General features: G+C 54.5%; 46 protein-coding genes (1 of these 46 running past the window's edge). 23 read left to right on the forward strand and 23 right to left on the reverse strand.

Going from position 1 to position 57,671, the window contains the following annotated elements:
- Window positions 1-221, reverse strand: partial view of a hypothetical protein gene (locus tag AYI87_RS11075; protein ID WP_144202086.1) — the 5' portion only. It extends 4 nt beyond the left edge of the window; 221 of the gene's 225 nt are visible here — the first part of the coding sequence; its start codon is at window positions 219-221; its stop codon lies off the left edge, out of view.
- 565 nt (window positions 222-786) lie between these two features.
- On the opposite strand from AYI87_RS11075, the gene AYI87_RS11080 reads away from it, so the two are divergent.
- The 5 genes from AYI87_RS11080 to AYI87_RS11100 all read left to right on the forward strand — a co-directional run bounded on the left by AYI87_RS11080 (window position 787) and on the right by AYI87_RS11100 (window position 7,137).
- Entirely contained in the window at window positions 787-2,430 is a 1,644-nt protein-coding gene (locus AYI87_RS11080) for an L-lactate permease (protein ID WP_144202088.1), read from the forward strand.
- Between the two features lie 67 nt (window positions 2,431-2,497).
- The gene (locus AYI87_RS11085; protein WP_144202090.1) at window positions 2,498-5,302 is read left to right on the forward strand and encodes an FAD-binding and (Fe-S)-binding domain-containing protein; all 2,805 of its coding nucleotides are present in this window, start codon (window positions 2,498-2,500) and stop codon (window positions 5,300-5,302) included.
- A gap of 396 nt (window positions 5,303-5,698) precedes the next feature.
- A complete protein-coding gene (locus AYI87_RS11090; protein ID WP_144202092.1) occupies window positions 5,699-6,259 on the forward strand; it encodes a DUF4124 domain-containing protein in 561 nt (186 codons plus the stop codon).
- Window positions 6,260-6,409: 150 nt separating this feature from the next.
- Window positions 6,410-6,826: a hypothetical protein gene (locus tag AYI87_RS11095; protein WP_144202094.1), complete on the forward strand. Its 417-nt coding sequence runs from the start codon at window positions 6,410-6,412 to the stop codon at window positions 6,824-6,826.
- Window positions 6,823-7,137, forward strand: coding sequence for a DUF4144 family protein (locus AYI87_RS11100; protein WP_144202096.1), 315 nt, complete (start codon window positions 6,823-6,825; stop codon window positions 7,135-7,137). Before AYI87_RS11095 ends, AYI87_RS11100 begins: the two co-directional genes overlap by 4 nt.
- A gap of 89 nt (window positions 7,138-7,226) precedes the next feature.
- Here the strand turns inward: AYI87_RS11100 and AYI87_RS11105 are convergent, their stop codons facing one another.
- The 10 genes from AYI87_RS11105 to AYI87_RS11150 form a co-directional block, all read right to left on the reverse strand.
- The gene (locus AYI87_RS11105) at window positions 7,227-7,997 is read right to left on the reverse strand and encodes an ABC transporter permease (protein WP_086023637.1); all 771 of its coding nucleotides are present in this window, start codon (window positions 7,995-7,997) and stop codon (window positions 7,227-7,229) included.
- Between the two features lie 8 nt (window positions 7,998-8,005).
- Window positions 8,006-8,947, reverse strand: a complete 942-nt coding sequence (locus AYI87_RS11110) for an ABC transporter ATP-binding protein (protein ID WP_144202098.1) — start codon at window positions 8,945-8,947, stop codon at window positions 8,006-8,008.
- Window positions 8,948-9,051: 104 nt separating this feature from the next.
- The gene (gene hpt / locus AYI87_RS11115; protein WP_011866938.1) at window positions 9,052-9,582 is read right to left on the reverse strand and encodes a hypoxanthine phosphoribosyltransferase; all 531 of its coding nucleotides are present in this window, start codon (window positions 9,580-9,582) and stop codon (window positions 9,052-9,054) included.
- Between the two features lie 18 nt (window positions 9,583-9,600).
- Window positions 9,601-10,260 (reverse strand): flavin prenyltransferase UbiX, encoded by a 660-nt coding sequence (locus AYI87_RS11120; protein ID WP_144202100.1) that lies wholly within the window; start codon window positions 10,258-10,260, stop codon window positions 9,601-9,603.
- 47 nt (window positions 10,261-10,307) lie between these two features.
- The gene (gene mpl, locus AYI87_RS11125; RefSeq protein ID WP_144202102.1) at window positions 10,308-11,690 is read right to left on the reverse strand and encodes a UDP-N-acetylmuramate:L-alanyl-gamma-D-glutamyl-meso-diaminopimelate ligase; all 1,383 of its coding nucleotides are present in this window, start codon (window positions 11,688-11,690) and stop codon (window positions 10,308-10,310) included.
- 526 nt (window positions 11,691-12,216) lie between these two features.
- A complete protein-coding gene (locus tag AYI87_RS11130; protein ID WP_144202104.1) occupies window positions 12,217-12,765 on the reverse strand; it encodes a superinfection exclusion B family protein in 549 nt (182 codons plus the stop codon).
- Between the two features lie 86 nt (window positions 12,766-12,851).
- Complete coding sequence (locus AYI87_RS11135; protein WP_260865131.1) at window positions 12,852-13,430, reverse strand: DUF6037 family protein; 579 nt, start codon at window positions 13,428-13,430, stop codon at window positions 12,852-12,854.
- 102 nt (window positions 13,431-13,532) lie between these two features.
- Window positions 13,533-14,012: an SMI1/KNR4 family protein gene (locus AYI87_RS11140; RefSeq protein WP_144202108.1), complete on the reverse strand. Its 480-nt coding sequence runs from the start codon at window positions 14,010-14,012 to the stop codon at window positions 13,533-13,535.
- A gap of 76 nt (window positions 14,013-14,088) precedes the next feature.
- Window positions 14,089-15,117: a hypothetical protein gene (locus AYI87_RS11145; protein ID WP_260865125.1), complete on the reverse strand. Its 1,029-nt coding sequence runs from the start codon at window positions 15,115-15,117 to the stop codon at window positions 14,089-14,091.
- Window positions 15,118-15,853: 736 nt separating this feature from the next.
- Window positions 15,854-16,303 (reverse strand): hypothetical protein, encoded by a 450-nt coding sequence (locus AYI87_RS11150; protein ID WP_144202110.1) that lies wholly within the window; start codon window positions 16,301-16,303, stop codon window positions 15,854-15,856.
- 655 nt (window positions 16,304-16,958) lie between these two features.
- Here AYI87_RS11150 and AYI87_RS11155 point away from each other — a divergent pair.
- On the forward strand, window positions 16,959-20,156 hold the full coding sequence (locus AYI87_RS11155; RefSeq protein WP_144202112.1) for a DUF2339 domain-containing protein: 3,198 nt from the start codon (window positions 16,959-16,961) through the stop codon (window positions 20,154-20,156).
- Window positions 20,157-20,348: 192 nt separating this feature from the next.
- Here the strand turns inward: AYI87_RS11155 and AYI87_RS11160 are convergent, their stop codons facing one another.
- Window positions 20,349-25,286 (reverse strand): S8 family serine peptidase, encoded by a 4,938-nt coding sequence (locus AYI87_RS11160; RefSeq protein WP_144202114.1) that lies wholly within the window; start codon window positions 25,284-25,286, stop codon window positions 20,349-20,351.
- 560 nt (window positions 25,287-25,846) lie between these two features.
- On the opposite strand from AYI87_RS11160, the gene AYI87_RS11165 reads away from it, so the two are divergent.
- Window positions 25,847-26,869: a LysR family transcriptional regulator gene (locus AYI87_RS11165; protein WP_144202116.1), complete on the forward strand. Its 1,023-nt coding sequence runs from the start codon at window positions 25,847-25,849 to the stop codon at window positions 26,867-26,869.
- A gap of 148 nt (window positions 26,870-27,017) precedes the next feature.
- On the opposite strand, the gene AYI87_RS11170 is transcribed toward AYI87_RS11165, so the two are convergent.
- Window positions 27,018-27,992 (reverse strand): LysR family transcriptional regulator, encoded by a 975-nt coding sequence (locus AYI87_RS11170; RefSeq protein ID WP_144202118.1) that lies wholly within the window; start codon window positions 27,990-27,992, stop codon window positions 27,018-27,020.
- A 561-nt stretch (window positions 27,993-28,553) separates the two neighbouring features.
- Here AYI87_RS11170 and AYI87_RS11175 point away from each other — a divergent pair.
- From AYI87_RS11175 to nrfD, 4 genes are all read left to right on the forward strand, one after another.
- A complete protein-coding gene (locus tag AYI87_RS11175; RefSeq protein WP_398350090.1) occupies window positions 28,554-28,883 on the forward strand; it encodes a hypothetical protein in 330 nt (109 codons plus the stop codon).
- A gap of 98 nt (window positions 28,884-28,981) precedes the next feature.
- Window positions 28,982-29,446 (forward strand): cytochrome c3 family protein, encoded by a 465-nt coding sequence (locus AYI87_RS11180; RefSeq protein ID WP_144202120.1) that lies wholly within the window; start codon window positions 28,982-28,984, stop codon window positions 29,444-29,446.
- A gap of 10 nt (window positions 29,447-29,456) precedes the next feature.
- Complete coding sequence (locus tag AYI87_RS11185; protein WP_144202122.1) at window positions 29,457-30,149, forward strand: 4Fe-4S dicluster domain-containing protein; 693 nt, start codon at window positions 29,457-29,459, stop codon at window positions 30,147-30,149.
- Window positions 30,146-31,087 carry a cytochrome c nitrite reductase subunit NrfD gene (nrfD, locus tag AYI87_RS11190; RefSeq protein ID WP_144202124.1) on the forward strand — a complete coding sequence of 314 codons (942 nt, stop codon included), beginning with the start codon at window positions 30,146-30,148 and terminating at the stop codon, window positions 31,085-31,087. Before AYI87_RS11185 ends, nrfD begins: the two co-directional genes overlap by 4 nt.
- Before the next feature lie 14 nt (window positions 31,088-31,101).
- On the opposite strand, the gene AYI87_RS11195 is transcribed toward nrfD, so the two are convergent.
- Entirely contained in the window at window positions 31,102-32,205 is a 1,104-nt protein-coding gene (locus AYI87_RS11195; RefSeq protein WP_144202126.1) for a glucosaminidase domain-containing protein, read from the reverse strand.
- 608 nt (window positions 32,206-32,813) lie between these two features.
- Here AYI87_RS11195 and AYI87_RS11200 point away from each other — a divergent pair.
- The 4 genes from AYI87_RS11200 (at window position 32,814) to AYI87_RS11215 (ending at window position 39,226) form a co-directional block, all read left to right on the forward strand.
- On the forward strand, window positions 32,814-33,248 hold the full coding sequence (locus AYI87_RS11200; RefSeq protein WP_144202128.1) for a hypothetical protein: 435 nt from the start codon (window positions 32,814-32,816) through the stop codon (window positions 33,246-33,248).
- A gap of 249 nt (window positions 33,249-33,497) precedes the next feature.
- Window positions 33,498-34,331: a hypothetical protein gene (locus AYI87_RS11205; protein WP_144202129.1), complete on the forward strand. Its 834-nt coding sequence runs from the start codon at window positions 33,498-33,500 to the stop codon at window positions 34,329-34,331.
- Between the two features lie 37 nt (window positions 34,332-34,368).
- The gene (locus tag AYI87_RS11210; RefSeq protein ID WP_144202131.1) at window positions 34,369-37,935 is read left to right on the forward strand and encodes a zinc-dependent metalloprotease; all 3,567 of its coding nucleotides are present in this window, start codon (window positions 34,369-34,371) and stop codon (window positions 37,933-37,935) included.
- Window positions 37,936-38,194: 259 nt separating this feature from the next.
- Window positions 38,195-39,226 (forward strand): diguanylate cyclase domain-containing protein, encoded by a 1,032-nt coding sequence (locus AYI87_RS11215; protein ID WP_260865126.1) that lies wholly within the window; start codon window positions 38,195-38,197, stop codon window positions 39,224-39,226.
- Window positions 39,227-39,252: 26 nt separating this feature from the next.
- Here AYI87_RS11215 and AYI87_RS11220 read toward each other — a convergent pair whose 3' ends face one another.
- Genes AYI87_RS11220 through AYI87_RS11230 form a run of 3 tightly spaced genes read right to left on the reverse strand, consistent with a single transcriptional unit; the run spans window position 39,253 to window position 41,386 of the window.
- Window positions 39,253-39,978, reverse strand: a complete 726-nt coding sequence (locus AYI87_RS11220; protein WP_144202133.1) for an amino acid ABC transporter ATP-binding protein — start codon at window positions 39,976-39,978, stop codon at window positions 39,253-39,255.
- The gene (locus tag AYI87_RS11225) at window positions 39,971-40,651 is read right to left on the reverse strand and encodes an amino acid ABC transporter permease (protein ID WP_011866961.1); all 681 of its coding nucleotides are present in this window, start codon (window positions 40,649-40,651) and stop codon (window positions 39,971-39,973) included. Before AYI87_RS11225 ends, AYI87_RS11220 begins: the two co-directional genes overlap by 8 nt.
- A 6-nt stretch (window positions 40,652-40,657) precedes the next feature.
- Window positions 40,658-41,386, reverse strand: a complete 729-nt coding sequence (locus AYI87_RS11230; RefSeq protein WP_144202135.1) for a basic amino acid ABC transporter substrate-binding protein — start codon at window positions 41,384-41,386, stop codon at window positions 40,658-40,660.
- Window positions 41,387-41,914: 528 nt separating this feature from the next.
- Here AYI87_RS11230 and AYI87_RS11235 point away from each other — a divergent pair.
- From AYI87_RS11235 to AYI87_RS11245, 3 genes are all read left to right on the forward strand, one after another.
- Window positions 41,915-42,160: a hypothetical protein gene (locus tag AYI87_RS11235; protein ID WP_011866963.1), complete on the forward strand. Its 246-nt coding sequence runs from the start codon at window positions 41,915-41,917 to the stop codon at window positions 42,158-42,160.
- 430 nt (window positions 42,161-42,590) lie between these two features.
- Window positions 42,591-43,307: an oxidative stress defense protein gene (locus AYI87_RS11240; RefSeq protein WP_144202137.1), complete on the forward strand. Its 717-nt coding sequence runs from the start codon at window positions 42,591-42,593 to the stop codon at window positions 43,305-43,307.
- Between the two features lie 140 nt (window positions 43,308-43,447).
- The gene (locus tag AYI87_RS11245; protein ID WP_144202139.1) at window positions 43,448-44,446 is read left to right on the forward strand and encodes a WD40 repeat domain-containing protein; all 999 of its coding nucleotides are present in this window, start codon (window positions 43,448-43,450) and stop codon (window positions 44,444-44,446) included.
- Window positions 44,447-44,475: 29 nt separating this feature from the next.
- On the opposite strand, the gene AYI87_RS11250 is transcribed toward AYI87_RS11245, so the two are convergent.
- The 4 genes from AYI87_RS11250 to AYI87_RS11265 all read right to left on the reverse strand — a co-directional run bounded on the left by AYI87_RS11250 (window position 44,476) and on the right by AYI87_RS11265 (window position 49,594).
- Window positions 44,476-45,666, reverse strand: coding sequence for a potassium/proton antiporter (locus tag AYI87_RS11250; protein ID WP_144202141.1), 1,191 nt, complete (start codon window positions 45,664-45,666; stop codon window positions 44,476-44,478).
- Window positions 45,667-45,814: 148 nt separating this feature from the next.
- Window positions 45,815-46,579: a prolipoprotein diacylglyceryl transferase gene (gene lgt, locus AYI87_RS11255; RefSeq protein WP_409928971.1), complete on the reverse strand. Its 765-nt coding sequence runs from the start codon at window positions 46,577-46,579 to the stop codon at window positions 45,815-45,817.
- A gap of 227 nt (window positions 46,580-46,806) precedes the next feature.
- Window positions 46,807-48,087 (reverse strand): 4-aminobutyrate--2-oxoglutarate transaminase, encoded by a 1,281-nt coding sequence (gene gabT, locus AYI87_RS11260; RefSeq protein ID WP_144202145.1) that lies wholly within the window; start codon window positions 48,085-48,087, stop codon window positions 46,807-46,809.
- 49 nt (window positions 48,088-48,136) lie between these two features.
- Window positions 48,137-49,594, reverse strand: coding sequence for an NAD-dependent succinate-semialdehyde dehydrogenase (locus tag AYI87_RS11265; RefSeq protein WP_144202147.1), 1,458 nt, complete (start codon window positions 49,592-49,594; stop codon window positions 48,137-48,139).
- A gap of 147 nt (window positions 49,595-49,741) precedes the next feature.
- Here AYI87_RS11265 and AYI87_RS11270 point away from each other — a divergent pair, with 147 nt between their 5' ends.
- Window positions 49,742-50,704 carry a LysR family transcriptional regulator gene (locus tag AYI87_RS11270; RefSeq protein ID WP_144202149.1) on the forward strand — a complete coding sequence of 321 codons (963 nt, stop codon included), beginning with the start codon at window positions 49,742-49,744 and terminating at the stop codon, window positions 50,702-50,704.
- Window positions 50,705-50,912: 208 nt separating this feature from the next.
- Here AYI87_RS11270 and AYI87_RS11275 read toward each other — a convergent pair whose 3' ends face one another.
- Entirely contained in the window at window positions 50,913-52,142 is a 1,230-nt protein-coding gene (locus AYI87_RS11275) for an OprD family outer membrane porin (protein ID WP_144202151.1), read from the reverse strand.
- 408 nt (window positions 52,143-52,550) lie between these two features.
- On the opposite strand from AYI87_RS11275, the gene AYI87_RS11280 reads away from it, so the two are divergent.
- Window positions 52,551-53,267, forward strand: coding sequence for a FadR/GntR family transcriptional regulator (locus tag AYI87_RS11280; protein WP_260865127.1), 717 nt, complete (start codon window positions 52,551-52,553; stop codon window positions 53,265-53,267).
- A 50-nt stretch (window positions 53,268-53,317) separates the two neighbouring features.
- Here the strand turns inward: AYI87_RS11280 and AYI87_RS11285 are convergent, their stop codons facing one another.
- On the reverse strand, window positions 53,318-53,842 hold the full coding sequence (locus tag AYI87_RS11285) for a DUF3087 family protein (protein WP_144202155.1): 525 nt from the start codon (window positions 53,840-53,842) through the stop codon (window positions 53,318-53,320).
- A 355-nt stretch (window positions 53,843-54,197) separates the two neighbouring features.
- Here AYI87_RS11285 and AYI87_RS11290 point away from each other — a divergent pair, with 355 nt between their 5' ends.
- The 3 genes from AYI87_RS11290 (at window position 54,198) to AYI87_RS11300 (ending at window position 57,186) form a co-directional block, all read left to right on the forward strand.
- Window positions 54,198-55,529 (forward strand): Na+/H+ antiporter NhaC family protein, encoded by a 1,332-nt coding sequence (locus AYI87_RS11290; protein ID WP_144202157.1) that lies wholly within the window; start codon window positions 54,198-54,200, stop codon window positions 55,527-55,529.
- Between the two features lie 230 nt (window positions 55,530-55,759).
- Window positions 55,760-56,461, forward strand: coding sequence for a DUF998 domain-containing protein (locus tag AYI87_RS11295; RefSeq protein ID WP_041406726.1), 702 nt, complete (start codon window positions 55,760-55,762; stop codon window positions 56,459-56,461).
- An 8-nt stretch (window positions 56,462-56,469) separates the two neighbouring features.
- Window positions 56,470-57,186, forward strand: a complete 717-nt coding sequence (locus tag AYI87_RS11300) for a 23S rRNA pseudouridine(2604) synthase RluF (protein WP_144202159.1) — start codon at window positions 56,470-56,472, stop codon at window positions 57,184-57,186.
- Window positions 57,187-57,671 lie beyond the last annotated feature (485 nt).

Genomic DNA, 57,671 nt, shown 5'->3' on the forward strand with positions numbered 1-57,671 from the left:
TTTCGCTTCTCAGGCCCAATGCCTGGGAAGCGATTTTTCATTTTAGGCTCATTTTTTACTCTGTTTTTTCCCCAAAGCAGCCCCCAAACTGCCCCAAAACAACTCAAAATGAGGTCAGTTTCATCATCTAAGTTATTGGTCATGCACCAAATCTGATCGGCCAAAAGGTCGAAAATGCCGCGAGTTTCAGAAATAAAATTACTTATTTGAGCGAAAGCCAATAAAGTGACCTAGATCCAGATCTCCTGCATTTCATTTACATGCATTTCAAATGAATTGGCATGCATCCAGGCTAACTTACTGAAATTAATTGGTAATACCTATTTACCAAAAATAGCTAGCTCCTACAGGCGCTCAACAAGGTGATCTGGATCACCAAGGGCATTTTTCCATCGCTAACTGATTAGATTCTAAACTGAAATTATCCGATCAGATATTTCCACTTTTGAGACCAAATTAGAGTAATTACTCTTAGCAAAATCCCATTTCTAGCTAAAAATCGTCATATTTCTTTCAAATAGTTATAACGGCCCGCCCCGACCAGTGATGGAGATCACACTTTAGGTTTAAGTGGTCAGACAAAGTTCACACCCATCTAACCCCATCTCACATAATCAGCACATAATGATCTAGATCATATTTGCATTTGGTGAATTAGCGTTTATTACGCATCAAGGATGAAACGATTCCATTTGGGAATAGCTTCCGACAACACAGGATGCTGCATCGGACGAGTCAGCATCGACAACAACTAAAATAACCAAGTAACGACAGTAAGAGGCAATCATGACCCTACTTCAACTACTCGCCAGTTTGACGCCTGTAATCAGCGTTATGCTATTTTTGGTGCTACTCAAGATGCCAGCATCTCGCGCCATGCCCATCTCTATGGTAATGACAGGTCTTGCCGCCGTCTTTATCTGGCAGATGGATACCACCATCTTAGGTGCCTCTGTGGTCGAAGGCCTACTCTCGGCCCTGACCCCATTGAGCATCATCTTCGGCGCCGTGTTCCTGTTGAACACCCTGAAGTACTCGGGTGCCATGGACACCATCCGCGCCGGCTTTACCAACATCAGTAGTGATGCCCGCGTGCAGGTGATCATCATCTGTTGGTTATTTGGTTCATTTATCGAAGGCTCTGCTGGTTTCGGTACCCCAGCCGCCATCGGTGCGCCGCTACTGGTACTGCTAGGTGTGCCGCCTGTAGCCGCCGCCGTGGTTGCCCTGATCGCCGACTCTACCAGCGTCTCCTTCGGCGCCATCGGTCTGCCGGTCCTCTTCGGTATGGAGCAGGGTCTGATGCAAGGCGGTGTGAGCATGGCTGCCGACCAGATCGCCCAGCACGGTACCAGCTTCGCCGACTATGCCCAGTTTATCGCTCTGCACATGATCACTATCGATCTGGTGACAGGCACCCTGATCCCGCTGGTACTCGTCTCTGTACTCACCGGCTTCTTCGGCCGTAACAAGTCCTTCAAAGAGGGTCTGGCGATCTGGAAATTTGCCCTGTTCGCCGGCTTAGCCTTTACCGTACCTGCCTGGCTTATCAACTACTTCGCCGGCCCAGAGTTCCCATCGGTTATCGGTTCTCTGGTTGGTATGGCGCTGGTGATTCCTGTGGCGCGCAAAGGCTTGTTACTACCTAAGACCCCTTGGAACGATTTCGCCGAAAACGACAACCAGACTCAAGCCAAGATTGAGACCAAGGCACAGTTCTCTCAGGTTGCCGCCTGGACGCCTTACATCATCATGGCAGGCCTGCTGGTGCTGTCTCGCACCGTGGCGCCGCTCAAGGCCTGGCTCACCAGCTTCAACATCAGCTGGACCAACCTACTTGGCACTGAGTTGAAAGCCGGTTTCGCGACCCTGTATGCGCCTGGCGCCTTCTTCGTGCTGGTATGTATCCTGGGCTTCGTACTGTTTAAGATGAAATCGCCAGCGATCAAGGAGTCGATCACCGTCTCTTGCAAGTCTATGCTGCCGACCATCATCTCCCTGGGCGCCTCTGTGCCTATGGTGAAGATCTTCCTTAACTCTGGCACTAACGAGGCAGGCCTTCAGTCTATGCCGGTTGCCCTGGCTGACATGCTCGCCGGCTCTATGGGTGCCATCTGGGCCTGGATGTCACCGATTGTGGGTATCTTCGGTGCCTTCCTATCGGGCTCAGCCACCTTCTCTAACATGATGTTCTCTGGCCTACAATACAGCGTGGCCGACAACATCGGCATGAACCACGCGTTAGTCCTGGCCCTACAAGGTATTGGTGCCAACGCAGGTAACATGATGTGTGTCATGAACGTGGTCGCCGCCGCTACCGTGGTGGGTATGGCTGGCCGTGAATCAGAAATTATCCGTAAAACTATGCCCGTCGCTCTGGGTTATGCCTTGATTGCAGGTACTATCGCTACCCTTTGGGGCGGTCTATAACAGATAACTCGAGAAAGGCGGACGTGATGAACCCGCCTTTCTGTGGGTCAACGAAAAGAGTAATGTTATGTCGATTAATTATTCAGCAGTAGTCGCAGATTTACGCGCAAAACTCGGTGAGGAAGCCGTCTCAGACGATGCAGTGCGTCGTTTCGCCTGGTCCACCGACGCCAGTTATTTCCGTATCGTGCCAGAGGTGGTGGTACACGCCGAGACTTTAGAAGATGCCCGTGACACACTCGAAGTCGCGCGCCAGCATAATGCCCCAGTGACCTTTCGCGCCGCCGGCACCAGCCTCTCAGGCCAGGCCATCGGCGAAGGCATCTTGTTGATCCTAGGTCACGACGGCTTCAGAAAGATCGCCGTCAGCGAGGATCACAACCAGATCTCACTCGGCGCGGCCGTTATCGGTGGCGACGCCAACCTGGCGCTTAAGCCATTCAACAAGAAGATAGGCCCGGATCCGGCCACCCTGGCCTCGGCCATGGTCGGCGGTATCGTCTCCAACAACGCCTCGGGCATGTGCTGTGGCACGGCCCAGAACAGCTACCAGACTATAGCCTCGGCCAAGCTACTCTTCGCCGACGGTACCCGCTTGGACACTGGCTGTGAGCGCTCAAAAGAAGCGTTTCGCGAGTCTCACCAGCAACTGCTTAGCGAGCTGACCGATCTGGCAAAGCTCACCAGCAGCAACCCGGTACTGGCCGATCGCATTCGCAAGAAGTACTCCATCAAGAACACCACGGGCTACAGCATTAACGCCCTGGTGGACTTCGAGGATCCTTTCGAGCTGATCAACCACCTGATCGTCGGCGCCGAGGGCACCCTGGCCTTCGTCGAAGAGGTGACCTATAACACGGTCGATGAGGCCAAGTTCAAGGCCTCGGCCATGGCGGTATTCTTCAACATGGAAGATGCGGCCCGCGCCATTCCGCCAATCAAATGCGACAGCGTCGCGGCCGCCGAGCTGCTGGACTGGGCGTCGATTAAGGCGGTCACTGGCAAGAAGGGGATGCCAGACTGGCTGAGTGAGCTGCCGGAAGGCGCCGCCATCCTGCTTATCGAATCCCGTGCCAACGACGAGGCGACCCTGGATGCCTACACCCAGGATGTGATCGCCAAGCTGGCCCATATCGAAACCGAGCGTCCTATCAGCTTCAGCCGTGACCCCGAGGTCTACAGCAAGTACTGGGCGATGCGCTCTGGCCTCTTCCCAATCATTGGCGGCGAGCGTCCAAAGGGCACCTCGGTGATCATCGAAGACGTGGCCTTCGAGCTGGAACACCTGGCCAATGCAGCCACAGATCTGACCGCCCTGTTCCACAAGCATGGCTACCCTGAAGGGGTGATCTACGGCCATGCGCTGGCGGGTAACTTCCACTTCATCATCACGCCGACCTTCGCCTCACAGGAAGATATCGACCGCTTCCACGGCTTCATGCAAGACGTGGCCGAGATGGTGATCAACAAGTATGACGGCTCCATGAAGGCCGAGCACGGCACAGGCCGCGCGGTAGCACCATTCGTCGAGATGGAATGGGGCGCCGATGCCTACACCCTGATGAAGCGCATCAAGCAGATCTTCGATCCCCAAGGCCTGCTAAACCCTGGGGTGATCCTCAACGACGACGCCAACGTGCACGTCAAGAACATCAAGCCATGCCCTGTGGTCGACGACTTTGTGGACAGATGTATCGAGTGTGGCTTCTGTGAGAAGACCTGCCCGACCTCGGCGCTTAACTTCACTCCGCGTCAGCGTATCGCCACTCTGCGTGAAATCGCCCGCCTGGAGGCCTCTGGCGACAAACAGGCCGCCGAAGAGATGCGCGCCGCCGCCAAGTATGACGTGGTCGACACCTGCGCCGCCTGTCAGCTGTGTACTATCGCCTGTCCGGTGGACAACAGCATGGGTCAGCTGGTGCGTAAGCTGAGAACCCCATACATCACCACGACCGAACAGAAGGTACTGGACTTCCAGGCCAAACACTTCGGCGCCGTCAACCAGGTGATCAGCACAGGCTTCGACGTGCTCAACATCATCCACAAGGTCACAGGCGACAGCGTCACCAACGGCCTGATGAAGGTGGGCCGCATGGTGTCCAAAGAGGTGCCTTACTGGAACCCAGACTTCGCCAAGGGCGGCAAGCTGCCTAAGCCAAGCCCAGCCTCGCCAGACAAGGAGACTGTGGTCTACTTCCCGGCCTGTGGTGGTCGCACCTTCGGCCCGACGCCGAAAGATCCCGACAACCGCACCCTGCCTGAAGTGGTAGTCACCCTGCTGGAGCGCGCCGGTTACAACGTGGTCACTCCCGACAACACCCGTCACCTGTGCTGCGGCCAGATGTGGGAATCTAAGGGTGACTTCAAGAACGCCGACGCCAAGCGCGACGAGCTGATCGATGCCCTGAGCGCCCTGAGTGACAACGGCAAGGTGCCAGTGGTGGTGGATGCCCTCTCCTGTACCTACCGTACCCTGACAGGCAACCCTAAGGTGGAAATTACCGATCTGGTCGAGTTCATGCACGACAAGATCTTGCCTAAGCTGACCTTTACCAAGAAGGTCAACGTGGCACTACACCTTGGCTGTAGCGCCCGCAAGATGAAGCTTGAGCCTAAGATGCAGGCGCTGGCCGATGCTTGTAGTAACGGCGTTAAGCTGCCAGAGGGGATCGAGTGTTGTGGTTACGCCGGCGAGAAGGGCTTGTACAAGCCAGAGATCAACGCCAGCGCCCTGCGCAACATCAAGAAGCTGATCCCGGTCGATATCAAGGAGGGCTACTACGCCAACCGCATGTGTGAAGTGGGTCTGACCCAGCATAGCGGCATCTCCTATCGCCACCTGGCCTATCTGCTGGAAGAATGTAGCCGCTAGGCAACCGATTTAAGGTTTAGATAACCCCACCCAAGCAAACTCCGCGGTGTGACATCAGCTCACATCGCGGTTTTTTATCTCTGCCCTCCCCGCACTCGAGTGCAAATCATCTAAGTCGTGCAACCTAACTCATGTAAGCTAAGTCATTTAACCTAAGTCATGCAAAATACTGGTGTTATTCCAAGAGTTGCGCCATAGTAATAGCTGACCATACTGAGCTTAATCCATCAATAAGTTAGCGACCTAAACTTGCCGGTATGGACGCCAAAATGAAGTAAAACGACATAAAGTTAACTAAAGATTCGTTATACAAGAGAAAGGGACATGAGTCGTCGCGGCGACCGCTAAGCTTACCATGCCGCCTAGACTCGACGTAGATAGAGGAATTATCGCTCCATGGGAAAACTGCTCTTAGCCATCGCACTCCTGCTGCTTCCAGGCCTTAGCCACGCCAGCAGCATCTACAAGTGCATCAAGGGCGACAAGGTGGTGTTCAGCCAGACCTCCTGCCCGAAAGAGTTTAAGCAGCACCATATCCAATACCAACTCGGCATCACCACGGAAACCGACAGCGACAAGCCCAAGGAGAAGGTCGACCCTCTGCAGGCATTGCTCAACAAGCGCACCCTCTCCCAGGAGAAGCTGTTACAGCTGATCGACGCCGAAATCTACCGTCTCAAGCAGGAAAACAGCTATTATGAGATCCTGAGGGCCAGCGAAAAACAGAAGCTGGATCGCAAGCGTTACTGGCAGAAACAGGCCAAGGATGACCCTGAGTTTCTCGCCAAGCTCGACGAGATGAACCGCTACTTCGACGGCCTGATCAAGCTCAACGACGACGCCATGCTCATGCTGCAGCAACACAAGCTGCGCATCACACAGGCGCCCGAGCAGGAAGAACAGAAAGAGCAGGAAGAGCTGCCCGACAAAGGCGCCCCTCAGGTAGTACAACACTAACTAGTAGTGCAAAATTCGCCGTACAAGATGAGTAGCGCAGCATCAGCCCGGCAAGATTAGTCGTGCAAGATTCGCCGTGAAGCACTGGTTTTGACAGATTAGCCTTAAAACGTTAACACATTCTTAATTTGCGTAAGTCGCGAGGTCGCCATGAACAAGACCCAGTTGAGCCTGCTCGTTATCGGCCTGCTTCTGCTGGGATTCTATCTGCGCCAAACCTTCTTCACACCTGCCGACGACTCCCGCGAACTCAATGTCGACAGCTTCGTCGATCATGCCCAATACCTGACGACCCAGAGCGAGGTGATCGCCCCTCTGCTGTGTGCCAAGCTCGCTATCGATATGGGCTTTTCCGTTGACCAAGCGCAGGTCAACAGTGAGCTGCGCCAGACACTCAAGGCCTATGACGACGACAAAGATGCGGCGCTGTATCTGTTTATTTATGTCAAAGGCTACGCCTTCGGCCTGGCCCATGGCATAGAGGACAAGCCCGGCGCCTACTTTCACCTGGGCTGTGACCAAAACCATCCCGAGGTCGAGATGCCACCACAGCAGACTCAGATATGACTATCCACTGGCCGCTACTGCTCAAGGTCGCCAGCGACAAGCAGCTGATGCTGTTAGAGAGCCAGGAAGAATGGCTCGCCGAGCGCGACCATCTTGAGGGTGAGTCCCTGACCCTTATCGACAGCCAGGGCATCTGTTATCACTGCCAAGATGGCTATTTACGCCCCTCGGAGGAGCAGATAGCCCTTTCACAGATAGTGCTGTGGGTCAGCGATTATGCCTGCCAGAATGGTCACTTCTGCAGCGCCAAGATAGGCGCCGACAGCCTGGCACAGCTGTTTGAGATGGTGCGCTATTTGGAAGATAGTTAGTCGAAGCACGCCATGCATTAAAGAATACAACCATAAAAAAGCCCCGCCAATGTGGGGCTTTTTAGTTGGATTTGTCTGTCCTGAACCAACTAGGTTCTCAAGCCTATGCCACGGCTGATCAGGTAGTAGGCCACCAACCAGAGTCCGGCGCAGAAGCCAACCATGATAGCCACCGACAGGCCGATACTGATGTCGGCATAACCCAGGAAGCCATAGCGGAACACGTTGATCATATAGACCACAGGATTCAGCTGCGACACCCCCTGCCAGAAGCTTGGCAGCAGGGTAAGCGAGTAGAAGACACCGCCCAGATAGGTCAGCGGAGTCAACACGAAGGTAGGCACTATGCTGATGTCATCATAGCTCTTGGCAAACACGGCGTTGATAAGCCCCCCAAGGGCGAACAGGATAGAGGTCAGCAGCACAGTCAGGGCCACCAGCCCAGCGTGATGCAGGCTGATATCCACGAAGAACATGGCCACCAGGGTCACTATGGTGCCGACACACAGGCCTCGGGCGACGCCACCGCCCACGTAACCAGCGATCATCACATAGTGAGGCACGGGCGCAACGATCAGCTCCTCCAGATTACGCTGGAACTTGGCGCTGAAGAAGGATGACGCCACGTTGGAGTAAGAGGCGGTGATCACCGACATCATGATGAGGCCGGGGGCGATAAACTCCATATAGCTCACGCCACCCATCTCGCCGATGCGCTTACCCACCAGATTACCGAAGATCAAAAAATAGAGGGTCATGGAGATCGCTGGTGGCACCAGGGTCTGCACCCAGATACGGGTGAAGCGGGTCACCTCCTTGATCAATATGCTCTTAAAGGCGGTAAAATAGACGTGCTTCATGTTCATACTCATGCCTTTTTACCTCCCTTGCCTTGTTCCACCAGCTCCACAAACAGCTCCTCCAATCGGTTAGCCTTGTTACGCATAGACAACACCTCTATCCCCTGCTCGGTGAGCTGGGCGAACACGCTGTTGATGCTATGGGCCTTCTCCACATCCACCTCCAATGTGTGTGGGTCGGTCAGGCGGCAGCTAATTCCGTCGAGGGTCGGCGCCTCGTTGATGTCGGCCTTGAGGTCGAACACGAAGGTCTCCATGTTGAGGCGGCTGAGCAGGGACTTCATGCTGGTACACTCCACCAGCTCGCCCTTGTCTATGATGCCGATGTTGCGGCACAGCATCTCGGCCTCTTCCAGGTAGTGGGTGGTCAAGATGATGGTCACCCCCTGGCGGTTAAGATCCGTCAGGAAGGTCCACATGGAGCGTCTAAGCTCGATATCCACCCCGGCGGTGGGCTCATCCAGGATCAGCAGCTTGGGCTCGTGCATCAGGGCGCGGGCGATCATCAGGCGGCGCTTCATGCCACCCGAAAGCGCGCGAGACGGGCTGTTGCGCTTGTCCCACAGGTCCAGCTGAGTCAGGTATTTCTTGGCGCGCTCGAAGGCCACCTCGCGGGAGACACCGAAATAGCCGGCCTGATTGACCACTATCTGCTGCACAGTCTCAAACTGGTTGAAGTTAAACTCCTGGGGCACCAGGCCGATGGACATCTTGGCCAGCTCCAGCTGAGTGTCGATATCGTGTTCGAACACCTTCACCTTGCCGGAACTCTTCTGCACCAGGGAACAGATCACCCCGATCGTGGTGGACTTGCCGGCACCGTTAGGGCCCAGCAGGGCAAAGAAATCCCCCGCCTCGACCTTAAGGCTGATCCCTTTTACCGCTTCGACGCCGCCCTTGTAGGTTTTTCTGAGCGAGTCGATAACTAAAGCATATGGCTCTTTGGTCATTAGTGACTTCCGTTATCCTGATCTTGAAATTGGTATTGCTATTGATATGAAAAAACAAAAACTCCCGCACAAAGCAGGAGTTTAAAATCTTAACGACGGCGCGATTAATCTAGGGGTACGACTTTAGCTATGTAAGGCAGGTTGCGATACTGCTCGGCATAGTCGATACCATAGCCGACGATAAACTCATCGGGGATGGTGAAACCGATAAAGTCTACCGGTACATCAACCTCGCGACGCTCTGGCTTGTCCAGCAAGGTACAGAGGGCCAGGCTCTTAGGTTCACGCAGCAGTAGCATCTCGCGCACCTTGTTCAGGGTATTACCCGAATCGATCAGGTCTTCGACGATCAACACGTCACGGCCTTCGATATCCGACTGCACATCCTTTAGGATCTTCACGTCGCGCGAACTGGTCATGGCGTTGCCGTAGCTGGATACCGACATGAAATCGATCTCAACATGGCCCTTGATGCGGCGGCAGAGGTCGGCCATAAAGACCACAGACCCCTTCAGCAGGCCAACCATTAGCAGGCGTTCGCTATTGGCGTAATGGGCATTGATCTGCGCTGCCAGGATATCCAGTTGTTGTTCAATCTCATCTGCCGAGATCATCACTTCGGTAGTGTGTTTCATACTCTTCTCAAATTTGTGTTAATTGTCGCGGTTGTCGGCACTGTGCTTATCATAGCCCCAACGCTTGGTTAACCCGTGGTCGACACCCAGATGGTCTAAGATCCGAGCGACCATGAAGTCTACCAGATCTTCAACCGATTTGGGATCATGATAAAAGCCGGGAGCCGCGGGCATTATGGTGGCGCCGAGGCGCGACAGGGACAGCATATGCTCTAAGTGTATGCTGCTAAAGGGGGTTTCTCTGGGCACCAGGATCAGTTGGCCACGCTCTTTTATCACCACATCGGCGGCCCGCTCCAGCAGGCTATTGCTCATCCCCGTGGCCACCGCCGCCAGGGTGCCCGTGCTGCAGGGGCAGATCACCATCTGCTTGGGCGCCGCCGAACCAGAGGCCGGTGGCGAGAACCACTCCTCCTTACCCAGCACATGCAGCTCACCGGCCACCTCATTGCCGCGCTCGGCAAACAGCGCCAGCAGCTGGGCCTTGGCCTTGTCGCCGTTAGCGCTGAGCGGCAGCCCATGTTCGGTGGCCAGCACCACGCGCGCCGCGCTGGAGATCATCAAAAACACCTGATAATCCGCCATCAAGAGGCATTCCAGCAGCTTGAGTCCGTATGGCGCCCCGCTGGCGCCGGTCCAGGCCAGGCTGATCGCCTTGGCCCGCTTGGGATAATTCATATCTCTCTCTTTGTTGAAGACCCGAGTCTAACCCTTACTGGCTAGACTCAAGCCTTGATCTCTTCCAGCTTAGCCAGCAGCTTGCCATGTAGGCCGCCGAATCCGCCGTTGCTCATCACGATTATGGTATCGCCGGGCCTCGCGGCCGCAGCCACGCTGTCCACCAGCTCATCTATCTGGTATAGCACTGTCACAGGCAACTCTGCCTTGGCCATCGCGGCTTCCACGTCCCAGTCGATGTTGTCCGCCTGATACAGGTAGGCGGCATCGGCCAGCGCCATGGAGCCCGCCAGGGTATCCTTATGCACGCCGCGCTTCATGGTGTTAGATCGCGGCTCCAGCACCACAATAATGCGACCTTCACCCACCTTGGCGCGGCAGCCCTGTAGCGTGGTGGCAATCGCCGTCGGGTGGTGAGCAAAGTCGTCATACACGGCAATATCATTGACAGTGCCGATCAGCTCCATGCGACGCTTTGGCGGCGCGAAGCGGGTCAATGCCTCGATAGCCGCCGCGGGCTTGACGCCCACATGACGGGCCGCGGCGATCGCCATGGTGGCGTTTTCCACGTTGTGCTGACCGATGAGCGACCAGTCGAGCACGCCCTGAGACTCGCCGTCGAAGAAGAGCTCGAAGCTGTGGCCGTCCTCGCTCAGCAGCTCGCTGTACCATCCTGGGCTACCCGCCATCAGGTTATAGGTCTCCAGCTCGCTCCAGCAGCCCATGTCGATCACCTCGCGCACCGCGTCGCTGGCGGATGGCCAGATCACCTTGCCCTGACCCGGTACGGTTCTTATTACGTGATTAAACTGACGCTGGATCGCCTTTAAATCATCGAAAATATCGGCGTGGTCGAACTCAAGGTTATTGATCACCAGAGTGCGCGGCTGATAGTGGACAAACTTGGAGCGTTTATCGAAGAAGGCGCTGTCATACTCGTCCGCCTCCACCACGAAGAAGGGGGAATCCCCCAATCGCGCCGACACGCCGAAGTTTTGCGGCACGCCGCCGATCAAGAAGCCCGGCCCATAGCCGCAATCTTCTAAGATCCACGCCAGCATGCTGGAGGTCGATGTCTTGCCATGGGTGCCCGACACCGCCAGCACCCAACGATTGGTCAGAATATGCTCGGCCAGAAACTGTGGCCCAGAGGTGTATTTCAGGCCACGATTGAGCACAGCCTCGACACAGGGATTGCCACGACTCATGGCATTACCTATCACCACCAGATCCGGCGCATCGTCCTCGTTTTGCCCCAGCTGACTCGGGTCGAAACCCTGGATCAGTTCTATCCCCTGCTCCTCGAGCTGAGTGCTCATGGGCGGATAGACGTTGGCATCGCTGCCCGTGACCTTGTGACCGTTAGCGCGAGCGAGGAGTGCGAGACCACCCATAAAGGTGCCGCAGATCCCTAAGATATGTACATGCATGGGGTTGGCTCTGGATAGGAATAATCTGGGGGTTATTCTAACGATTCGTGTCACCATTGTCAGTTAACAATGGTTTAAATAACGTTTTGATGGGATGAGACAAGTTGCGGCCTTACGGCCGAGGTAAGTCGTGGGTCTTCAACCCACACCCGACCAAAAGGGGAAAATCGCTTGTTCCCCTTTTGGAAATCCCCCAGCGCCCCAGACGAAGTTGTTGCTCCTCGTGCTTATGGATAAATCGCTACCGCTTCCGAAGGATGCATCCATGCACCTGCGGAAGCTAGTCGGGCATCCATGCCCGTCTCACGCAATTTATTCCAACGCCCTTCGGCAACTTCGATGGGGACTTGTCGTAGCCTCTACCTGCAACCTCACTAACTAGAACAAACTTAACTCTGACCCAACTTTTCATTTATAAGTATCATTAGTGATCGGGCGCAACGCCCGGCTAAACGGCGCGAACGCAGTGAGCGTCCGGCGGAGTGAAACGGAGCGAATTTAAGCCGCTTGTTAGCTGCCGTTGGAATCACCAAAAGTTTTCTCTTTTATCAGTTCGGTAAGTATTTGTTGAACCTTGAAGGATAGATGGATTTAAGTGGATATAGTCCCATGCAAGATCACTAATATTGTGAGAGAAACCTTCTAGCATATTTCCAAGCTGAGCAGATCTGTAAATAACTCTACAGGCCACCAATTCTTGTACCACCCCATCATCGACTTTCAGAGTGTTGGACCTAGTGCCTTTCGAAAAGTAATACCGGAGTATCTGTTTCTCGTCTTCTGTAAGGTTATTAAGTTTATCTATTACAAAACCTTGAATGCGACGCTGGCGAATAATATTTAGAACCCAATTAATGATCCACGATGCTACGGCGACAATACAGATACCAACAGAAACGAGAAGTGCCAACCCCAACCATGCTCTGTACTGGGTTGACATTTCCTGCAAACCCAATAACTCAAGCCAGCTTTCCGGGAGAAATATTAACGCTCCAGAAATCAAGGCCACAGCCACCAAATATTTTGGAGCAAGCTTCAAAACTTCAATCAACGATTTTACGGCTTCTGTGAACATTCAATTCCCTGGGTGGTTGGACTGCTAACGCTTTACTTTGCGGTGTACCGGAGCGCAGCGTAGGTACGTCCGACAACAGCCACTGGTTATGTTTTCCGACGCTCCGTTTTCCAGGTCCGCCCTGTTTCATTAACACTCCATTTGCTTGAAGCATTCATGTCATTAGAGTATTTGAGAGCTTCGGGACCGAGAGCCTCAAGAGTCTTAAGTTTATTTTCTTCAGTCGGAGACCTTTTCTCAGGGTCGTCCCAGTAGATCCAAGCATCAAAATACGGCCGTTCAGCCTCTTCTAGATCCGACCTGAGTCGAATCACTATGTGTGGCTCTGGAACACGGCGAGCTTGTGCCTGACGAGGGATCCTGGCATCCAAGTCAGCGAGAAACTCCTTCGGTTTGAGCGGACTCCTTGAGCGACCATCAATTTTGAGAAGATCTACCAATGGCCCATACATATCGCCGAGATAGTCCTTTATCCAGTATCCTGGCAATACTTCAAACTTAAAGAAGCTAGGATTTCGCCCTCGGGATGTCATGCTAAAAGTAAAAGGGTTTGATCGCGTCGAAAACAAGCAATCAAACTCAGCGACTCCGAGCTGCAATGCGAATTGCTGCATATCGAGACCCATCGAGCGCATGCTTTGATGTAGCTCCCTAAGGGAATCCATCTTCACAGACCCACCTCCATGCTAGAACCGGAAACATAACGCCGCAAAAAGAGGCGAGCGTAGCGAGTCCAGCGGCTGAAGGCCGCATTCTTGTTTGCCTTGTTAGGCATTTTCCGCCAACGCACGACATTTTTCAGTGAGCTGAAATGGCTCACTAATACCTGAACTATTAATTTTCACGCATAGCCCAGAAGGTAGCATGAACAACCCTGCGTTCTCTGACCATCCCTGTATGGAGCCAACCATTACGGCCTCATTCGGTGCTTTGTAGTTGACTCGCCATGCTCGATTCGCTGTCGTAATCGACTGAGGCTGAAGCTGCCCTCTAGATAGTCCTTTACCTTCGAACAAACTCACGGGAATGCCAAATAGCGTAAGCTTCTTGAAGAAGCATCCGTTTGTGCTTTTCAGAAGGGAAACAAGTGCGGGGGGAAACTCCGCTTTAGCTTCGAGGCAAGCCCACTCGATCATTTCATCGGTAGCCGGAGGATAGATTGCGGCAGTGCCGTGATCTACGTGCCAGTTATTAGCGCCGAGATTGCACTCTATTCCGTTGGATTCAAACTCTTCGATGATGCTCATTTAATTTGATGCCTAACGCCGTGCTCACCGGTAAATTTGGAACGCAGCGGAAAATTTATCCGTGTGCAGCACTTTGTTAAGCGCTGACATCTGCAAGCTTGAACTGAGAATTCAGGCATAGGTCTGTATCAAGCTTTAGCCGTTTACACATATGGTTCGGTATTTCATCGCTGAATGGCTCTATATGGAAAAGTCCATCAGAGCACCAATCTTCTGATGGGAGGTTCGTTGTCATAATAGTATGAGCTATCGATAGATCCTTTCCATCTTTCTCCAAAGTAACAGTTCCATTTACGGACAGGTTGCCGAAAGACTCTTCATGCTCCACTTCATTCCCATCAGCATCTACAAACTTCACATTATGTGATATTGATTCCTTCTCCGATGACACTTTACATAGCCCCGGCTTGTACCCTTTGAAGTCAAACTCAGAATGATGAAAAAGCAGCAAAATACAAATAGTAATTTTATCTGAAAGATTTCTTATAATTGATTCATCAAATTCAAGCTGATTCTTTTTCAGAACAGAAACTAGTTCATCCATAAGCTCATCTTGACCGAAGCTAGCGTTGCCACTAATAAAGCTCATGACATGTTGAATAGCATTGAATGTAGCCTCTGACAGCTTGCCTTCCTTATATGAAGCTACCTTGTTCTTTTTGTCCTCTTTGAAAGCACCATCAATTCGACTGATAAGACGCTGCTTCGTAACATTAAATTTTTTCCGAAGATCAGTGTCATCACATTTGCCCACCTGCAACTTCATCAGTTTTTTAATCCAAATGGGAAATGGCGAAGAAAGGTCCAAGGTCTTCTTTGGAGAGTTGTACTCTAGAAAATATTTCATTCTTAAGTACATTGTTTCCAAAGATTGATTTGCTAAACCTCTGTCGCGCTTATCGTTATGGGCAACAAAGTCAGCGACCTCTCTAAATACAGGAAAACCCGCTGAGTAGGCCCTCAACTTCATGAAAAGACTATCAATGTCATTTTCATCAAAGTGTCCGACTTCTATTTTTTTAACCAACTTTTGAGTTTTATTTTTCTCGACTGGCTTCATATGCTTCCATGTTAAATTGGCGCTTAACATTTTATTAGTGCGCATGCGTGTTTACCTCGTTGGACCAGTGAAAACGCGCACAGTTAACTATCTGTATGTAATGAACTTATCAGCATTTTGCCGCTTTTCATATAAGTAATCCATCTGCAAAAACGCGCATGCGCGTTTTCCAAACCTATTATCTCAAGTCGTCAACACATAACTGATTGATAAAAATGAATTATACAGATTAGTACGTGTATAAACGCGCAAAATCATTTCACTATTTGTCCTTGATATTCGGAAATACCAAACAACACTGTATAAATAAACAGTACCTTAGGAATGAGGTAATCATGAGTCTAAAAAGCCCATTTCTAATCGGTGTTCAAGAAACAATGCGTATGCGTGGTTACAGTATTAGGAATAGTCGGGTCAGAGTAAACTTTTACTTACTTGCTGCAAATGCCGGTTGTGGCTACAACAGATCCCCATCGAAGTTGCCGAAATGCGTAGATGAAAATGCCGTATAGCCATCATGGACGATGGCTAAGACTCGGAGGGACAGGAGTCCCATCCGAGTCGTTAGGCGATTTTCATTGAAGCATGAGGCTCAACAACTTCGTCGGGGCGTCAGGGTGGATGCAAGGAGGGCGAGGACGAGCAGTCCTCCTTGCCCGGGTGTGGGATGGAATCCCACGACTTTCTCGGCCGTAAGGCCGTATCCATCCCGACGAGGAAAGCTCCCCACGACGTTAATCCAAACGAAGTTTGGAAAAAGAGCAAACAACCAGTTTTAAGGCTATTGCAGATTAAAAAGGTTATCTGAATTATTGGAAGGCGGAGGAATAATCATCTCTCCTGTGGCATAGAGTCTATCGAACTCTTTCTTTGCATCGATCTTGTGATTAACGCAACGAACCATATGCGCATCATTTTTGAAGCTTCTGCACTCATCTGGCGTCACGTAATAACTCTTCCACGCTCGGTCACGCTTCTGCCGCTCAGCCTGATTAATCGTCATTCGAGCTTTCTTTTCTTGCTCGGCGAGATAACTTGCTTTAAAAGCCTCTATTCGACGCTGTTTCTCAGCCGCCTTCTGCGCAGCAGCCTGTTCACGCAGCAACTTGGCTTGTTGTTCTAAGAAGCGATCTGCCTCATAGGCAACATAATTAACATAGGCAATATTAATAATGGCAGTGACTATTCCCGCCAGTAAGATTCCTAGAGTGATCTGGAGTACAAGTTTCATCGAATAACCTAAATTCCTTTTAAGCTGAGCAAGATGCTACCACCTCAGTACAAAATTTGGCACCTCAACCTTCACAATCTCACCAAAAGCACTAAAGCAACCCAATACAAATTGCGACTACAATGACCCCTCATCGAAGTTGCCGATTAAACAAATATCGCAAGCAAAAACAATCCGCAACCTGAACCCAAATACCGGTTGTGGCTACGACAAATCCCCATCGAAGTTGCCGACTAAATGGATACAGCAGGCAAAAACAATCCCCAGCCTGAACCCAAATGCCGGTTGTGGCTACAATAAATCCCCATCGAAGTTGCCGGAGTGGATAGCAGAAAATGACGTGAGACTCACATGGATGTGAGGCTAGCTTCCGGGGGGCTTGGACGCCCCATCGGAAGCGTCAGTCATTTTCAATAAGCCACGCAGGAATCGCAACTTCGTCGGGGGCGGCACGGGGAGATGCAAGAGGGGGATTGCTGGAGATCCCCCTCTTGCCCTGGTGTGGAACGGAGTTCCACGACTTTCATTCCCAAACGAAGTTTGAAAAACGAATGAACGTCCGCATTCATACAAATATCAACCACTTCCCTAAGTGCCTATACTGCAAGTACAATGATAACTCTTAGGAAAAGTTGGCAAGACCAAAGGAAAGGCGATGACACTGAAGGAAGATGTCAACAAGCTCACTCAGGCCCTGGAGGCGATGCAGTCACAACAGGCATCTGACCGCGCGGCGCTCACGAGTCAGTTAGCGGAATTTAGCCAGCAGCTGGCCGAGCTCAACGCGCGGGTAAATGCCCTTGAGGGCTATGAGCAGGACGAATATCCAGAGCAGACGCATTCGACGACTGCGCACACAAATTCTGTAGATTCAACCTCGGCATCGGCGCCAAGCCACTCAAGCCAATACTTGCCATGGCAGATCCAGACTGAGCAGCCACAAGCAGCGCAGACGCAGGCAGAGCCGTTACAGTCAGCGCAGCTAGAGTTAGAGCAGACGCCGTCATCCCAGCAAGGTGAACTCAGCCAGCAGGCCGATACCAACTATCGCCACGACGCCTGGCAGCGCCAGACTCTTCAAGCACAGGAACACCCTAAAACTCAGCCTTCGGCTCGCCCAACGAAAACCACAAAACAGAAGGCCGCCACTCCAGGTATTAGCCAACAGCTGGCCAACTCGGTGGCCCAGCTACAGGGCTCTTTGGGCCAGCTGGTTAATTTGCTACTCGGCCCCTTCGGCGGACTCGGCGAGCAAGCCAAGGCCTTCTACCAACACTATCAGGCCAAGGGACAGGGCGCGGTATTTCTGATGACCCTCGCGGGCATCATCACCCTGACCCTGGGCTTTGGTTACCTGCTGCAATACTCCATCAACCACTGGTTCTCTGAGCTTGGCAAGGCCATGCTAGGGCTCATCACGGCCAATGGGGTGATCGCCGGCGGCCTGTTTATCCGGCGGGCCAGGCCCGGCATGGAGGACTATGCCTCGGGCATAGTGGGCCTTGGCATCATATTGAATTACCTCTGTATCTATTTCCTCGGCCCCTATTTTGAGCTGATCCCTGAGAGCGCCGCCTTCTCACTGATGTTGGTCAACACCCTCTTGGGTTATGGCCTGGCGATGAAGCTGGAGACCAAGGTGGTGGCCATCATCGCCCTGTGCGGCGGCTCCCTGGCGCCGCTTATGCTGCTCGATGCCAGCCAGGCGCCACTGCTCTATCTGCCCTACCTGCTGATCATAGGCGCTTGCTCTCTGGTGCAGAGTCACAGGCTTAACTGGCCCGTGCTGATAGAGATCACGGCGCTGCTGCATATCGCCTGCGTGCAACTGCTGAGCTTCTTCCTGTTTCTGCCGCTGGCACCAATCGACACCATGGCCATGCTGGCGCTGGGGTGCATCAACGCCCTCTTCTATCTCTATGGCCTGGGTAGCCTCTGGTTGCAAGCCAAGCGGGAGCCCAGTGCGCGCCTGCTCATGGTGCCTGTGGCCATGCTCTGTTTTACCCTCTATACCCTGGGGGAATTTACCTCTTACGCCGGTGAGCTGTTCGCGATCAACGGCGTTACCTGCGCCCTGCTCTATTGGAAGATACGGCGCGATAGCCTGATTGCGCCGCTGATGCTGGCCGCGGCCGGGGTGTTCGCCGGGGTGGCGGCGCTCTACCTCATCAGCGCCGATCTCCTTGGCTTGGTGCTGTTGATCGAGGCACTGCTGCTACTCTGGCTCGGCGCTAAACATGATTTTATCGCCATTCGCACCGAGGCCTATATCCTGTTGGCGATGGGCCTTGGCAGCAATCTGCTGACCCTGTTCGACAGCCTGGCAGTGAGTCATCGCGAGCTGGGTGGCGTCGCGGGAATGACAGATAACCTCATCCTCATTCTCACCCTTACATTAAGCTGCGCCGCCTGTTATCAGGCGATACGCCTGATTGGCGCCCTGGGGGATAGGCTTGCCGGGATGGAGCGACTGCTGCGCCGCGCCCTGCAGGGCGTTTTGGGTCAGCTGCTGGCGATCACCGCGCTATTTATCGGCTATTGCTTGAGCCCAGACTTCTATCTCAATGGCCTGCCACTGATCGCCTTGATGCTGCTCTATCTCGGCAGACGAGACGAGCTGCGCTTTACCGAGATCATGGCCTGGTTCTGGCTCCTACCGCTAGGCGGCCTCATCATGCTGGGCATGTTAGAGGCGGGCAGCGTCAACTTTGCCCAGCAGCCCCTCAACGCCAAGCTGGCGCGTATCGAGCTGTTCAGCAGTCTGCTGCTGGCCTACAACTGGTATAGGCGATACACACCTCAGTCGCCGTTGTTGGGGCTGGCCTATTATGTTCAGCTCATCTGTTACCTGGCGCTGCCGCTCCTGCTGCTGCCTAAGGTGCTGCGCAGCTATCTGGAGCTGCTCCCCATCTACCTCTGGCTGGCCAGCGCCATGGCCCTTGGCCTCGCAAGGTTCGTGCGCCACCGGAGCCTGGTGATCGAGACGCAAGTGCTCTGTTCCACGGCCATGCTGTTCACCGCCATTAGCTGTCTGGACAATCAGTGGCAGGGATTAGTCGCCCTCGCCATTGGCGCGCTGGCACTGGGCACAGTGCACGGCCGTTATGAGCAAATGAACTGGCACTGGCGCATATTACTGCGCTTCCCCTGGCAGTTGAGCCCCTTCTATTTTGCCTTGGTCGTGGCCGTTGCCGTGCAGACCCTGTCAGGGCTTATCGCCCCGGGTTGGTCCCTGGTATTCCTGGCGTTGACCGGCTACTTTGCCCTGCTGGTCGAGCGCGACAACGCCCTGGGCAGACGTTTCGCCAAGGCGCTGAAGCCTGGTTACGATCTCGCCTACGGCCTGCTTCTCCTGCTGCCGCTGGCGCCCATCATATTGCATGGCGATCGCCCCCTGGGGCTGGATATGAGCAGCCTACTGTTTAGCCTCAGCGAGCTGGGCATTCTTGTTGTGCTCGCCTGGTATCTCAGGGGAAAGCGACTCGGCATCGAGTCCCACAAGAAGCTGCTGCCGAAACCTGCCCTGCTGTGGGGCTGGCACAGCCTGCTGGCGGTGAGCTATTTCCTCTGGAGTTATCAGCTGGGGGATCAGGTAGCCGCACCTATCAGCAGCATCTTGCTGGTGAGCCATGGCAGCGCGCTCATGTTCCTCAGCCTGCGACCACAACAGACCAGCCTGATACGCATGGCGGGGCTCCTCTTCGGCCTCGCCTGTCTCAAAATACTGTTTATCGACATGGCCGCCTTCGTGCTGGTGCAGAAGGTGGTCGCCTTCATCGTTATCGGCATTATCCTGCTGACGGTGGCCTACTTCTATCAGAAGCAGAAGAACCGGCTCTTGGCCCTAGGCTAGGAACTCTAGGCTAGGAACTTTAAGCTAAGGGCTCAGGGTTAAAGGTTAAGAACAAAAGCCCTTACCCTAGATGACAGACATAAAAAAGAGGAGCCTAGGCTCCTCTTTTTCACTTTAGCTTCAAGCATCTTGGGTCATACCCGAAATGCTTGTCTGGCCTGTCATCTTATTCAGCCATCTTATTTAGCCGTTTTAGTTCAGGCGCGCCTTAGCCTTACGGCGACGCAGCAGTGCCAGCGGCAGCAGGCCAAGCAGACCCAGCCCTAAGGCACCACCCGAGCTAGACTCAGGCTGCACAACCTCAGGCTGAGGCGGCGGTGTCGGCTCGACGCCATCGGATTCCACCGTCAGCATGAAGCTGGTGCTGGCGGCATCACCACTGTGCTCGTTATCGCGTACCGTCACAGTGACCAGGGTGTCACCGTGGAAGTTGGCCTCAGGGATCAGGGTAAAGCTGTTGCCCTGCACCTCGGCTGTGATGTGCTCACCAGTCACCTCGACCGTGTTTGGCACCTTGTTGGCATCGATATAGCTTACCGTCAGCCCTTCCAGCGGTGTGTTCTCGGCCACAAGCTGATCTGCAATCTCGGCGATCTGTATGTTGCCTTGGACGCTGATTGCATGGGTGAGCTGAATCGACGGCGCCCCTTCGAGGTCGTAATCCAGCACTATGTCTTGTACCGTACCGGTCGCCTCAGGCTTGATCACCGCCTTGAAATTGACCTCCATACGGCTCTGCTCAGGTCCCACATAGTCGAAACAGACCACGAGATCGTCGGCTAGCACCTCATCTAAGTTATCGAAGCCCAGCACCTCATAGAGGCCGCCGCCCTTGGCGCCTGCCTTGGTCGACCACTGAGTATCGAAGCCTTCGATAAACACGGCACCCTTGGCCAGATCGGCACCCAGGTTGTCGTAGGCATAGATGATCTCGAACTGACCCGGACGGTCGTCGATGCCGCTACGCAGAATCGTTTCGAAATCATACTCTTCGCCTGTGTTCTTATCGGTCACGTTATCGAACTCGAGGAAGAGTAGATCCCCAAGGTCTGGACGCTCCTCGGCATACTGAGAGGCAATGGTCAGTCCCCACGGATCTTCCCAGTGACGACGATACTTACCTTCGAAGCTACCACGCCAGAATGGCGCCAGCGCCTCGACCAGGAAGCCAGGCCCACGGTGCAGCATCATGTACCAGTAGCCGGTGTTGAGCTTCATGGCCCCTACGGTATGCATGCGCAGATAACCGGCGTTCGGCTGGTTGTACAGCTCGAACTTGGCGCCTTCCTTGTAGAACAACCAGTCGATAGGCACGTCGAAGGCGCTGCGATAGTCGCCCACAAACCAGTCGGCCATCGGCTGCATCTTGAACTCACCGAACAGGTCGATATAGCCACCGGTCGAGTACTCGTCGATCATCGGCGTGCGACACATCTTATCGGTCAGGTTGGTGGTCATCTTGTACTCGCGCTGTACGTCGCGGGTCGACGCCTGCATGCCCGTCAGGGTAAAGCCACGCTCATCGGCGGTCACCGCCTGAGTCACCTGATCATTGTTGGTGGTCAAGGTCGCCGGTGCCAGACGCATTCCCTCAGGTAGTTGCAGGGCAAACTGGTACTGACGGTCCTGAGTCTCCATGTTAGCGGCGATCTTCAGGCTGATATCCACCACATCCATGCTACGTGCCTTGTCCTGGCTCACTTCCCAGGTCACCGCATCGTCGGCGCGGCGGATATCCAGGGCGGTGAAGCCCAAGGTGCCCTCGGCGCCCGGCATGTTGCCGAGGTCGAAACCACCATAGTAGATATCACCGGCCTGGGTCTGTGGCAGGTTCCAGTTGATGCCGATCTCATAGTTACCGTTGCCATCGTGCGAGGCTGGGCCCGTGATGCTCAGGTTACCGCGATCGTCATCTTCCATGATGATGGCGTAGCCGGTATCCACGTCCACTTCACCCTGGCCATAGGCCATGGCGGTAGCAACCCAGTAAGTGCCGGGCGCCGGGTTTTCCAGGCTACAGTAGTTATGCTCCGCCTGACTGGTTGAGAGACAGACAGTTTCCGCCGAGTATTCCGCCTTGATGGCGCTGCTGTCGGCTTCGCTGTCTGGCACGAAGGTGCCGTTGTCGTTCTCATCCAGACCCACAATCACAAACGGATGAGGCGTGGTGTAGCGAGGGTTGAGATCCTCGAGCGTGCTCACCACTCCCGCCTTCTGCACTTCAACCACCAGACGCTTGGCGCCCTCGGGTACCGTGATGGTGCGGATATCCCAGCCTTTCTCGATATAGTCCTGACGCAGGAAAGGCCCCACGGCTGTCAGACGATTGCTATACACCTCAGGCTTCACCGGGCCGTAGAAACGCGGCGTCAGCTGGCTGTAGGCATCGGTGTTCACCGTCAGCATTTCTGTGCCTTGGTCCCTGGTGATCTCGAAATGATGTGACACGGGCAGCTGCTCGCCACTGGTGGCCACCACCACAGGCATGTGCACCTCTGGTGCTCTGTCACCCTGCTCCTTCAACACCACCTGGCCATTGAAGAAGGTGTCCTTGTTGAGCACAGCATCCCACGGGCCATCGGCCTCTTCGGGATCGACTTTGATCTCTATCTTGCTCGGCGGTGTCGCCGTCACGATAATGCTCTGGGTCTCGCCCGCCTTGAGAGAGAACTGCGCCGGCGATACCGTCAGCTCGAAGCCCTCCTCCTTGCCGATACCCTCTACCGTCCAGGTACCGTCACGGGTCGCCTTGACCGTACGCATCCAGCTGCAGGTGTCGGTGCACTCCATCTCCACCATAGAGGGGATGTTGAGCCAATTCACCAGACCGCCGTTGGTCGGGTCGGCATTGCGGTAGTTTTCGACAGTCTCATCCATCAACAGGCCGGTATCTGCGGCGCGCGCCACGTTGATCGCCCCCGCCCCGGCCATGAAGTTGTAGTAAGGCTCGATCAGCTGATAGCCGGTGTTGAGCATCACAGGGCCCGCCGTTAGCATCAGCGCCGATTGGATCTCAGCCGGTGTCCAGTCTGGATGGATCTGACTCAGCAGCGTCATGGCGCCAGTCACATGAGGCGTCGCCATCGAGGTGCCGCTCATGAAGGTCCAGTCGGAGGCCGTCGGTGAGTAGGTGAAGGGTTGATCGTCGGCGTTGGCCGCATAGATATCGACACCCGGCGCCGTCAGATCAGGTACCAGAGTGTTATTGGTGCGGCTCGGCCCCATGGAGCTGAAGGTCGCCAGGTTGTTGCCCAGCTCGGCGTCCAAGTAATAGTCGTTGCTATAGTCTGAGATGGTCGCGCGGGCGGCTTCGCCGTTACGGTTGACCCAGTTACGCAGCTTGTAGCGCTCGGCGGCCTTGATCTGAATGCCAGGCAGCACGAAGTTGTCCGCCACCAGGTTGTCCGCCGAGTAGCTGATGTTTTGCAGGATGAAACCACCCGCGCCACCGGCCGCCACGTTCTTTGCCTTGTCGACGCGAGCGATGTCGCCGCGCTCACACACCACGATCTGATCGCTGGTGAAGGTACCGGCCGGGAACGGCGCATTACAGCTGGCGGCGTTATAGCCATCGTTAAGATCCGGGTCGGCATATTTCTCGGCCATCACCACCTGACCGGTGATACCACCGGAAAAGCTCTTGCCCTGCATTGGCGCGGTTGGCGCGCTTACCCCTTGGAACTCACCTAAGGTCTTCACCCCGGCGTCGAGCTGACGATCATGGGTGCTGGCACCTACGGTAGTCACCCAAGGCGAGCTGTGATCCGACGACCAGTAGGCGCCGTTGTTACCCGCCGCCACGGCGACGGAGATCCCCGCCTCACGGGCAGCCAGGAAGGCAAGCTCCATGGGATCGGCCCAAGGCAGAGACTCGGCGCCGCCGATAGAGAAGTTGATGGCATCGACGCCATCGGCTATCGCATCTTCAAATGCCGACAGGATCGCCGACTCTGGGCAGCCCGCATAGGGGTCGCCGCTGCCACCGGGCCAACAGACTTGATAGGCGATGATATGGGCGCGGGGCGCCACACCACTGGTTTGTGGGAAGTTAAAGGGCACATTGATACCGTCGCTGGTCGCCTCGCCGCTGAAGGTTTGCAGCGGGGTGTCGGTCAGGGTGTTACCCGCGACCGTGCTGGCGGTGTGAGAACCATGGCCGTTATAGTCTTCGCCATTGGCCGGACGGATCATCACGGGACGACTGCTGGTTTGAAACTCAGGTGCGCCATAGACATCGGTGATCTCAGGGTATGAATGGACACCAATCAACTTGTTGTTACACAGCTCTGGCGAGTCGACACAATCCCCCACGCCGTTGTCGGCACCGAAAGGGTTAGTAGCGGCGTAGGCCTCATCGTCGGCGAACGCCGGGTGATCTGTGTTGATCCCCGTGTCTATGATGCCCACGACCATGCCTTCACCCTTGGCGGCCAGGCTACCCGAGGTTGCCGTGCCCTGCCACACCTTGTCGGCGCCGATGAACTCGGGGCCACGGTCGGTGCGCAGCTGGAACACGCGGTTAGGCGAGATGCGGGTGACGCCACGCTGATGAGACATCTTGATGGCATCTTCCTGGGTCATCTCCACCACCATGGCATTGCTCGCCAGGGTGAACTGCTTGGTCACCTTCACCGAGGCGCCGGCCTGACGGGCGCTGGCGATAAACTTATCCTGCTTGGACACCAGGTATTGCTTGTAGGCCTGAGCCGAGGCGGTATTGACCGCGACTCTGCCCTTGGCGATCACAGAGCGGTTTTTGGGCGCCGTGGTGGCGGCGTAGCCCGGCACGTCACCGGCATAGGTGGCGAGCGGCTCGGCATCGAGCTGAACGATATAGGTCTGCACGCCGCTGGCCTTTTCCGATGGCGTGAAGATCTCCTCAGGCGTGCGCGCCTTCTTGACGCGGTTGATCTGCCCAGGAGTGCCCAGGTAGACCTCGCCACTCAACTCGAGTTGACGTTCCTCGTTGACCCGCTGAATATCTTCGGCGGTAAAGGTCGGGGTGTAGAAGCTGGTGCCAGGCACCTTCTCCATACCCGGCTGGGCGATGGCAATCGAGCCCGCCCCGGCGAGATAGAGCGCGGTCAGACTGGCGACGGCGCTTCGCTTAAACATTTGTTGGGTACGCATTGATATTCCTTTGAAATCATAAGCTTATTATTTTTCATGCATTTACATGCGCATTAGGTATATCAAACGACGTCAAAGAAAAACGTACCTTTATGTAACATTCCGGCTACATTCGTGCCATTAATCGACCCGTATTTACCCCAGAAAAAGTGACCATGGAAAACCCTTACTTTCTCCCGGACATAGTGACTCAAGCTAGGTGTGGCTCGCCGCGCAACAGCTCCTGCTCACAAGCCTGCCGCCGGCTAAACAGATCCTCTGGACCGATGAAATCAAGCTCCCGGCGATCTGTCCCCTGCGCTCCCACCCTCACAAGCATTCTCCCCTAAGTGTATCTTTTTGTTACCGATACGCTAACAAGGTGGCTAAAACTCGACGTTTTCAGCTTTTACTGGCGATTTAGCGAAAGGTTAACCACATGTTAACTGTGATGTGATCCGCAGAATTTTTAACCAACTTGTGCTACAAGGATCGTTCAGCAAATGGTTAATTTTTAAATATAAGATCTATTACTTTTGCCTGTTAACGCCATCGAAAACTGCCGATAGAGGGATATTGTCATGCTGAAGAAAGTGAGCCGACTCGATTACTATACCCTACAGGTATTTATCGGACTGGTTGAGCTGAAGAGCGGCAGTGCGGTGGCCGAGCGATTGCGTACCACTCAGTCTAAGGTGAGCCGCAGCCTGACCTGCCTGCGGGAGGTGCTGGAGGACGAACTCTTTATCCGCCAGCAATATGGCTTTGAGCCCAACCAGGTCGCCCTCACCATCTACCCCATGGTCAAGACCATAGTGGAGCAGTACGACAAGATAGTGGCGGCCACCATAGACAAGGGCGCCGAGCCCTATCAGCTCAGTGTTGCCACCTATGAGCAATGGTCGCTGATGGCGATGAATTGTGTGCATAACACCTGCCACTGTATCGAGGGCGGCGTCAGCATCAATATTCAGCCCTGGACCGACAAGGTCAATCAGCGCCTGTGTCAGGGCAAGGTCGACTGCAGCATCTCCACCGAGCCGATTAATCACCCCATGGTGAACAACTTTAAGCTGGGGGATATCACCCACTTCTTCATCGTCGCCCGCCGTGGCCACCCTATCTTAACCAGCGACGATCCCTTAGCGCAGATGTTTAACTACCATATCGCCCTGGTGAACACTCACCTGCAGGAGCAGGAGCCCCACCCCATAGAGCTGTATGCCAAGGCTAGGCAGATAGAGATCCACGTGGCTCTCAAGAGCCCGAGCCTGAGGATGTTGGTGGATCATGTGAGTCACAGCGAGGATATCGCCCTGCTCTCCTCGGCCATGTCGATGAGCTATTTCGAGAATCGCGACGATGTGGACTATCTGGATATCTCCAGGATCTGGCTGCAGACCCGAGATCTCGAGACCGAAAGCTACTATCTGCATTGCCACAAGGGGATCAAACCCGAGCTGGCCAACTGCCTGCGCCGGGTACTGACGGAGAAGCTGATCGAGATGCAGGCCCACTGCGATCAGGTGGCCCGGGAGCGTACGCCCCTCGCCCAGCCGAGCATAGAGCCAGAGCCAGAGCCAGAGCCAGAGCCTTCAGCATAAGCCCTTATCCAGAGCCCTTATCCAGAGCCTTTAGCCAGAGCCTTTAATTAGCGCCGCAATAAAGCTCCGAATGAACCAGTGGCTAGTTGCTGCCTGTGCTGGTACTTGTTGTAGTGCCTGTTATTAGTGCCTCGTATTAATGACAGTGCTAGTGCACGTTCTGGCTGATCAGCAGACCTATCTCCCGCTTCAACCAATCCAGATGGGCGGCACTGCGACCGCTACGGCTCAACATGTAGAGCCTAGGATAGGGTTGATCTTGATAGAGGCGCGCGGTATCCATGCCCGACAGGCAGCACACATGCAGGCCGGGTAGCAGCTCGCTATGTTCATACACCCTGCTATAAGGCAGCAGGCTCACCGTCTTGTCGTCGGACAGATAGCGATACAGCTGATTAAACTCCAGCCCCTCACGTCCCAGATCCACAGGGGCCAGATGACAACTAAGGCGCTGCTGAGTGCAGTAACGCTGGAAAGGATCCGGCGCCTGCCTGTCCAGCTGCCCGAAGGCGCTCAGATAGGGATAGTTGGCGATATTGGCCAGGCTGATCTCCTGCTGCAACAGGGGATGCTTGAGGGAGCAGAGCAGATACAGGTGGGTCAACTGCTTGAGGGGCGTGATGGTGAGTCTGTCGTCCTGCAGCGCCTTGTCCGAGGATTCGCTGACGATCGCCAGATCGATCAGACCCTGAGCCAGATCTTCCAGCAGATCCACAGAGCCGGTGCGCAGCTCATAGCTAATGGGCAGCTGCGCCTCGCTGATGGCACCGCTCAGACGTTGGGGCAGTTCGGCGATCAAGAGATCGCTCACATAGAGCACCATCATCTGGCTTGTGGCCAGATCGTGGCAGCTCTCCAGCTGATGCAGCTGCTCGCCACACTGCACCAGGGCCTTGACCAGGGGATAGAGTTGACGGGTAAATTCGTTGGGTTCTAGGCCATGCTTCTTACGGATGAACAGAGGATCGTTAAAGATCATCCGCGCGTGTTGTAGACAGCGGCTCACCTTGGGCGCAGGTATATTCATCTCCATCGCCACCGACGAAGCGGAATGCTTTTCATACAAATTAACTAATATATTGGCGCTCAGCATATCTAAACTATCTAGAGTCATATTTTTCATTTCAAAATACCTCTCCCGACATCGAATATACCCATTCAGAGTATAGTAAATATATTTAAGCTGACAATGCCTTTATTCGATATTAATAAAACAAATAAAATAGATCTTGATCATACTTCTAAATTTCAAGCATTTACAAAAACATTGCAATAGCCTAATTTTCATGCAAAATATCTTATCAACCCCGCCAACATTCAGATATTCAACAATTAAAAAACACATATCTAATTATTGATTATCTACAAAACGAAATAGCTGAATATAAGTATCTGACCAAGGGCTAAATTTTAATAATCCGATTTCAATAATTATTGTAAATAAATCCCATAGCGTAATAATTAAATCGAGAGTTAAAAATGAAAATAACCTTGGAGGTTTACTATGAACACCACCGCGACCGTTATTTTAAGCTACGCATTTATGTACTTTGTTTTGTTCATCATTTGTCCTCTCGTCATCGTGACCTTCGTCATGACGTGCATCAAGTTCTTTAGATCAAGCGAGAACCAGCTGGTCGATGCCGCCGTAAGCATCAAACCTCACTTGCTCGACAAGGATTCAATGCACTTTTTGAAAGGCTTAAAGGCCATCGCCGCCAACCGCTACGATGTCCTTTACGGAGCGTCGCTGGTGAATGTAGTCGACTTAGATGACTCCCTCAGGAATCACGAAGAGGTACAGGACTTCATGGAGCACTGCCACCTGGATTACGTGGTCGTCGACAACGAATCTTCTGCGGTCAAACTCGTGGTGAGCGACCCTGCGGCCAGCTCTCCAGAGCAGATGAAGTTTGTCGAAAAATGTTTAGATTACATCGGGGTGCAGCTGATTAAGCTGGACAAAGACAAGCATTGCGACGAAGCCTTGCTGCGCACCGCACTCGCCGCCTGATGAGTGTCTCTCACGGCAACGCCCAATGAGCGTCAAACCGACCACTTGACGCTCCTCTTCCCCACAACGTCATGCTCACTGAGGTGTAAGGATGCATTATGTGTCAAATTACCCCTTGTACTACTCTGCTGCTGGCCAGCGTCCTAACACTTGGCCTGGTGGGCCTAACGCCCAATGCCTTAGCCGCCGACGAGCAAGCCAGCCGCAGCTGTATCAAGTGTCATAAACGCAATGGCCAACTCGAGGGCATACACGCAAGCCCTGGCCTCGCCATTCTCTGTCAGGACTGTCACGGCCCCAAAGGCAGCCATCCCAAGAAGGGATCGACCATCATGGCCTTTGGGCCCGATAGCCCCTTCTCGGCTCAGCAACGCGGCGCCGTCTGCCTGACCTGTCACGACCATCAGGCCCTGGGCGAAGCGGAATGGACCCACAATGTGCACGCCAATCGCCTTGGCTGCGATCAGTGCCATAAGCTTCATCCCGAGACGGATCCTATGTTGGCGCTCGATACGCAACAGCATAGCCAGCTGTGTGTCGGCTGCCACAAAGTCGAACAATAGGAGGCCTGTGATGCAAGTTTCTAAACGCCAATTTCTCAAGGGGGTTGGGGCCCTACTGGCCGGTGTCTCTGTGTATGGTGCCACCCGCACGCCCCAGGCCGATTCCCTGCTCCAGCCCGAGCAGGAAAGCGAGATCAAATACGCCATGGTGCATGATGAGAATGCCTGTATCGGCTGTAACGCCTGCGTCCAGGCCTGCCGTGAGGTCAATCATATTCCCGAGGGCGTCAGCCGGGTGAAGATAGAACGTAAGGGGCCCTTCGGCGAGTACCCAGATCAGAGCTACCGCTTCAGCCGCGTCTCCTGTCAACACTGCGAAGCCGCGCCCTGTGTAAGGGTCTGCCCCACAGGCGCCGCCTATATAGATAAAGAGACGGGCATAGTCGCGGTCAATAGCGACCGCTGCGTGGGCTGCCAGTATTGCATCGCCGCCTGCCCCTATCAGGTCAGGTATATCCACCCCGAGACCCGCACCGCCGACAAGTGCGATTTCTGTCAGAAGAGTCGCCTGGCCCAGGGGCTTCAGCCTGCCTGTGTCGAGGCCTGCCCCACCAAGGCACTGACCTTCGGCAACCTCAAGGATCCCGAGTCGGATCTGGTCAAGCTGCTTAAGCGCAAGCCCAGCTACCGCGCCAAGGTGGACCTGGGCACCCGGCCTAAGCTGTTCCATATTCAAACCATAGATGGGGAGATAATGCTATGAGTGCTTTTCATTTCGAAGGCCTGGTATGGCATTGGCCTATCGCCATATACCTCTTCCTCGCCGGTCTGTCAGCCGGGGCGGTATTTTTCGCCATCATGCTGAAACACTTCAAGTTATCCCATGAGGCCTGGCATTCGCCCTTCGTGCAGGCGGCGGCCATCATAGCGCCGGTCGCCGTGTTTGGTGGCCTGGGGATCCTGGTATTCGACCTCACCCGGCCACTGGATTTCTGGAAGATCCTGGTGTTCTACAACACCAGCTCTGTGATGTCCATGGGGGTGCTGGTGCTGATGGCCTATCAGCTGGTGCTGTTTGCCTGGATAGCCTGCGTCTTCCAGCGCCGCATTACTCAGCTGCTGGGCAAGCGTCTGCCTGTCGCCAACCGACTGCTAAGCTGGCTGGTGAAACAGGAAGCGGCGATCACAGGCGTCTTAGTGATCCTCGCCATCTCGCTTGGGGCCTACACCGGTTTCCTGCTGTCGGCGCTGATCGGCTTCCCATTGCTGAATAACCCGGTATTGCCGCTGCTGTTCTTGATCTCCGGGCTCTCCTCCGGCGCCGCCGCAACCCTGCTGGGTGGTGTGCTGCTCAGGGGGAACCCCAATGGGGTCGAGGTGCGTTTCATCCATGGCATAGAGATCCCGTTGATTTTAGTGGAGATAGGCCTGTTGTTTACCTTCTTCGCCGGATTGATCCTCTCTGGCGGTCAGAGCCAGGTTGCGGCACTCAACGCCTTAGGCTTCGGCTTCTGGGGTTGGATCTTCTGGGCCGGCGTGATCGGCATAGGCCTCACCCTGCCATTGGCCTTCAACCTCTGGATGAAGGTATCGGCGGATCGTAAGTTCGCCTATGTGGCGGTCACCGCCAGCTTCAGCCTGATAGGGGTGTTCTTGCTGCGCAACTTTATCCTCTATACCGGCCAGATGACGGGGATCTAATCCCCGCTGGCCATTCACTCGCGGGCGTCATCTGCGCTGATCAGGTGCAGTGGCGCCCCGTCACTCAAGTAAGCCTCATCCACCTGATCCAGACCGTTGTAGCGGATCATATGGCGTATGCCATCGATATAGGCCTGACCTCGCTCGGAATATCGCTCCAGGGTGCCTGCCAGCACCAGGCCTGTGATCGGTTTGTTCTCTGCCCGCAGCTGCGCCCTTAGGCTTCTCAACGACTGATAGGCGGCATTGGTGTTGAGGTTAAGCAGATAACCCTCCACCGAGGCCAGCGGCGTGTCGAAACGCGCCAGCCCATAGTTGCCCAGCTCCTTGCGCTGCGCCTTGGGGGTCATCCCCTTACCGCTAAAATCCCACTGACCGAAGAAGGCGTTGCCCTCCACGGTAAAGCGTGACGTCGCCCAGCCACTCTCCTCCGCCGCCTGGGCCAGCACCAGAGAGGGCGGCATGATATCGACCCGCGCCAGTAGCTGTCCACGCTGCTCCTCGGTCAGGCTGACACTCTCATCGGTTTGGCTGCCGCTCTCACCGGTCTGGCTGCCGCTCTCATCGGTTAACAGGCGATACTTACGGGCCAGGGCCAGCAGCTCGGGGGCATCCGGCGCCGCCTGGGCGATAGTCTGCCGCTCCAGCAATATCTGCTCATTGGCCACCAGGATCAGCGGCGCCATCAGACGGAAGAACACCATCTTCTTCAGCTGCACCGGGATCTGCGACGAGGTCTTCTGCCAGCGCTCACTCACTGCCTCGAAGGTGAGCCTGGGCACCTCACGATTGCCCGCCTGCCAACCGGCTTGGTTATACCCCAGACTATCGAACAGGGCGATCAGCTCATCGAGGGAGTTAAGCACCACATCCTTGGGTGCCTTGGTCGGCCTCGCCTTAGAGACAGTCTTGAAGCTGGTTTGGGTCTGCTGACTGTCAGCCGGAGTCGCCAGCTCGTCGGCGTTTGCCACCGGTGGCTCCATCCCGGCGGCGGCCAAGGCAGGAGACAGGGCGCCCGACTCATCACTGGGGCGATACCAGAGCGCCCACAGCATCAGCAGCGAGGCAAGCAGGAGTAGCAGAGGCAAGGCAATCTTGAGACGGCTATCACTGGACATAGAGGCTCCTTTTGCAGATAAGACGAGAGACATTATCATCAATGCTAATGCCTACTCTAATCCATCTTTCGATGCGCGTCTTTAATCAAGCTGTCGAGCAAGGCGCCGATCCTTCACCTATACCCATACTCAAAACTACACTCACACCCACATTCCTAAACCTCAGTATCGACACAGAATTTATTCATACTAATCATTAAAAGATCATCTGCTTAATTAAATAAATCTTTTATTAACTAGAGCAAAAAAAACTAAATCCTGTACAATTAAGTGCTACCATCAAATATTTAAAGTTAAAAGCCCAAAGGCCAAATCTTTAAAACCAGCTACAAAAATATGCAAAAACTGATATCACAAATTATTTCTAATTTAGAACAACCCGGAAGATAACACCTGTCGGTAAACAACTAGATAATAAAAAGTTAATAAGTTTCACATTAAAGACCGCAATCGAAAAATGAATGTGACAAAGACCGCAATATTGAGGTTAATGTTATTTTCATATTGAATAAAAATTATCGGTTTCATACATTGAATATTCGTCTCGAATTTAAATGTATCACTTTGTATCAAGTTGGTGGTATATCAATTCTCACTTAGCTGGTTATATGTTGAAACAAGGATCTGTCACACTATCGAGCTTAAGCCTGTTACTTGGGCTACTGGTACTCACTCAGCTGAGCGGCGGCCTAATGGCGCAGCAACAAGCCGGCAGCACCAGCCAAAACCTTAGCTGCAGCGCCATCCAGGGAGATCGCCTGGCCACCAAGGAGGTCGCTCCAGCGGGACAAGACGCAGGTTTATCTTCCTGCTGGCACTACACATATCAGCAGCTATTTCCCAGCATGCTACCGCTAAGTGGCGAGACCCACGAGAGTCAGGGCAACAGCATGACACTGACTGTTGTGATCTTCTGCCTGTTATTTCTCTCTGCCGGGCTGCCTGGTTACGGGCAAACGAAATACCGCACCCCAAAATCTATTATCGAATGCAGCTCTTTATTAATGAGCTGGATTAAACCTATTAAGGGCACTCCATCTTAGCCAACCAAAATACCATTTTGACTCGCGTAGATAGATAGCGCTGAGCCACTATTTATAACGCGATCAATTTTGACGGACAAACCTAGCCGCCAACCAAGCTATTTCTTTTAACTTATTTTAGATGAGGTTTATTTCATGCCTTATGCACACTCACGCCTGTCGAGTGCGACCCCTTGCGCGTCTATTTTCTTGCCCAAAACAGCCATAGGGAAAATAGCCATGTGGAAAAAGACAATTTGGAAAAAAACCATGCGAGAAAAAACGGCGCAGCAAATAACAACATCTCTGTGCTTCATATTGGCTCTGCTGCTTTCGAATCAGGCATTGGCCGATAATGAAAACGTCGCCGCCGCCATAGACACTAACACCTCTCATTGGTCAGGCTATGTCAGTGCCAGCGCCGCCAGCAACACCTTCGAGCAATCGGCCCCCAGCTCCTACCAGGCCCTCAGTGCCAGCGGCAGGATCGCCTACCGCGACACCTGGGGCAGCATACGTCTCTCCAGCGGTGGCGAGGTGGAGACGCGGCATAACCAGAGCTATTTCTACGACACCTTCTTAGAGTATCGCACCCCGTCCAAGGCTCTGGGCAATGACTGGAGCTATGTGGGCAGTGCCGGGGTCTATCTGCCTACCGGCCATACCAGCAAAGAAAACAAGTTAAGGGCCGCCCCTAGGCTGGCGGGCTATCTCTTCTACCGCCCGAACCAAGACTGGAACTTCTATCTCTCACCCCGGCTTAAATATAACTCCTATGAACATGAGATAGGCCGTCACGGCGAGCACTTCATCGAGCACAGCATCAGCCTGCTGGCCGATGCCACCTGGCAGTTCATCGACAACTGGTATCTGGATGTCAACGCCTCCTACACCATGAACAAGCCCTTTAACACCAGTCGTTACGACAACCGTTTCACCATCAGCGAAGAGATCGGCTGGTCCTTTGCCCCCACTTGGGTGGCGGCCATAGGCCACAACAACAGCGGCTATTTCTTCGACCCGGATCGCGGCCCGTCACACAGCTTTACGCTCTACGACGAACGCAACTCAGTGTTTTATCTATCGATCACTAAATATTTATAAAAAGCACTTATAAATTAAACAACTAGGAGAGGTTTTAATGTACAAGAGCACTGTCGCCATCGCCATATTGAGCGCGATAGGATTGAGCGCCTGCGGCACAGACGAGCCGTATCAGGAGGTCAAGAAAGATGAGCGGATGATCGCCGTCAAAGACTTCAAAGATGCCACCACCAGCGGCGCCGCGGGGGATCAACTTACCTCCTCGACCACCATCGGCGAGCTGGCCAGCAAGCAACCCGAGCGACTCTTTCTCTACACCCGCAGCCTGGGTGAAGCACCGCGCTACTCGGCCCCCATCCATGGTTTCTCTCAGGGAGAAGCCAAGCTGGTAACCCTGCGGATGACGGAAAACGGCATCCAGCTGCGTCAGATCGACAGAGACAACATAGGTCTGGACCACGACTCGCGCTTCGATAACGAGTACAACAAGGCCCCAGTGTTGACCATTCCCGGCGACTACATCGACTTCCAGTGCCAGGAGGATAACTGGGGCGACTGTACCAACCGTGAGGAAGAGGTGACAGATCGCAACATCACCTGGGATCAGAAGAAGTTCTTCATTCCTAAGTTTGAAGGGGCGCAGATCGCCGAGGAGAACTACACGGATCTGGTCACCTTCAAGCAGTGCACCACAGAGACAGAGTCGGCCCACCTGGTAAAAGATGGCAACTGGGAAGGCTATGAGATGGACTTGGCCAAGGGGGTGATCAACTTCGAGATCGAACACACCTATCAGGCCAATCCCGCCTGTTTCGGCAAGTTCTTCAAGGGCAGCTTCGACAACCTCTCCTTCACCACCACGGAATATATCTCTGTCGTGGCTTTGGATCAGTTGGCCAGCAAGGACTTTGTCACCATCCCTTATAGTGAGGATGAGAACGGCACCTTCGGCTTCTTCCGCACCCAGCATGAATACCGTGACGGCAACAATGCCGATGGTAAGGATGGCTATGTGCGCCAGTACCTTAACCATTTCAACCCCAAGAAGGAGGCGATCACCTACTTCTTGAGTAACAACTTCTTCGAGCCAAAGAATCAGCCCTTCCTGGACGCGGCCAAACAGAGCATTACCGCCATCAACATCCAGAACAAGCTGTTCGAAACCGGCCTGCCGGAGCTCAAGCTGGCCCAGGCCAACGAACGCAGACACGGAGACTTGCGCTACAGCAACATCACCCTATTCGACGAGCCGTTAGATAACGGCCTGGCCGGTTATGGCCCCTCTGCCGCCAACCCGCTCACCGGCGAGATCGTCAGCGGCCGGGTAGACCAATATAGCGCCAACCTACAACAGGGCTCGACCCGCTACTACCGCAGGGTGCAGCTGGACTACAACCGCGGCATGCTAGACCCTAACTCGGTCAAAGATCTCACCGGGGTCGACTACACCCCATCACAGGAGGCGGTGGATCGCGCCAATCAGGTGGCGGCCAACAAGCTAATTGCCGAGCAGAACAGTCAGAGCCAAGATCCTATGGTGCAGCAACCGCGCACCGAGGCTCAGCCGCAGACCATCATCCCGGATCTCTCCACAGATGATGCCAGCAACGCCCCCTTCGAGGAGCTGGTCAATCAGCAGAACAAGACCGAAGCCTTCTGGGCCGAGCATAATCTGATGAGTGTGGATCAGGCCTTCGGCCTCACAGGCGGCGCCCTGCGCGAACTGCCTCGCGGCATTCAGGGCTATGAGATCGACTGGAAAGACACTCAATTCTGGGTCGATGGCATCATAGGCGGTAAGCTGAAGGATATCGAGAAGATGTCCACCAGCTTCCAGGCGGATCTGGTGACTAAGCTGGCGGCTCAGGCCTTTGCCGGTACCCTCACCCATGAGCTGGGCCACACCCTTGGCCTGAGACACAACTTCGCCGGTAGCCGGGATCAGGCCAACTTCTTCAACGAAGAGGAGATCGCCAAGTTCAGCCAGGCCTTCAGCGAGGCGGGTTACCCGCATCTGACGGTCAAGGCCGATTTCTCCAGCCAGATGGACTATAACGCCGACCGTTTCGCCACCACCTTCCAGAAATACGATCTGGCGGCGCTGCGCTTCGGCTATGGTCGTCAGGTAGAGACCAAAGATGGCAGCCTGGTATCGCTGGAGGCGGCCGATGCCAAGCGCCGCGAGGAGCTACGCCAGGGCAATATCACGGGCGAGATCCAATATGGTGCCCTACATCAGATAGGCAAAGAGCACGACCTGCGTTACTTCGCCTTCTGTACCGACGGCCATGTGACCCTCAACAGCAACTGTAACCGCTTCGACGCCGGCACCAACAACGACGACATAGTGCGGTACTATATCGACAGCTACCACGACAGCTATGACACCATGAACGTGCGTCACAACCGTCAGACCCTGTTCGAAGATCATATCCTGCCTTACACCATCAATCGTCTGCGAGGCTTCAGCGACATACGCCAGTTCGTCGAAGACACTGCCACGGTTGAGGAGCTATTTGCCTTCGATCAGAACGAGCTGGCCGAGTTCTGCCCAGGCCATGAGAACTACTGGTTCTGCGCCTCGCAAAGGGCGGTGGATAAGGCGGCCGATACCTTCCTTACCGCGGCCGGTCTGAGCGACATCTACCTGCATGTCACCTATCGCATGAACAGCGATGACAGCCGCGCCCTGACCAAGGTGCACTCGCTGGAAGATATTCTGACTCGCCTCTATCGTCTCAATGCCGGCAAGCTAGATGAAGGCTTCGAGCTGGGTCAGATCATCACCGCCTACGAGCAAGCCCCTGAAAAACTGAAAGAGCTGCTGCTCAAGGCCGATATCGTCGAGGCCTACCAGGACTTGCTCTATGCCGACGTCAGCGCCAACAAGGGACGCCTGCTCAACGGCGTCAAGGCCCCGGCATCGAGCCCGAACCATCCCTATGTCAACGAGCGCGACGTGCTGGGCATGTGGCCCGATAAACTGCTGGCGATGCGTCAGCTGCTGACCCGCAAGTCGCCTCGCAGCACCACGGGCCGCACCTACTACGCCCTGGCAGATTATCCTAAGGTGAAGGATCAGCTCGAAGGCATGCTATGTCAGATGACGCTGGGCAACACGGTTCAGGAGATCAATCAGTACCTGACCAAGCCTGTGCTGAGTCACAGCTGTAAGGCAGTAGACGCCAAGTACTATGTCAACGACGTCGATTATGCCGACCAGCATATCGAGGCACTACCTAGCTACGCTACCTCTCTGGGACGCTACTTCGGCTTCCCCCAGAGCAGCTATGAGATGAAGGGTAAGAGCAACCTGCTGCAGATGATGCTCAAGCAGGTGGTGCTGGCATCACGCGACAGCGACTACCGCGGCGAAGAGAAGGCCAGAGTGTGGCGCGAGTATGTGGGCATTCATCTTGCCAGCGACGCCGTAGCCGCCAGCAAGCAGATCAGCCTACAGGGCAAAAACTATGTGGCGACCGAGGAGAACCAGCTGGCTCTCATGCTAATCGACCAGATAGACACACTCAAGGCACTCATCGCCAGCTCACCCGAGCTGATGAAGCACCAGATGAACAGCAAGGGGGAGACCTTCAAGCAATTGGTGGTCGACCCCATCATCGCCCGCGATGAGCGAGTGATCACTTACCTGCCAGTGCTTTAAGCCAGTAGATATCGTTCAGCAATAGAAAAAGAAGCCGCTCGTCGGCTTCTTTTTTGCTTTAGGGCTAATGAGTTAGCCATGAACCTTAGCAAGTGAATTCTCGTTAAGTTTCGCCCTCCATCTCCCGAATCTTTACCTAGCAGGCGCCGCGCCTGGGATGCAACATCTGTAGCAAAATGTATCATCTTGTTTAGACAGTTGTTTCACTACCCAATAATGGTTAACTTATGCCTGACAAATGTAAAGGAGAGCCCCCTCGATGGAGCCCGATGAGCAGCCATCTAATCAGTTAGCCAACACAGAGCCATCGGCAGAGAAAAGTGCCGAGCCAACGGCGGGCCTGATCGCCGAGCTAAAAGCCGAAAATGCGGCGCTCAGACGCGAGAACGCCAAGTTAACGCTGCTCAACGATCGCGCCGAAGAGAAACTCTTTGCCGCACTCGATGGCAACCGTCTCTGCCTGTGGGAGCAACATATTCCCAGCGGCAACCTGACCATCTTCAACATGCGGTGGGGCGAACTGCTGGGCTTTAGTCGCGAAGAGCTGGCGGCCCATGTGGACAGCTGGAAACAGAATCTGCATCCGGAGGATAAGGAGTGGGTGATCAAGGCCTTCGAAGATCATGTAGAGGGCAAGTCAGACTACTATCAGGCGGTGCACCGGATGATCCACAAGGATGGCTCGGTCACCTGGGTGTCCGATCGTGGCCGTATCGTCGAGCGCAAGCCGGATGGTACGCCGCTACGCATGATGGGGACTCACATGGATATCACCCAGGAGAAACGCTACGAACAGGAGCTGTCTGAGCTGGCCCACTGCGACCCTCTCACCAATCTAAGCAATCGTAAGGCGATCACCCTGGCATTTGAGGAGCTGTATCAGCGAGACTCGGGCAGCATCTTCTTCATCGATCTCGATGGCTTTAAGGAGCTCAACGACAAGCTGGGCCACAAGTTTGGCGACCATCTCTTGGTCCATGTGGCCGACACCCTCAGGGGCGTCATAGGCACTCAGGCCCAGATCGCTCGTCTCGGCGGCGATGAGTTTTTGATTCTGCACCCAAGCCAAGACCAGAACCTACTGAGTGAGCGGGCCCAGTCGCTGTTGGATGTCTATCGTCAGGCGATCATCTTAGAAGGCACTGAGGTCAAACTCGGCCTGAGTATCGGCATCTACTGCTTCACCCCGAGCGATGACTTTGCCAGCGCCTGCGAGTTTGCCGACGCCGCCATGTACCGGGTCAAGGCCCAGGGCAAACACGACTACCAGTTCTGGCAGGCCGAGGGCTAGCCCCTATACTGACCTGAAGATTTAACTTATCTGAGCACCTTGCTCAAGAACGCCTGGGTGCGCGGTTCCTGTGGCTGACCGAACAGCAGCGAAGGCACATTGCTCTCCACCACATAGCCGCCATCCATAAAGATCACTCGATCGGAAACGTCTTTTGCAAAGCCCATTTCGTGGGTGACGATCACCATGGTCATTCCCGCCTGAGCCAGCTGTTTCATCACATCCAGCACATCACCCACCATCTCAGGGTCCAGCGCCGAGGTGGGCTCGTCAAATAGCATAAGCTCAGGCTTCATCGCCAGGGCGCGGGCGATGGCGACCCTCTGTTTCTGTCCGCCAGACAGGCTTGCGGGATAAGCGCTCGCCTTGTCGCTCAGTCCCACCTGTTCCAGCAGGCGCATCGCCTCGCTATCTGCCTCGGCCAGGGTCATCAAGCCCAGTTTCACTGGCGCCAGGGTGATGTTTTGCTGCACCGTCTTATGGGGAAAGAGGTTAAAGTTTTGGAACACCATACCCACCTTTTGCCGCAGCTTGTCGATGCAGGCATCCGGCGCCGTGATCGACTGACCATCGATCACTATCTCCCCCTGGGTGGGTTGTTCCAGCAGGTTGATGCAGCGCAGGAAGGTACTCTTGCCGCTGCCGCTGGGGCCGATGACGCTGACCACCTCACCCCGGGCGATCGATTCGTCAATCCCCTTGAGCACCTGGTTGTCGCCGAAATATTTATGCAGATTGCTAATCTTAATCACTTTGCTTAAGCCTCTTCTCAAACTTCGACAACATAAAGGTGAAGCTATAGGTCAACGCCAGGTAGATGAGTGCACAGGTAAACAGGGGCACGCTGTCTTCGAAGGTTCGGCTACGGATGATCTCGCCCGAGCGCATCAGATCCACACCGCCGATGAAGCCTATCACCGCGGTCTCTTTCAAAAGCACGATAAACTCGTTACCCAGGGCAGGAAGAATGTTCTTGATCGCCTGGGGCAGGATCACCTCCTTCATAGTCACCGCCTGCGACAGCCCCAGGGAGCGCGCCGCCTCCGTCTGCCCCTTATCCACCGCCTGTATGCCGGCGCGGATGATCTCAGAGATATAGGCACCGCTGTTGAGGCCGAAGGCGATGATGGCGGCGCTCACCTTGTCCACGTCCCAGGTGGCCAGCACGATAAAGTAGAGGATCACCAGCTGCACCACCACTGGGGTGCCGCGGATCACGCCCACATAGAGGTTGGCGGGCCAGCGCAGATACCAACGGCTCGACATCTTCATCAATGTGGTGGCAACGCCCAGTATGGCCCCCAAGATCATGGCGAACAGGGTCACGATCAGGGTCACCTTTAAGCCATTGAGGATCAGGTAGATACCTATGAGTCCATCTTCACCTATTGGCGTAAACAGCGAGGAATTAATTGCATCTAACATGGCGGCCTACTTCATATGCTTGGCGAGCAGGGCGTCATATTCACCATTCTGCTTCATGGTCGCCAGCGTCTTGTTGATGCTGGCCAGCAGCTCGGGCTGGCTCTTGGCCACGGCGAAACCATAAAACTCTGGGGGGAAGTCCAGGCTGATCAACTTGAGCTCAGGATTCTTGGCCAAATAGTTGGCGGCCGGCTCGCTGTCGAACAGCACGAGATCCACCTTGCCGTTCTTCAGCTCCATGATCGCCTCGAAGCCGGTATTGAAAGCGGTCACCGACTGGGTGTACTTCTTGGCCATCATGTCGGCGGTTGAACCCAGCTGCACCGCGAAGTGTTTGCCGGCGAGATCCGCCAGACTGTGGATGCTTTCATCCTGCTTATTAACCAAGACCACCTGGGTCGCCTCGTAATAGGGCTCGGAGAAGTCGACGCTGGCCTGACGCTCTGGAGTGATGGTCATGCCCGAGGCAATCATATCTATCTTGCCGGCGTTAAGGGCCACGATCAGCGAGTCGAACTTCATGTTCTCCACCTTGAGCGTCTTGCCCGCATCCTCGGCCACCTTACGGGCCAGATCGATATCGAACCCCATTACCTGATCGCCGCTGACACCGCCCACATATTCAAAGGGCGGAAAGGCCGCATTGGTGCCTACCACCAGATAATCTTTCTCTTTGCCACAGCCACTCAGCAGCAACAGGGCCGTAAAACCGGCTAACAGGATAGATTTGTTCATTATTTACTCTCTTACCAGGAATATTCGCTCAATTGGCCACGACTATAGGCAGCCCGACTCACGCAGTCAATACTTATGCGATAAAAATGACTATTTAGTCATTTTATTTGCTTTTTATTAACATAAACTTGCCTATTAGTCAGTGTAGCTCGGCCAGCCCAAAGCAGCGCCAATCCAAACTTACAGACTTGCACCAATGCAAGCCATGGCAGCACCAAGTTGGTGAGCCATGTGCGCGATGTCACACTTGCCTGACGCAATCAAAAATCATTAATAACCATAAAAATCAATCAATTAAAAATCTTTGAAAAAGTTGGCACAGAACTTACATATTACTTTATAGGTAGTCATTGGGGCGGGCAGAATTGCCAAAGGTAAATGAAGCACCATCCCATAAGGAGTTGTAGATGAAACCTTGGTTAATGGCGGTCAGCCGCTTCGAAGATTGGCAGTTTATCTTTCACCTCGGCATCAGCCAGTGGGATGTCGAATAGGCTAACACGCGGATTCATCCATAAGGAGTCACAGATGAGTACAGTATCTAAGAGTATCACGCCTAAGATGGCAGAGCGGATCGTCGCCGAAGTCAAAGGGAACAACTGCCTGTTATCGGATGTCGCCAAACAGTTTGGCGTCTCCACCAAGACGGTCTACCAACTGGTTCGCCAGAGTGAGCAGCAAGGCGGGCGCGTGGGCGTGCTGCGCGCCGAGATCGACCGACTCACTATGCAACTCAATCAGCTCATGCGTGAACTCAAACTTATCCAAGGATAAGCCTATTCACCAAGAGCTAAGTCGATTCGCCAAGGGCTTAATCGATTCGCCAAGGGCTAGGGAAGGCAAGATAACAAGATGGAAACAGAATAAGTGGTCTGCAGGAAGCATGTGATTTCAGGTTAGAGGGCAGCAAACATAATAGCCTAAGTCAAGGGCCAGAGACCGACGACGGGCCTGAATCGCAAAACCATTTAAAAAGAGGTGTTTTACAGGTGGCACCTCTAGCGCTCCCCCAAAGGCGCTTTCGCCTGGTGATAGGCAGGATGCTCTATCACCAGGTTTTTTCTTTTGGGAGAAGCCCCTCTCCGACAGCCCCAAAAAAATTTTCAGTTTATTTAACCCCTTTTCAGAGATCCTGCGTCTATATGCTCAAACAACCGATTCCTATCTACTGATTTGGCACTATTACGTGCGTTTGGAGTATTCGATGAAAAAGACCCTGATTGCCACCCTATTTGGTTCATTGGTTTTCACCGGCAGCCTGCTTGCTTTACCTAACGCGGCCGCCGCAGAGCTAAACTTCCCCCATATCGAAACCGTCGGCACCAGCGAGCTGGTCGTCAAGGCCGACATGGCCGAGCTAACCGTCGAGGTGGTGACTAAGGCCGACAATCCAGCCAAGGCCAAGGCGGGATCAGACAAGGCGGTCAGCGACTTCCTGGCCAGGTTAGCCAAGGCGGGGATCGCACGCGAAGATGTTCAGAGCGCCAACCTGAATCTGCGTCCCGACTATCTGTACGACCCTGAGACACGCACCAACAAGGAGATTGGCTACCTCGCCAGCCGCCAGGTGGTGGTCACCCTAAGGGCACTGGACAAGCTCAACGACCTGCTTGACGGCGCGTTGCAGCAAGGGATCAACCGCATCCATCAGATCAACTTCAAATCCAGCAAGGAGGCGGAGATGATTGAACAGGCCAGGCTGATGGCGATCAAGGACGCCAAGCAGAAGGCCGCCGCCCTGGCCAAAGGCTTCGGTGAGCGTCTGGATGGCGTATGGGAGATCCGCTATCAGGCTCAGGGGGCGGTGCGCCCCATGGTGTATAAGATGAGCGCCGCAGCCCGTGGTGATGTGGCCGAGAGTTATCAGGAGGCCCAGACCAGCATCAGCGATCGCGTCGAGGTGATCTACCGCCTCAAGTAATTGCTCATAGAAGACTTAGTCCATACAATCCATGGCTCATACAAGACTTGGCCCTTCAGGCCCGCTGGCTAACACCGGCGGGCTTTTACATGTGTTATGCTCAGCTAACTCCCAGTAACTGAGCCTTATCCGCTATCCCCATGTCTACACTCAAACGCCTGTGCCACCTCGTAAGCCTGGCCCTGTTGCTCGTAGTCCTCTCAGGCTGCTCAGATAAGCAGACAAGCCAGCCACCGCAGAGCCTCAAGCGTCTGGTGGAAGACAACTTGGTGGCAGGGCTGCTGGCAGAGGATGCCAGCCTGGCCATCACATTGAGTCGAAGTCGGGATCTCAGCGTCTGGACGCTGCCCGAGGGCAAGCAGCGCTTTCACTGGCCGGCTACCGCCTTCGAGCATCCGGGATATCAGCTGGCCATGTCGGGCAACAAGCGCTATCTAGCTTATGGCGGCAAACGCCAAATTACCCTGATAGATATCCAGCAGGGCAATATCCAGCTGACCTGGCAGGTCAACGGCTTTGACGACTACGCCAGCATCTCGACCCTGGCGCTCAATCAGTCGGGCAGTCGCATCGCCATCGGCATGAACGAAGGCAGCGTGATCTTGGTGGATTTCACGGCGCAGCAGTTTTCTCTGTTTAAACAACACGACGCCGAGGTGGCCTTCCTCGCCTTTGGCAGCTCGGATGAGCGCCTGTTATCGGCCGGCCATGATGGCAAGGTGCTCTGGTGGGTCAGTGGCAGCGGCGAGATAATAAAGCAATTCTCCCTGCCCCAGCGCATCACCAGCCTGGCGTTTGACGAGGCCGATAGGAGCCTCTTCTTCGCCGACAACCTGGACAATCATCAGCTGCTGGCATTCGACACAGGTGAGGCGCTGAGTAAGCTGAACTACTTCGAGCGCTACCGCTATTTTCGCCGCGCCCGCTTCATTCACAGAGGCGATGAGTTGATCACCGCCACCTCGAAACAGACAATCTTTCGCTGGCAGGTCGCCACCGGCAAAGAGCTAGAGCGCTGGCAGCTTACCCCCTTCTCCATGGGCACGACCGTCATGGATATGGTGAGCCATGGTGGGCAGCTAATCACCCTCAGCTCAGACGGTGCCCTAGAGTACTGGGAGTTAGACACTGGAAATTAAGCACTGGAAATTGAGTTAAGCACTAGCCCTTAGCTGTCGCTATTGAGCCCAAGCCGCTTGGCCAGCGGCTCTATGGCCGCCCCCTGCAACAGGATGGAGAAGAGCACGATGAAAAACACCAGATGCACCATCTCCACTGCCCCCTCGACACCGGCCGCCGCCGGGATCAGCGAGAAGACGATAGGGGTCGCCCCCTTGAGACCTATGGAGGAGATAAACAGCCGCTTCTTCCAGCTCGCCTGACGAAACGGCAGGTAACAGATCTGCACCGCCAAGGGGCGGGCAACCAGCATCAGTAGCGCCGCCGGAATAAGCGACAGGAAGAACACACTAAACAGGGTCTGGGGGAAGATCTGCAGCCCGAGTATGATGAACATCAGCGACTGCGCCAGCCAGGAGAGGCTGTTAAAGAAATGCCGCGTCACCTCCACGCCCCGGCGTATGCCGTTGCCCATCACCACACCACACACATAGGAGGCGATCAGGATATTGCCGCCGGCCAGCTCGCTGCCATAGGCCGCCAGCACAAAACTGGCGAGCACAAATACGGGGATCAGGCCATATTCCTCCAGATGTATGCTGTTCAGCGCCCACACCGCCAGCCTGGCCACCACGAAGGCGACGCCTATCCCTAAGGCGATCTGCAAGCCTAGCATCTGGCCTATTGCCCAGGCCGATACCGGCGCATCCGGCGCCAAAGCGATACCTGTGAGTATCATCACCATCACCAGGGCGACCGGGTCGTTGGTGGCCGACTCGAACTCCAGCACGGTATCCGTGCGCTCCTTGAGCTTGAGCTTCTTCGACTCCAGAATCGAGAACACGGCCGCCGCATCGGTCGAGGAGACCACGGCGGCAAACAGCAGGCAGATCACTAGGCTCCAGTCGGTCAACGGATAGAGGAGCGCCCCCAGAATAAGCGTGGTCAGCAGCACCCCAAAGGTTGCCAGCACCCCGCCCTCCTTGTAGGCCAGCTTAATGCTCTCCGTCTTGGTATTAATGCCGCCGACGAAGACGATCATGTTGAGGGCGACCGCTCCGACCGTGGAGGTCAGGGTGAGGTTATCGTAGACAAAATTAAACTCGCCATTGCCCAGGCTCAGGCCCACGCCCATAAAGATCAACAGACTGGGCAACCCCAGGGTCTTTGAGGGGTGATGCAACAGGATCCCCACGGCGATCAGCGCGGCGATCCCTAACAAGATAACCTGGTAGGACATAGGTCTCCTTCTGGCAGATGAATAGGCTGGGACAATGAGATTTGCCCCCCAATTTTAGCAGAGGATCTATTAATTGGAGATGAGTTAAATGATTGATTAACTGTTTTTAATTGAAAAAAAGCCCGAGCTGAGTCGGGCTTGCTTATCGCTATTTGGTCTTGGATGCCAGATAGGGCTTCACCAGCAGGAAGACCCCCACCAGCAAGAAAGGAATACTCAGCATCTGACCGGCGCTCATGGTCCAGTCCTGGGCGTAGGCCGCCTGCTTCACCTTGACGAACTCTATGGCAAAACGGGCACTGAACACCCACACCAGGAAGAGGCCGAACAGGGCGCCCTGCTTCTGCTTCATCTCTGTGGTCTTGTAGATAACCCAAAGGGCGATGAAGATGCTCAGGTAGGCCAGCGCCTCATACAGCTGGGCCGGATGGCGCGGCAACATGTCCACCCGCTCGAACACTATTGCCCAGGGCTTGTCGCTCGGCACGCCAAGGATCTCCGAGTTGACGAAGTTGGCCATACGCACGAAGAAGCCGAAGATGGCCGTGGCGATCGCCAGCCGATCCAGCAGGAAGAGGAAAGGTAGCTTCATCTTGCGATGGTAATAGTAGAGCGCCAGGATCGCCCCCAGGCCGCCGCCATGGCTGGCCAGGCCGCCTTCCCAGATCGCCAGAATCTTAGCCGGGTGCGCGAAGTAATAACTGGGATCGTAAAACAACACATGGGCCAGACGCGCCCCCACCACTATGCCGATAACACAGTAGATCAAGAGGTTATCCAGTGACTCCACATCCAGGCCTTCGCGCACATAGATGCGTTTCATCACCTGAAAGCCCGCGAAGATCGCGCTAGCAAACAGGACGCCATACCAATGTATCGTCAGCCCCATGAAAGAGACCAACACTGGGTCCATATTCCAAATAAAGTGATCCAAAAACCTAAACTCCCTCGCCTGAGGCCAATTGGCCTGGTGAATAACGCTGCTGACAGGCAGTTTTACGCGCTTCGACTTGGTTATTCAAGGTCTTGTGGCGATTTTCAACATGCAGATACAAAAAAGCCCGGAAGAAATCTCCCAGGCTTTTGGCGATGGTTCGCAAACCCGGGGGATTTAGTCCCCAGCTCGCAAACAAGCACGATTTAGTCCACTAGGCTCTCGAACAGCGTCTTAAACTTGGCCAGCCCCTCGGCCATGATCTCATCGCTGATGGTCAACGCCGGCAGGAAGCGGATCACGTTGCCATAGAAGCCACAGGCCAGCAGCACCAGGCCATGGGACGCGGCGTTAGCGATGATCGCCTGGGTCAATGCCGTGTTGGGCTGGTCACTGTCACCGTCGATCACCAGCTCCATGGCGATCATGGCGCCTTGATTGCGCACCTCGCCAATCAGCTGTGGATACAGCTCCCTGAGGGCAGAGAGCGCCTGATTGAAGATGTCGCCTATCTTAGCGGCGCGCTCCACCAGCTGCTCCTCTTGCATCACCTCTAGCACCGCCAGCGCCGCCACGCAGCCCACGGGTGAGCCACCATAGGTGCCGCCAAGGCCGCCCGGCAGCGGCGCGTCCATGATCTCACTCTTACCCACCACGGCGGCGAGTGGGAAGCCACCGGCGATCCCCTTAGCCATGGTCATCAGATCCGGCTCGACACCCGCGTGTTCGCAGCTGAACATCTTGCCAGTGCGACCGAAACCAGTCTGGATCTCATCCATCACCAGCACGATACCATGCTGGTCACACAGCGCCCTGAGCGCCTGTAAGAACTCTGGCGGCGCGGCGTAGAAACCGCCCTCACCCTGCACAGGCTCGACCACGATCGCAGCCACATCACAAGGAGCGATATCCACCTTAAACAGATGCTCGATCGCCTTGAGGGAGTCTTTCACGCTCACGCCATGGAAGGCCACAGGATAGGGCGCGTGGAAGATATCCCCGGCGAAGGGTCCAAACTGATGCTTATAGGGAGTGATCTTACCCGTCAGCGCCATGGTCAGGTTGGTGCGGCCATGGAAGCCACCGTTGAAGGCGATCACGCCGCGACGCCCTGTGTGGGCCCTGGCGATCTTGACGCAGTTTTCCACCGCCTCGGCGCCCGTGGTCACGAAGATAGCCTTCTTGTCGCTACCGCCGGGGGCAATGCGATTAAGCTGCTCCGCCAGGGCTACCGCCGACTCATAAGGGTTCACCATCACACAGGTGTGGCTAAAGTTATCCAGCTGCGCCTTCACCGCCGCCACCACCTTGGGATGGCTATGGCCAGTGTTACACACGGCGATGCCTGTGCCGAAGTCGATGTAGCGCTTGCCCTCGACATCCCAGAGCTCGGCGTTTAACGCCCGCTCCACATAGACGGGATAGGCGTTACCCTGTCCCCTGGCGATCGCCTGTACCTTACGCGCCTGTAATTCTGCGTTGCTCATCGTCTCTATCCTTACTTCTATTTATCCAAGCCACTATTTATCCAAGCCACTATTTATCTAGGCCACCGAGGCACAGGTATTTAATTTCCAGATAATCGTCCAGGCCATACTTGGAACCTTCACGGCCGTTGCCCGACTGCTTCACCCCGCCAAAAGGTGCGGCGGCGTTGGAGATGATCCCCTCGTTGACGCCCACCATGCCATACTGCAGCCCCTCGGCGACGCGGAAGATGCGGCCGATATCCCGGGCGTAGAAATAGGCGGCCAGGCCATACTCGGTATCGTTGGCCATGGCCAGCGCCTCAGCCTCGCTATCGAAGCTGATGATAGGGGTGACGGGACCGAAGATCTCGTTGCGGGCCAGCGGCATCTCGTTGGTCACATCTGTGACAATCACGGGTGCCAGGAAGCTCTCGCCCAACTCGCTAGGCTGACCGCCGGTCACCAGCTTGGCACCGCTTGCCACAGTGTCATCCACCAGCTTAAGCACGTTTTTCACTGCATCTTTGGAGATCATAGGGCCGACGGTCACCCCATCGCCCAGGCCATCGCCGAGCTTGAGATTGGCCACGGCGGCAGTAAATTTTTCGGTAAAGGCCGCGGCGACCCCCTTCTGCACGAAAATACGGTTGGTGCAGACACAGGTTTGTCCGGCGTTGCGATACTTTGAGATCAGGGCGCCCTGCACCGCGGCATCGATATCGGCATCGTCGAACACGATAAAGGGCGCATTGCCCCCCAGCTCCATCGAAACCTTCTTCACGCTGGTCGCGCATTGGGCCAGCAAAATCTTGCCCACGGCGGTAGAGCCGGTGAAGGTAAACTTGGCCACGTCCGGATGCTGGGTCAGCACCTTGCCCATGCCCACGGCATCTTCGCCCACCACTATGTTGAACACCCCGGCAGGAATACCGGCGCGCTCGGCCAGCTCGGCCATCGCCAGTGCCGACAGCGGCGTCAGCGGTGAGGGGCGCGCCACGAAGGTGCAACCGGCAGCCAGCGCAGCCGCCGCCTTACGGGCGATCATGGCATTGGGGAAGTTCCAGGGGGTGATAGAGGCCACCACGCCCACTGGCTGCTTGATCACCAGAATACGCTTGTCGTTGGCCGGTGCCGGAATAGTGTCGCCGTAGACACGCTTGCCCTCCTCGGCAAACCAGTCGATAAAGGCGGCGCCATAGGCGATCTCCCCCTTGGCCTCGGCCAGCGGCTTGCCCTGCTCCAGGGTCAGCAAGCGGCCCAGATCTTCCTGGTGCTCCATCATCAGGTTGAACCATTTACGCATCAGGGCGGCGCGCTCGTTGGCCGAACGCTTAGACCACTCCGGCAGTGCCCGCTTGGCGGCTAATATGGCCTCCTGGGTATCCTCGAGACTGGCATCAACCACCTGGGCAATTACCTGCTGGCTGGCCGGATTCACCACGTCGAAGCGCTGCTCGCCCGCCGTCCATCTGCCATCGATATAGGAGGAAAGTTTGATTAACTGAGTGTCTTTAATTCCCTGCATAACAGTTCCCTGCATAAATAGTTTGAATCTAAAGGGCTACGCCAGAGCTTGAATCAAGACGGGCGCGCTAATTTCTCTATTGAATAGCAAAACTAACTCGGGTTAAATACCAAATATTCAACAAAAAGTTTGAAGCCTATAAAACTAATGAGCAAACAGTCCATCATCCCTAAGGCGATCACCGAATACGATCTCAGATTACTGCGCATCTTTCGCACCGTGGTCGAGAATGCTGGCTTCGCCGCCGCAGAGAATGAACTCGGGGTCACCCGCTCCACTATCAGCGTGCACATGTCGAACCTTGAGAGTCGAATGAAGCTTAAGCTGTGTAGCCGGGGACGGGGCGGATTTGCACTCACGGAGGCGGGCCAGGCCGTGTATCACGCCTGCATCGAACTATTCGATTCCCTCAACGATTTCTCGATGTTTGTTAACAACTTGGGGGAAGAGTTGATCGGCGAACTGGTGATCCTCTGCGCCGATCAGCTGGACTACGGCATGCAGCAGAAACTGGCCCAGGTGATCGCCTACATACACCAACGCCAGCCCCAGCTACACCTTATTCTTGATGGCGAGGCGCTGCACCAGATTGAGAAGTCGCTGCTACAGGACAAGGCCCACGTCGGCCTCTTGCCCAGCTATCAACAGATCCAGGGCTTAAACTATCAAACCATCTTCAGCGAGCCCATCTACCTGTGTTGCAGTGCCAAACATCCCTATTTTCATCTGAGCGACGAGGAGATCAGCGCCGAGATGCTGGCCAAGACCCCCTCTATCCACCCAGGCGTCGATATCGACCCCGAGGGCAGAGAGCAGCTCAAACGCCTCAACCTGTCGGCCAAGGCGTATCAGTTTGATACTCGTAAAACCTTAATTCTATCGGGTTGCTACATAGGTTACCTGCCCCTTAGCTACATACAGGAGGAACTGAAACAGCAGGAGATCAAGATCATTCACGGGGATGAGGCCTGTTACCAGTTCAACCTCTCCATGGTAGTCAAGCAGTCGGCGCGTGAGAGCGCCAAGGTAGAGCTGCTGACCCATGCCTTCAACGAAGTGTTTGGCCTGGAGCCGGGCAGTGAATCAAAAAAGGCCGCGGCCACACCTTAGGTAGCCGCCTAAGGCATAGACCGCAGCCAAGATGTCCTATGACCATCAACAGCGACATCAAAAGCAATATCTAATCAAACATTAAATATAATCAGCGGCCATCCCGGCCGCGCAAGCACAAACAATTTGATAAAGGGCCCCACGCCTCAAATGGTGCAGGGAGCGTAAGACGCAGGGCCAGGACTCGCTTTACGTTTTGGTTAACCCATTAAATACCCAGGGTAAACTTATACTTGATATAGAAACGGGTATCGGTCAGATCCTCTCCATTGTCATAATCCACAATGGCGTGTCTCGCCCGCACACTTAAACCTTTCATCAAACTATCCAGTGAATAGCTGACCGAGAAGTTGGTTTCGCTAAAGTCACTGCCCGAAGTCTCAGGCACATCGAAATCACCATAGAAGACGTAAGCGCTCAGCCCTTTTGCCCCCAGCTTATCGAAGTCGTAGGCCACTCTCAGGGCATTGACCGTCTCGTTGGCACGGGCCGATTGATTGACCTGCAGGATCACCACCTTGTCATCACCCCAAGGGGTCAACACGTTATCATCCCCTGTCTTGGCATACATATAGGTGAGGTTTACTCCGGCATATTTTAGGCCGAGGTGCGCGCCATACTGATAGGTATCCAACTCGCCGGCGGTCTCCTTACCAGAGGATTGCTGGGTTAGATAAGAGGGGGTGACATAGAGGTTGGCATCCCCGACATTCATCGACAGATTCAGTTTCACAAAGGTCTGATTGAAGACATCTTCCATGCGGTAGTGCCAGAGATCGGCAGCGCCTTTCACGCCATCGAACTGCAACTTGTATTTGCCGCCCAGGGCATAGACAGGGTTATCGGCGACTTCGACGACCTGACCTGTCGTGCGTCTCACCTCACCGGCGACAGCCTCTGCCACTGTCACAAATTGATTGTCGAACCACCCCATGGAGTCAGTGATATAGAGGGCCGAGAGGGTGAGATTATCGACGCTATTGTTATAGGCGGTAAAGCCACGGAAGGTGCGGGGAATGGCGCGGATATCATGGGGGTTCATCATAGGGGTACGCAGCTCTTGCGCACCATATTTAAACTTGGTGTTCCACCACTCGCCCTGGATGAAATACTCCTGCAGGCGATTCACGTTCTCGTGATTCGGTCCCACCAGGCCATAGAAGCTATCCGAGTCATTGGTCCACAAGGAGTTGGCCGAAGCAAAGCTGGTGCCTATGCTGATGCCATTGACGGCGGCAGTGTTGTAATAGAAGAGTCCACCCAGCGAGGTATCGTGCTTGGTATTGGTGTCTCCGTCGAAATCACGGGTAAAGTCGAAGAGTCTCAACTCGCCCCGCAAGCTGCCTTGACTGAACATCTGATCTAAACTGGTGTCAGCGGCAGCCGGTAGCGCAATAGCTGACATCACCAATAGCGATAAATAGTTTTTTTTCATCATCTTATTTCCCTGTCTCTCGAATAAGTCCGACATCAAGCAGACCTTTGAGAGAATCATTCTTTTGTCGTTATTCGTCGCTGCGCAGCAACACCAAGCCTGAGGTCACCCTTGTCCCTTCGGTGACACTCGATTACATAACGCCAACAATTTAACGTTATACGTTAAATGTACGACATTTAAATTTGGCGGTATATTGCATCGATTGAGATATGAACAGTCGCTCACGGATTTATGTAAAGTGGGGAAAGGGTCACTTTTGTGATAATCAATTGTTAAAAATTGCTAACGCGACTATTGAATTTTTGCGGCCGGGGCTGCTAGGGGAAATAGTGGTAATTCAGCATGAACTACTCAGAAGATGACTAGCTATGATATAATTTTCATCCACTTAATTTTATGGAATTTATCTTGAACACTTTTCAGCCAATCAAACAGGTCAAGGCCTCTGAAGAGGTGTCTAATCAGCTCAAACAAGCCATTTTCCAAGGCAAGTTTAGTGTCGGCGATAAATTACCCTCAGAGCGGGAACTGATCGAAAGTTTCCAGGTGAGCCGCACCGTGGTGCGCGAAGCGATCAAGAGTCTTGAAGCGAAAGATCTGGTAGAGATCAAACAGGGAGCCACCGGCGGCGCCTTTGTAAAAGCCCTCACCTTCGAGCGCCTAAGCAACGACTGTAAGGATCTCTTCTTTCTCGGCCAGATGTCGTTTAGCGAGATCTGCCAGGCAAGATTGGCCATCGAGCCGATAGTGGCCGGCCTCGCCGCAAAATACTGTACCCAAGAGCAGGCCACTCAGCTGCGTGAAGCCAATGCCCATGAGAGCGACAGCCTGGCCTACCCAGAAACGGTATTTCTGCGTAGCCGAGTCCATTATCTGTTGGCCGACATGTGCCAGAACCGTTTCCTGATGGCGATAGACAAATCACTGATCCAACTGGTTGCCTCTATCGTCCAGCAATTTCAGCCCGATACCGACAAGATACACCCGGCGGGCCTGCATAACTCTATCGTAGATGCCGTCATCGCCGGCGATGAAAAAGCGGCCGAAGAGGCGATGCGTAGCCATCTCACCGAGTTTATCGGCCTGTTAGCGGGAATCGAAGAGGAATACCGCAACAGCCGCTAGCCAATGGTTTGAACAGTTATGGCGTCTTTACCGAAGACGCCAGCCTAACGCTAAAACTTCTCCAGCAGCGACTCGTCGAAATCCTCAGGGCCGATATTAAGCCCAAGCTCGGCGATGCGCGCCTTAACCGCCTCTAGCTCCTTATCGACCTGGCTCAGGGTCAATGTGTTGTCATCCAGCAGATAAACCAGTTTCTGGCTGCTGAAATAGAACACCTGTATGGAGAGGGCGTCGATGTCGTTGCGCTCGCCCGCCTGCTTAATCTGCTTAAACTTGCGGTAGATGCGGTTCTGCAGCGCCTTGAGCCTCGACACATAATAGATCTCGCGAAAGTATGCTTTGTGGCGCTGTTGGTAGAGCCCCAAGGCGCAGACGGCAAAGCCTATCAACACGCCGAAGAAATTCAGGTGCAGGTTGCCGGTCGACTCGCCGCTGACCACCTCCTGATTGCCAAACAGGGCGATCAACAGCTGCCCAGATACCAGAGACAGCAAAGCCAAGCTGGCGATAAACACCGCGATCACCCGATTTAAATGCTGGCGATAACGCGCCTTATCCACCTCGACTAACATCATTTTTTCGATTTCCAATCCGTTTTAGCCTAAGCAAGCCTAGCATGAGTAATAAGTTAAGTGACAGTTTTAACACGATAAAAAATTTGATCTCTCGGCTTAAGCTAGGCAAGTTAATAAATTGTTACTTCAAGATGTTAACAGGCTTGTCAGAGGATTTAACAGCAACCAAACATTTAGCAGTAAAAACATCTAGACGTCTAAATTGACAGACGTCTTTCGATCTCATATCCTCTCACCTATTGAGATGTCCCATTTCGCAAAAAAGCGAGAGGTTCCAGCTAGGAGGGCAAGGGAACGAGCATCCAGTTTTAATGACACGTCTCCACGGGGACGTTTAGCGAGAAGAGAGAGCGTTTTGACAACACCAACACAAACCACGGCCCCCAAGGCATCGTTTATCGCCCTGCTGCCACTATTCCTGTTTCTGGCCCTGTTTATCGGTGCCGGCGTCTATTTCCAAAGCCAGGGCGTCGACTTTGCCTTCTATCAGCTGCCGAGCGTGGTCGCCATCCTGCCCGCCATCATACTGGCGCTGCTGATCTCGAAAGAGAAGCTGAACCAGAGCATAGAGACCTTCATCGGCGGCATAGGCCACTCCAACATCATCGCCATGTGTCTCATCTATCTGCTAGCAGGTGCCTTTGCCTCTGTGGCCAAGGCCACTGGCGGCGTAGATGCTACCGTGGCGCTGGGCCTGTCGCTTGTGCCCTCTAACCTGCTGCTACCCGGTTTCTTCGTGATCGCTGCCTTCATCGCTACCGCCATGGGTACCTCTATGGGCACCATAGCCGCGGTTGCTCCCATCGCACTGGGCGTGGCCGAAGAGGCACAGATCGATCTGGCGCTGATGGCCGGGGCAGTGATCTCAGGTGCCCTCTTTGGTGACAACCTGTCGATCATCTCTGACACCACCATCGCCGCGACCCGCACCCAGGGCTGTGAGATGAAAGACAAGTTCAGAGAAAACCTGATCTTCGCCATTCCCGCCTCGCTGATCACCCTGGTGGTGTTCACCCTGGCCGCTCAAGGCCAGGCCGATGTGGCGCCGCAGCAGATAGATTTTCTTAAGGTTGTCCCCTACCTCACCATCTTGGTACTGGCGGTCGCCGGGCTAAACGTGTTCGTGGTGCTGACCGTGGGCATCTTGCTGGCAGGCATCACCGGCTTTGCCACCCTGGACTACGGCCTGATCCAATTTGGTAAGGATATCTATGCCGGCTTTAGCAACATGCAGGAGATCTTCATCCTCTCCATGCTGGTCGGCGGCCTGGCGGCCCTGATGCAGCAACAGGGTGGACTGGCATTTGTGAGCAAGCAGATTGAGAAGCTGATCGTCCGCTTCTCCAGCGCCAAGGGCGAGGCCTCGACCCGCGCCTCTGAGCTGGGCATGGCAGGCATAGTCGCCCTGACCAACACCTGTGTGGCCAACAATACCGTGTCTATCGTGGTGACCGGCGATATCGCCAAAGATCTGGCCGAGAAGCATGAGGTTACCCCTAAGCGCGCCGCCAGTATCTTGGATATCTTCTCCTGTATCATTCAGGGCTTGATCCCTTACGGTGCCCAGGCGCTGCTGATCGCCTCCACCTTCAGCATCAGCCCGCTGCAGGCGGTTGCCCACGCCTGGTACTGCATGATCCTCGCCATAGTCGCCATCGCCATAGTGGTACTGCGCAAGCGTCACTAAGCTGAATTTGTGCGCCCTGATCATGGGCGCACGGATCAATTTGTGACAATCCTCACCTTAACAGTTCCACTCTATGGGGGTTTTCACTTAAACTAATGCCATAGGGATATAATTGCGACGCAGTGAATTAGGTTAAGCATTTACTGAAATTAGCCATGCGTCGAAACGAAAGGAGTACCAAAAATGTACTCCTTTTTTATATTCAAAAAATAACAATAAATGGCATCGCTATGGCCCTACACCAACCCATAAACTATGACCTGCAACGCATGGTGGTCTTCACCATTCTGACCGGTGCGCTCATCTCTGCCCTGGGCATCTCTATCTCCCTGTTCGCCAAGTTCCAGGTGATGGGACTAGAAGCCTTTAACCAGCGGCCGGATCTGCTAGGCAACTATGTGGACTCCCCCCTGGCCTATATCTTCAACATGGGACTTATCCTGGCAGGCTCTTGCATACTGCTGGCCATGTACGGCCTGTTGCAGCTCAAGCTGGGGCACTTTGGCAACTATATCGCCTTCGCTGGCTTTGTGGTGGGGGTGACCATCATCCTCATCGGCATCTACCCCATCAACTACCTCAAAGAGCACAGGCTGTTTTCCACCATCTTCCTGATCGCCACCATCATCCTCTATTTCCTGACCCTCTCGGCCAGGGTCAACCATAAGGCAATCTGTTCGACGCCGCTGTTTATCGTCAGCGCCCTGGGCCTGACGGCCGCCAGCAGCCTGGCCCTCATGGTAGATTGGGGGATACTCGACTTCGCGCCCTGCAGCCACCACGACGGCTCTATTTGCGGCGTCGCCTTTGCCATGTGGGCCCAGACCAATCTGGTGATGATCTGGTGTGTCACCCTGGCGCTCACCATCAAGAAGCTCGCCAGACACAGCTATCAGGACAACCTGATCAGCCAAGTCTCGGCCCACGGCTAGGCGCGTCGATGCGCCTCGCCCAGTACCTGGCCTTAACTGGACTCTGCTCGCGCCGCGCCGCATCGAGACTGATCCGCGACGGGCGAGTCAGCCTGGACGATCGGCTCGCCAAACACACTGACAGCATCGAGTTGATAGAGACGCCCGCAGGCACACAGGCATCGCTCAGCGTCTGTGTCGATGGCGAGCCTCTGCCCCCTATCGCCGACAAGGCCTACTGGATATTCAACAAGGCGGTTGGGACAGACTGCCGCCTGCTGGCAGAGGATACAACCAGCCTGATCCATCTGCTGCCACAGCAGCCGCGACTCTACCCCGTGGGCCGGCTGGATAAAGACTCCAGGGGGCTACTACTACTCACTAACGATGGCGAGCTGACCCAGCGCCTGATGCACCCCAATTTTGCCCACCACAAACGCTACCATGTCAGGCTAGACAGGCCCTTCGATGATGATTTTGTGGTTAAGATGGCAGCAGAGGTCAGCTATAAGGATGTCACCACACTGCCCTGTCAGGTGACACGCCTAAGCCCAGACAGCTTCGAGATTGTCCTCACCCAGGGGCTCAACCGCCAGATCCGCCGCATGAGTCAGGCCCTTGGCCACAAGGTAATAGACCTTAAACGCGTCGCCATCGAATCCTTAACCCTGGGCGATCTGCCAGAAGGCGAGATGCGACCGCTAACCCAGGCCCAATTAGACGGGCTTTGGCGCGATCTTGCCTAACCGCCTATAGCCAACTCTTGGCTAACTCTTAGCTAACCCTTAGCCGAATGCCAGCGCAATGTAGTCAGCCTCCTGTTAGCCAGCACTTCATCTAAGCTCCTCTCGCCTAATCCCCATCTCACCTCTCACCTCTCACCTCTCACCTCTCACCTTTCACCAAAGCCGAGCCAGAGCCCAAACCCAAGCCCAAATCTAAGCCTAAACCCAAGCCCGCTCAAAATTTAAGCAACAGCTAAAGTAATGGTTAGCGCACCAGCTTGCAGCATCCACTTAACCACTCGCACTATCCCTCTGCTCACAACCAAAAAATAACCAACTGTTTTTATTGCAATAAGTTAACTATCTGTATAGTGGCGCTCAAAATCACACCGTTTTGTGAAGCACAGCAAAGATGTCACCTTTAAGGCTTTCGACCAATTGTCATATATCATACATTTAAAAGGCGGAGTTTAAATTTGGTTTCCCAAGTTTGCCGCTAATTTGAG

The sequence above is a fragment of the Shewanella sp. KCT genome, assembly GCF_007636505.1.
Lineage (GTDB): Bacteria > Pseudomonadota > Gammaproteobacteria > Enterobacterales > Shewanellaceae > Shewanella > Shewanella halotolerans.

Coding starts and splice junctions, on each gene's coding strand:
- lgt (WP_409928971.1), bottom strand. CDS start 46,579: ATGGACCCAGTGTTGGTCTCTTTCATGGGGCTGACGATACATTGGTAT.
- AYI87_RS11105 (WP_086023637.1), bottom strand. CDS start 7,997: ATGAAGCACGTCTATTTTACCGCCTTTAAGAGCATATTGATCAAGGAG.
- AYI87_RS11080 (WP_144202088.1), top strand. CDS start 787: ATGACCCTACTTCAACTACTCGCCAGTTTGACGCCTGTAATCAGCGTT.
- AYI87_RS11240 (WP_144202137.1), top strand. CDS start 42,591: ATGAAAAAGACCCTGATTGCCACCCTATTTGGTTCATTGGTTTTCACC.
- AYI87_RS11250 (WP_144202141.1), bottom strand. CDS start 45,666: ATGTCCTACCAGGTTATCTTGTTAGGGATCGCCGCGCTGATCGCCGTG.
- AYI87_RS11095 (WP_144202094.1), top strand. CDS start 6,410: ATGAACAAGACCCAGTTGAGCCTGCTCGTTATCGGCCTGCTTCTGCTG.
- AYI87_RS11155 (WP_144202112.1), top strand. CDS start 16,959: ATGACACTGAAGGAAGATGTCAACAAGCTCACTCAGGCCCTGGAGGCG.
- mpl (WP_144202102.1), bottom strand. CDS start 11,690: ATGCATGTACATATCTTAGGGATCTGCGGCACCTTTATGGGTGGTCTC.
- AYI87_RS11200 (WP_144202128.1), top strand. CDS start 32,814: ATGTTGAAACAAGGATCTGTCACACTATCGAGCTTAAGCCTGTTACTT.
- AYI87_RS11225 (WP_011866961.1), bottom strand. CDS start 40,651: ATGTTAGATGCAATTAATTCCTCGCTGTTTACGCCAATAGGTGAAGAT.
- AYI87_RS11180 (WP_144202120.1), top strand. CDS start 28,982: ATGTGTCAAATTACCCCTTGTACTACTCTGCTGCTGGCCAGCGTCCTA.
- AYI87_RS11215 (WP_260865126.1), top strand. CDS start 38,195: ATGGAGCCCGATGAGCAGCCATCTAATCAGTTAGCCAACACAGAGCCA.
- AYI87_RS11210 (WP_144202131.1), top strand. CDS start 34,369: ATGTACAAGAGCACTGTCGCCATCGCCATATTGAGCGCGATAGGATTG.
- AYI87_RS11120 (WP_144202100.1), bottom strand. CDS start 10,260: ATGAATTATCCCAAGCGGGCCAAGGCGATCAGCCTGGCCTGGACCGGC.
- AYI87_RS11100 (WP_144202096.1), top strand. CDS start 6,823: ATGACTATCCACTGGCCGCTACTGCTCAAGGTCGCCAGCGACAAGCAG.
- gabT (WP_144202145.1), bottom strand. CDS start 48,087: ATGAGCAACGCAGAATTACAGGCGCGTAAGGTACAGGCGATCGCCAGG.
- AYI87_RS11165 (WP_144202116.1), top strand. CDS start 25,847: ATGCTGAAGAAAGTGAGCCGACTCGATTACTATACCCTACAGGTATTT.
- AYI87_RS11285 (WP_144202155.1), bottom strand. CDS start 53,842: ATGATGTTAGTCGAGGTGGATAAGGCGCGTTATCGCCAGCATTTAAAT.
- AYI87_RS11170 (WP_144202118.1), bottom strand. CDS start 27,992: ATGAAAAATATGACTCTAGATAGTTTAGATATGCTGAGCGCCAATATA.
- AYI87_RS11300 (WP_144202159.1), top strand. CDS start 56,470: ATGCGCCTCGCCCAGTACCTGGCCTTAACTGGACTCTGCTCGCGCCGC.
- AYI87_RS11110 (WP_144202098.1), bottom strand. CDS start 8,947: ATGACCAAAGAGCCATATGCTTTAGTTATCGACTCGCTCAGAAAAACC.
- AYI87_RS11205 (WP_144202129.1), top strand. CDS start 33,498: ATGCGAGAAAAAACGGCGCAGCAAATAACAACATCTCTGTGCTTCATA.
- hpt (WP_011866938.1), bottom strand. CDS start 9,582: ATGAAACACACTACCGAAGTGATGATCTCGGCAGATGAGATTGAACAA.
- AYI87_RS11230 (WP_144202135.1), bottom strand. CDS start 41,386: ATGAACAAATCTATCCTGTTAGCCGGTTTTACGGCCCTGTTGCTGCTG.
- AYI87_RS11275 (WP_144202151.1), bottom strand. CDS start 52,142: ATGATGAAAAAAAACTATTTATCGCTATTGGTGATGTCAGCTATTGCG.
- AYI87_RS11085 (WP_144202090.1), top strand. CDS start 2,498: ATGTCGATTAATTATTCAGCAGTAGTCGCAGATTTACGCGCAAAACTC.
- AYI87_RS11160 (WP_144202114.1), bottom strand. CDS start 25,286: ATGCGTACCCAACAAATGTTTAAGCGAAGCGCCGTCGCCAGTCTGACC.
- AYI87_RS11135 (WP_260865131.1), bottom strand. CDS start 13,430: ATGGATTCCCTTAGGGAGCTACATCAAAGCATGCGCTCGATGGGTCTC.
- AYI87_RS11130 (WP_144202104.1), bottom strand. CDS start 12,765: ATGTTCACAGAAGCCGTAAAATCGTTGATTGAAGTTTTGAAGCTTGCT.
- AYI87_RS11175 (WP_398350090.1), top strand. CDS start 28,554: ATGCACTTTTTGAAAGGCTTAAAGGCCATCGCCGCCAACCGCTACGAT.
- AYI87_RS11245 (WP_144202139.1), top strand. CDS start 43,448: ATGTCTACACTCAAACGCCTGTGCCACCTCGTAAGCCTGGCCCTGTTG.
- AYI87_RS11270 (WP_144202149.1), top strand. CDS start 49,742: ATGAGCAAACAGTCCATCATCCCTAAGGCGATCACCGAATACGATCTC.
- AYI87_RS11195 (WP_144202126.1), bottom strand. CDS start 32,205: ATGTCCAGTGATAGCCGTCTCAAGATTGCCTTGCCTCTGCTACTCCTG.
- nrfD (WP_144202124.1), top strand. CDS start 30,146: ATGAGTGCTTTTCATTTCGAAGGCCTGGTATGGCATTGGCCTATCGCC.
- AYI87_RS11145 (WP_260865125.1), bottom strand. CDS start 15,117: ATGCGCACTAATAAAATGTTAAGCGCCAATTTAACATGGAAGCATATG.
- AYI87_RS11140 (WP_144202108.1), bottom strand. CDS start 14,012: ATGAGCATCATCGAAGAGTTTGAATCCAACGGAATAGAGTGCAATCTC.
- AYI87_RS11295 (WP_041406726.1), top strand. CDS start 55,760: ATGGCCCTACACCAACCCATAAACTATGACCTGCAACGCATGGTGGTC.
- AYI87_RS11090 (WP_144202092.1), top strand. CDS start 5,699: ATGGGAAAACTGCTCTTAGCCATCGCACTCCTGCTGCTTCCAGGCCTT.
- AYI87_RS11185 (WP_144202122.1), top strand. CDS start 29,457: ATGCAAGTTTCTAAACGCCAATTTCTCAAGGGGGTTGGGGCCCTACTG.
- AYI87_RS11150 (WP_144202110.1), bottom strand. CDS start 16,303: ATGAAACTTGTACTCCAGATCACTCTAGGAATCTTACTGGCGGGAATA.
- AYI87_RS11265 (WP_144202147.1), bottom strand. CDS start 49,594: ATGCAGGGAATTAAAGACACTCAGTTAATCAAACTTTCCTCCTATATC.
- AYI87_RS11235 (WP_011866963.1), top strand. CDS start 41,915: ATGAGTACAGTATCTAAGAGTATCACGCCTAAGATGGCAGAGCGGATC.